This is a genomic window from Paralcaligenes ginsengisoli, from assembly GCF_054781135.1.
In genome coordinates this window covers 56,495-114,165 of record NZ_BAAGUZ010000011.1, presented here as the reverse complement: position 1 = coordinate 114,165, position 57,671 = coordinate 56,495, and the positions used below count along the sequence as shown (strand labels likewise).

Here is a 57,671-nt window from a genome sequence, read left to right as displayed (position 1 = left end):
GATGCTGGTCGAGATGGATGGCTTCGAGTCGGGGCAGGGCGTTATCGTGATTGCCGCTACCAACCGTCCCGATGTGCTCGATCCGGCGCTGTTGCGTCCGGGGCGTTTCGATCGTCAGGTGGTGGTGAACCTGCCCGATATCCGTGGGCGCGAGCAAATCCTGAAAGTGCATATGCGCAAGGTGCCTTTGGCGACCAACGTCGATGCGCTGGTTCTGGCACGCGGCACGCCTGGATTTTCGGGCGCCGATCTGGCCAATCTGGTCAATGAAGCGGCGCTGTTTGCCGCACGGCGCAGCGGCCGCACTGTCGACATGAGCGACTTCGAGAAAGCCAAAGACAAAATCATCATGGGCGCCGAACGCCGTTCCATCGTCATGCCCGAGGAAGAGCGTAAAAATACGGCTTATCACGAGTCCGGTCATGCGCTGGTGGCGCGTATGCTGCCCAAGACCGACCCGGTGCACAAGGTTACGATCATTCCGCGCGGCCGCGCCTTGGGCGTCACCATGCAATTGCCTGAAGGCGATCGCTACAGCATGGATAAAGAGCGTCTGCTCAATACCATTGCCGTATTGTTCGGCGGACGTATCGCCGAAGAAATTTTCATGCATCAAATGACTACCGGCGCCTCGAACGATTTCGAGCGGGCCACGGCGATTGCGCGCGACATCGTCACGCGTTACGGCATGACCGACTCTCTGGGGCCGGTCGTATACGCCGAGAACGAAGGCGAAGTATTCCTGGGACGCAGCGTAACCAAAACCACGCATGTCTCCGAGGCCACCATGCAAAAGGTGGATCACGAAATCCGTTCGATCATCGATGAGCAATATGCTGTTGCACGCAAGATCATCGAAGACAATCGCGACAAAATGGAAGCCATGACGGCTGCCTTGCTCGAATGGGAAACCATCGACGCCGATCAGATCAAAGACATCATGGAAGGCCGCCCTCCACGGCCGCCCAAGGTGCCGCAGGTACCCTCGGATACCTCCGACAATACACCGCCCACCGGCTTGTCGTCGGCAGGCGGCAGCAGCAGCGCGGCAGCCACCCCCGTCTAGAAGCGCTTCGCATTCCAATGGGCACAACGACGTGGCTGTGTGGGCGCTTCGAACTGCGGTTCGAGCGCCCATTGGTTATGGGAATCGTCAATGTCACCCGGGATTCCTTTTCCGACGGGGCCTTGTATTTTGAGACCGACGCCGCGATTGCCCATGCCCAGGCCCTGATTGCCGAAGGCGCCGATATCGTGGATATCGGCGCGGAGTCGACCCGCCCAGGCGCTGATGCCATCCCCGCGGACGAAGAGCTAAGACGGCTTTTGCCGGTGATTGAAGCCTTGCGCGACAGCGGTGTGCCTTTGTCTGTCGATACGTTCAAGCCGGAAGTCATGCGGGCCGTGCTGGGAGCCGGGGCCGACATCATCAATGATATCTATGGTTTTCGCCAACCTGGCGCCATCGACGCTGTAGCGCAGTCGCGCTGCGGCTTGTGCGTGATGCATATGCAGGGCGAGCCGCGCACTATGCAGCAGGCCCCTAAATATAATGATGTATTGCAGGACGTCAAACAATTCCTGCAGGAACGTCTGGATGCAATGCTGCGATGCGGAATACAGCCGCGGCGTATAGTCCTGGATCCTGGGTTCGGTTTCGGCAAAACCCACCCGCAAAATTATTTATTGCTGCAGCACCTCGCGCAGGTCCGGATTGCGGGCTACCCTTTGTTGCTGGGTTTGTCGCGCAAATCGATGATAGGCCATATTACCGGCCGCCCGGCCCCCGAGCGGGTGGCAGGCAGCCTCGCGGCCGCCCTGGCTGGCATTGCCCGTGGCGCCGAAATCGTGCGTGTGCACGATGTATCGGCAACGGTCGACGCCATCAAGGTGTGGCAGGCAATAGAACATGGAGTCTCTTTATGAGTCAACGCAAGTATTTTGGTACCGATGGTGTCCGTGGCGAGGTGGGAGGCCCCACCATCAATGCCGAGTTTGCCCTGCGCCTGGGCTACGCGGCCGGGCGTGTGCTGGCGCGGCAAAACCCCGGGCGCGGACGCCCGACCGTGCTTATCGGCAAAGACACGCGGATATCCGGCTACATGCTCGAGTCCGCGCTCGAGGCCGGGCTGTCCGCGGCGGGCATCGATGTGCTGCTGGCGGGCCCGATACCGACGCCTGCCGTGGCTTACCTGACGCGCACCTTGCGTCTGGTGGCGGGCATTGTCATCAGTGCGTCGCACAATCCGTATCAGGACAACGGCATCAAGTTTTTCTCGGCCCAGGGCATGAAGCTGCCCGACGATGTCGAAGAGCAGATCGAGGCCGCTATTGCCGAGCCTTTGGGCTGCGTGAGTTCCGAAGCCTTGGGCCGGGCCCGCCGCATCGATGATGCCGCGGGGCGCTATATCGAATTCTGCAAGAGCACCTTTCCCAACGAGCTTGATTTGTCGGGCTTGAAAATCGTGGTCGACGCCGCGCATGGCGCGGCCTACCATGTCGCCCCTCACGTATTTCGGGAGCTCGGCGCCGATGTTCACGCCATCGGGTGCCAGCCCGACGGCTTCAATATCAACGAAGGTGTGGGGGCTCTGCACCCCGAGCAGCTCATCGCCGAGGTGCAGGCCAAAGGCGCCGATATCGGGATTGCCCTGGATGGCGACGCGGACCGGCTGCAAATGGTCGATGGCTCCGGGCGGCTCTTCAATGGCGACGAGCTGCTGTACGCCATTGTCCGGGGCCGTATGGCCGCAGGCAAGGTCGATGGTGTCGTGGGTACACTGATGACCAACTTTGGCTTTGAAAAGCAGATGCAGGCCCTGGGAGTCGGTTTTGACCGAGCCAAGGTGGGCGATCGCTATGTGCTTGAAAGCATGCTCAATCGCGGCTGGCTATACGGCGGCGAGAGCTCCGGGCATCTTTTGTGTCTCGATTGCCACACAACGGGCGACGGCATTATTGCCGCGCTGCAGGTCCTGACCGGCATGCGGCGCAGTGGCGAAACCTTGGCCAGCCAGGTGGCTGAATTGAAAATGTATCCGCAAAAAATGGTCAATGTACCTTTGGCGCCCGGTATCAAATGGGAGTCTCATGCCGGACTCATGCGGGCCAAGTCGCAGGTTGAACAGCAATTGGGTGGGCGGGGCCGTGTGCTGATTCGCGCTTCGGGAACAGAGCCCAAGCTGCGTCTGATGGTTGAGGCCGAAGATGCCGCGCTGGCCGAGCAGGGCGTGCGGCAACTTGTTGCGGTAAATTTAACAAAGGGGTAACGTGGCTATCAAAAACCTGTAACATTTAACGTGCACAATCGTGAAATGTTGGCGGAGTGATCCCTATGTTAGAACTTGCACGAATACAATCCAACGCGATTCCTGGCGGGGCCTGGCCCAGTCTGCCGACCAGCGGCCTGGTCATGGGCCTGGCCCGTACCAACGAAGAGCTGGAGGCGATCCAGCGCTTGCGGTACAACGTATTCACCGAGGAAATGAATGCGGTTTTTCCCGATGCTGTCGATGGTCTCGATTGTGATCGCTTCGATCCCTGGTGCGAGCACCTTATGGTGAAGGAAATCGATTCGGGTCGAGTCGTGGGCACCTATCGCTTAATGACGGCGGCCAACGCCAGAAAAGCCGGAGGCTATTATTCCGAGTCGGAGTTCGATCTGAGCGGCCTGGGAACAATACGCGAGGACCTGGTCGAGGTAGGGCGTTCATGTACGCATGCCGATTATCGCAGTGGTTCGGTCATCATGCTGTTATGGTCGGGAGTCGCCAGGCTGGTCGACAGCATAGGCGCACGCTATGTGCTGGGGTGCGCCAGTGTGAGCCTGCGTGACGACGGCATCACGGCCGCCGAAGTATGGCGCGCCGCCCGCAAGGCCTTGCAAAGCAAGCCCGATTTGCCGATTGTGAAGCCGCGTTATCGTTATCCGACCGAACGGCTCGACAGCACATTGCCGGCTCGCGTGCCGCCTCTCATCAAGGGGTATCTGAAGCTGGGGGCAACCATTTGCGGTGAGCCGGCCTGGGACCCCGATTTCAACACGGCCGATTTCCCGGTGTTGCTCGACATGACATGCATGGACAGCCGGTACCGCCGCCATTTTGGCCTCGACGAAATAGTCGCTGTTGCGGCCTGAACGGCGTGGCCCTGGATTCAGGTTTCGTCCAGTTCGAACTTGAAGTCGCCCTTGTTCCATTCTGCCATTTCACCACGCAAGGTATAGGCGGACAACGCGTGGTCGGCGAGCCATGATTTTTGCACGCGGACGCGTATTGTATTGGCGCTGGCGTTGATGGCAAGAGGCAGGGTATTTGTGTCTTCACGCCGCCGCGACAACAGTACGGCCAGGCGCAAACACAGTAGCGTAAGCCATTGCGCCCGGCTAGACTCGTGTACACGCAGTTTGTTTATTTTTCCCTGATGGCCAAGCGCAAACCAGGCCAGCAATGCCTGCGCATCATTGGAAAATCCCGGCATGTCGGCATGCTCGAGTATGTAGGCGCTGTGCTTGTGGTAATCGGCGTGCGCAATCGATATGCCGATTTCGTGCAGGTCGGCGGCCCAGGACAAAGTACGTGCCAGGTCTTGTTTTTCGTCGTCGCCGAAGCCGATTTGCTCGAAAAAACTCAGGGCCAGTTTTTTTACGCGCGCCGCCTGGCTGGTGTCGACGTGATAGCGTTTGATGAACTGGAGTACGGTTTCATAGCGCTTGTCGTGCGGCGAATCGCGTCCGAGCAGGTCGTACAGAACGCCCATACGCAAAGCCCCGTCGCCGGGCATCATCAGCTTGATTTTCAGTTCATGGAAGGCAGCCAGCATGATGGCCAGTCCACTGGCCAGCACCGGTGCCCGGTCGGTCTTGAGCCCGGGTAGTGTGCCGACCACGACCCGGCCGTCGTGTATCAGCTTGGCCTTGAGCTTTTCCAGGCCGCCCAGCGTAATGCCTTTTTTCGACATGCCGCCTTCAGTCAGCACGGCGTAAAGGCCTTTGGCCGTTCCGGATGATCCGTACGCTTCCTGCCAGCCGGTTTTTCGGTAGAGCCTTGAAATAGCTTCGAGTTCGCGACGGGCAGCCAGCTGGGCCTGTTCCATTCTAGCCTCGGTAATGCGCCCATCGGGAAAAAAGTGTTGCCCGAAGCTCACACAGCCCATATATAGCGATGCCATGTGCAGCGGATCGTAGCCCCGGCCAATGATGACTTCGGTCGAGCCGCCGCCTATGTCGATAACCAGCCGCTTGTTGGTGGATGGCGGAAGTTCATTGGCCACGCCGGAAAAAATCAGGCGTGCTTCTTCCTGGCCCGCAATGACTTCAATGGGAAAGCCCAGAGCCGCTTCAGCGCGAGGCAGAATATCGCCCACGTTGCGCGCCACCCGGAATGTATTGGTGGCTACGGCCCGCACGCGGTTGGGGTGGAATCCCGAAATACGCTCGCCGAATCGCTTCAGCACCGTAATGGCGCGTTCTATGGCTTCCTGATCGAGTTTTTTGTCGGGGCCCAGGCCGGCAGCCAGGCGTACGGACTCTTTAAGCCGGTCGATGGCATAGATTTGTGCAATGCCGTCGTGCTGTACGACGCGGCCGATAGACAGTCGGAAGCTGTTTGAGCCGAGATCGACTGCAGCAAGTAATTGGTCCATTCTGGGGAATTTATAATGAATACTTCCAGATTATAAGGACCGAAACCACCAGTGTTGGGTCCGGGCCGCGATTATGAGTGAAAAGCACGGTTTTGCGTGGAGTTGGGCCGACGCTGTTGCATAATCTCTTAGAGTGTCACATAACTGTCAAAAAAATACTGTAAAAGATTCTGCCCCCCGTCTTATGGATACTGTATGTCTCTTTCTTTTCCCGAGTCGACGCTGCTGAATCGCGAACTGTCTTTGCTGAAGTTCAACGAGCGTGTATTGGCTATGGCTGAAAGCCGCGCTACTCCGCTGCTGGAACGGCTACGCTATCTATGCATAGTCAGTTCAAATCTGGACGAATTTTTTGAAATCCGCATTTCCAGCCTGAAAGAGCAGCAGTTGCAGAACTCGGGCCTGATCGGAGGAGATGGGCTAACCCCGAACGAGGCCTTCGAGCGCGTCCAGGTGGCGGCGCACAGTGTGATAGAACGGCAGAATGCGCTATTGATGACGCAGATCCTGCCCAAGCTTATGGCCGAAGGCATCGGATTGCTCGATCCTTCCTCCTGGACCGACGCTTTGCGCGAGTGGGCTCATGCCACTTTCAATCGGGATGTCATGCCGATGCTGACGCCCATAGGGCTCGATCCGGCCCATCCCTTTCCACGGGTTTATAACAAAAGCCTGAATTTCATCATTTCGCTGTCGGGACAGGATGCATTCGGCCGCCGCGCCTCGATCGCAATTGTCCAGGCGCCCCGCGCCTTGCCGCGATTGATCAAAGTACCCTCCGAGATTGCCGGCATCCCCAACGGATTCATGTTCCTCACCGCCCTGATCAGCGCCTTTGTGGGCGAGTTGTTTCCAGGGCTCGAGGTCAAGGGCTGCCACCAGTGGCGTGTGACACGCAACAGTGATTTGTTTGTCGACGAGGAAGAAATCACGAATTTGCGGCAAGCTCTGCAGGGCGAGCTATCGCAGCGTAATTTTGGCGCCGCGGTCAGGCTTGAAATCGATCATCTCATGCCGCCCGAACTGGCTTCTTTTCTTCAGCGCGAGTTTTCTCTGGAACCCCGGGACACGTATCGGGTCAGCGGCCCGGTCAATCTGTCGCGTTTGATGCATCTGTGCAACACGGTTGAACGCCCCGATCTGCTGTTTCCCGATTATCGGCCCAAAGTGCCCGCGCCGTTCGACGAAGTCCTGGACAAGCCCGACGAGCTGTTCGCGGCGATTGCCGAGCGTGACCGCCTGCTGCACCATCCCTATCAGTCTTTCCAGCCTGTGATCAGTTTTTTGACGGCCGCCGCGTTCGATCCGAACGTAGTCGCCATCAAGCAGACCATCTATCGTACCGGCGAAGATTCCGAGCTGATGCGCCTGCTGCTGACCGCGGCCAAGGCGGGCAAGGAAGTGACCGTGGTGGTCGAACTGATGGCGCGCTTCGACGAACAAACCAATATCAATTGGGCGGCAAAGCTCGAGGCGGTAGGGGCGCATGTCAGTTACGGGGTTGTAGCGCACAAGACTCACGCCAAAATGGTGCTTGTATTGAGGCGTGAAAAAGGCCTGATCAGGCGCTATGGCCATTTGGGCACAGGCAATTATCATCCGCGTACCAGCAAGCTTTACACTGATTTCGGCCTGCTGACGGCAAATCCCAAGATGTGCGAAGACATGGACAAGATTTTTTCGCTGCTGACGGGCTTGGGTGCGCGCCGTCCCCTGAAAATGCTGCTGCAGTCGCCCTTTACCCTGCATGAAACCATGGTGGCCATGATACGGGCCGAGGCCATTCAAGCCAAGGCGGGCCAAAAGGCGCGTGTCATGGCCAAAATGAATTCGCTGCTGGAACCCATCGTAATCGACGAGCTCTACAAGGCGAGCCAGGCAGGCGTCAAGATCGATCTGATCGTCCGCGGGGCGTGCGCCCTGCGCGCGGGTGTTCCCGGCCTGTCTGAAAATATTCAGGTAAGGTCCGTGATCGGGCGTTTTCTGGAGCATTCCAGAGTGTTTTATTTCTATAACCAGGGCGAAGAAAATGTGTATCTGGCTTCGGCCGACTGGATGGACCGGAATTTCTTCCGCCGCGTTGAAGTGGGTTTTCCCATTTTGGACAAAGCCCTCAAGAAACGTGTCATCAGCGAAGCGTTTACCTGCGCGCTACGGGACAACCAGCTGTCGTGGCGCGAGCAGCCGGATGGCAGTTATGTCAAGGTTAAAAGCCGTGGCGCGGCTTTTAATTTGCATAACCACCTGATGCAGACGCTTGGAACATGACGGTCATTTGAATTGTCACGAACGTGTCATATTTGAGGTTTAGCATTGCGTTTGTTCAGGTTATGCCTGTACTTATTGTTCATCAGTCCTAAAGGATCTCTTGATGTTTAAACGCGTTATATTGCAAATCTCGACCGGCATGGCTATTGGTGCAGCGGCACTGTCAGCTCATGCTGCGGACATTACCGGCGCAGGCGCGTCGTTCCCCTATCCCGTTTATGCCAAATGGGCGGCCGAATACAAAGAACAAACAGGTAACCGTGTCAATTACCAGTCCATCGGTTCCGGCGGCGGCCAGCAGCAGATCATTGCGAAAACAGTCGATTTCGGTGCGTCCGATGACCCGATGAAGGGCGATGCCCTGGACAAGAACGGCCTGTTTCAGTTCCCGGCCGTAATCGGCGGCACCGTGCCCGTTGTCAATGTCGATGGCATCAAGGCCGGCCAGCTCAAGCTGTCTGGCGCGGTTCTTGCCGACATCTTCCTGGGTAAAGTCGCCAAATGGGACGATGCCGCCATCAAGGCGCTGAACCCCGGCTTGGCGCTGCCAAGCAAGTCGATTATCGTGGTCCATCGTTCGGACGGTTCGGGCACGACTTTCGGCTGGACCAACTACCTGTCCAAGGTTTCACCTGCCTGGAAATCGCAGGTTGGCGAAGGCAAGGCCGTCAAGTGGCCTGTCGGTCAAGGCGGCAAGGGTAACGAAGGCGTTGCCGCGTATGTGCGTCAGTTGAAAGACTCGATCGGCTATGTCGAATATGCCTATGCCAAGCAAAACAATCTTGCCTGGACCCAGTTGCAAAACAAGGATGGCAAATTCGTGCAGCCTACTCAGCCTGCCTTTGCCGCAGCGGCCGCCAATGCCGACTGGAAGAGCGCGCCTGGAATGGGCGTGGTGCTGACCGACGAGCCCGGTGCGCAGTCCTGGCCTGTGACATCCGCCACGTTCATTCTGGTGCACAAGAAGCAGGACAAGCCGGAAGCAGCCAAACAAGTACTGGCCTTTTTCGACTGGGCCTTCAAAAAAGGCGGCAAATCGGCTGAAGCGCTCGACTATGTTCCTTTGCCTGACGCGGTAACCAGCCAGATTACCGCACTCTGGAAATCCGAGATCAAAGGCCCCGACGGCGCCCCGATCTGGAAATAAGCGTTAAATCAAGGGCTTGTGCGTTTTTGCAAGCCCTGGAGACGGTGCCGTCTGCATGGCACCGTCTTTGTTGTGTAAAAATGGCAGTGAATTTCTTTGTGATCCCCTCTAAAAACAGGAACCTCGCGTGCTTGCATTACTGAGTGTAATAAAGAACCGGCTGTCATGAAAAACCCCCAGAACGTTTTCATGGACACGCTGTTCAGAAACCTGACGCGCACTTTTGCTTTCCTGGTGTTTGCGCTGCTGGCGGCCATCATGGTGTCGCTGATCTATGGCAGCCGCGAATCCATCCTCGCCTACGGAATATCGTTCCTGTGGACCAACGATTGGGATCCCGTCCGCAATATCTATGGCGCCATGGTGCCGGTCGTGGGCACTTTGCTGACCTCGCTGATCGCCCTGGCCATAGCCGTTCCCATATCCTTCGGCATTGCCATGTTTCTGACCGAGTTGTCGCCTACCTGGCTGCGCAGGCCGTTGGGCACCGCAATTGAAATGCTTGCGGCGATACCTTCGATTATCTATGGCATGTGGGGGCTATTTGTTTTTGTGCCGGTTTTTCAGGAATACATACAGCCGCCCTTGATTGCGTTTTTTGAACCCATACCTGTATTGAACGAGCTGTTTGCCGGTCCTCCGTTCGGGATTGGGATTTTTACGGCGGGGCTTATCCTGTCGATCATGGTGATCCCGTTCATTACGGCGGTGATGCGCGATGTATTCGAAGTGGTTCCGCCCATGTTCAAGGAATCGGCATACGGCCTGGGCAGCACGACCTGGGAAGTCGTCTGGAAGGTGGTGCTGCCTTTCACTAAAAACGGCGTTATCGGCGGCATTATGCTGGGCTTGGGGCGTGCCCTGGGCGAAACCATGGCGGTGACCTTCGTGATCGGCAATGCATTCAACTTGCCAAGCTCTGTTTTCTCGCCGTCCAACTCGATCGCATCGGCTCTGGCCAATGAGTTTAACGAAGCGGGGGGTATGCAAAAATCCGCCTTGCTCGAACTGGGGCTTATTCTGTTCCTGATTACCACGGTGGTCCTGGCGTTGTCTAAAATGCTTTTGCTTCGTTTGTCCAAAAACGAAGGCACTTCGCATTAACCGGATACATTCATGTTCAATCCCGACTCGACCGTCAGCGTTTCCAATAAAGTATATAAGCGCCGTCACCGCTTCAATCGCCTTATGCTGACTTTGTCGCTGGCGACTCTGTTGTTTGGCCTGTTCTGGTTGTGCTGGATCATTCTTACCCTGATCTACAAGGGCGGCCCGGCTCTTTCCTATACTTTGTTCACGCAAAATACTCCACCGCCCGGTGCGAACGGAGGGCTGCTCAACGCCATTTTCGGCAGTGTGATGATGTCGGCGGTAGGTACCCTGATTGGTACGCCTATCGGGGTGCTGGCTGGCACTTACCTTGCCGAATACGGAAAACGCGGCTGGCTGGCGCCGGCTACGCGATTCCTGAACGATGTGTTGTTGTCGGCTCCGTCGATTATTATCGGCTTGTTCATTTATGCGATTTATGTGGCCCAGGTAGGCCATTATTCCGGCTGGGCAGGCGCATTCGCCTTGGCGATTCTGGTCATACCCGTGGTAGTGCGCTCTACCGACAATATGCTGATGCTGGTTCCCAATAGCTTGCGGGAAGCCGCTGCCGCGCTGGGGTGCCCGCAATGGCGCATTATTACCCTGATCTGCTACCGGGCAGCCCGTTCGGGCATCATGACGGGGGTGCTTCTGGCGATTGCCCGCATTTCGGGCGAAACCGCCCCCTTGCTGTTTACCGCCTTGAATAATCAATTCATGTCCGTGGACATGAATACCCCCATGGCCAACTTGCCGGTCGTGATTTTCCAGTATGCGGCGAGTCCGTTCGCCGACTGGAACAGATTGGCATGGGCCGGTGCTACGCTGATCACTTTGCTGGTGCTGGGCATCAATATCGCCGCGCGCTCTTTTTTCCGTAAATAAAATAGAACGAGGGCCAATGCCTTCGTGGCTGGACTGACTATGCAAACTTCCATACCCGCAGGACAAGTAAAAATCGATGTCAAGAACCTCAATTTTTATTATGGCAAGTTTCACGCCATACGCGACGTTAACCTGTCGATTCAGGAAAACAAGGTAACGGCTTTTATCGGGCCGTCGGGCTGTGGGAAATCGACGCTGCTGCGAACCTTCAACCGTATGTTCGAGCTGTATCCGGGGCAACGCGCCGAAGGCGAGATCAATCTTGATGGCGAGAATCTGCTGACGTCGAAAATGGACATCTCGCTGATACGGGCAAAAGTCGGTATGGTGTTTCAGAAGCCGACTCCATTCCCCATGAGCATCTACGACAACATTGCGTTTGGCGTGCGTTTATTCGAAAAACTCAGCAAAGGCGAAATGGACGAGCGTGTGGAATGGGCGCTTTCCAAGGCGGCTTTGTGGAATGAGGTCAAAGACAAGCTGAACCAAAGCGGCAACGGCCTGTCGGGCGGCCAGCAGCAGCGCCTGTGCATTGCCCGCGGAGTCGCCATCAAACCCGAAGTCCTGCTGCTTGATGAGCCGTGTTCGGCCCTCGACCCCATTTCCACCGCCAAGATCGAAGAGCTGATCGCCGAATTGAAATCGGACTACACGGTGGTCATTGTGACCCACAATATGCAGCAGGCCGCGCGCTGCTCCGACTACACCGCGTACATGTACCTGGGCGAACTCATGGAGTACGGCGAAACCGATCAAATCTTCGTCAAGCCTGCACGCAAAGAAACCGAAGATTACATTACCGGCCGATTTGGCTGAGGCCTGTATCGGCCTGGGTGGAAGCTGCTGCCGGCAAGAACCGGCAGCTTGCCCGGCCTGCGGGCGATTGCGTGGACCGTTTCAGTTCCAGGAGCCGCCTTTGCCGCCGACGCTGTAGCGGCCGGCGCCAAGCAGCAGGATAGCCACGCTGCCGAACAAATAGAAATACTGCAATTCGACTTGCGCGCCGCCGTTGTTGCTCAGGTGGAATAACTGTGCGCTGTGAACCAGGGCCAGCGCCACCACCATGTTGATCGCGGCGAGCAGGCCGCCCAGGCGAGTATATAGGCCCAGGATAATGAGGACGGGTGCAAGCACTTCACCCAGGTAGACCGCCCAGGCGAAGAATGCGGGCAGGCCGTGCGCCGTCGCCATGTTTGCGATGAAGCCAGTCCCGTGAAGTATTTTGGAAATGCCGTGCAGCAGCAACAGAATGCCCAGGGTCAGGCGCAGAACCAGCTTGCCAAGATCGTCGTGTGAGTTTGCGGACATAGAAGTAATACCCCGTGATAAAAATAAAATGCCGGTTTTTGGCAACTGGCCGACATTATAGGGGGAGTATGGCTGGTTTTTATAAACCGGTACCGACAAACGCCTGCAATTCCTTGGTCCCGGGCCGATCGAGAATCTCGGGGCCGCCTGTTTCCCAGACGAGCCCGTCCTTCATGTATATCACCCGGTCGGCCAGTTTGCGGGCAAAGCCCATTTCGTGGGTGACCAGGATCATGGTCATGCCGCCGGCGGCCAAGTCTTCTATGACCTTCAGGACTTCTCCTGTAAGCTGCGGGTCGAGCGCCGATGTGACTTCGTCGAACAGCATGACCTTCGGGGCCATCGCCAGCGAGCGGGCGATGGCCACCCGCTGTTGCTGCCCCCCCGATAGCTGCTCGGGGTAGCTATCCGCCTTTTCCACCAGGCCTACTTTATTCAGGACATTCAGTGCAATTTCCCTGGCTTCGTGCTTGGGCAATTTCTTGATGTGCCGCAAGGAAAGAACAATGTTTTTCTCGACGGTCAGGTGGGGAAACAGGTTGTAGCTTTGGAACACAATGCCCACGTCTCGCCGCAACTGCTTCAAATCGACGCCGTGCGCGCCGACATTGTGGCCGCAAACCTGGATATGCCCTCCATCGATTTTTTCCAGGTAGTCGATACACCGCAAAGCCGTACTCTTGCCCGAGCCGCTTTGACCGATGATGGCCACAACCTCGCCTTTCTGCACTTCAAAACTGATGCCTTTGAGCACGGCATTCGAGCCGAACTTCTTGTGGACATTGTCGAATTTAACTATAGCTGTCATGCCGGTTCTCTAGAGGGATTTCACGAGGCGCTTGTGATTTTTTCCGGCAGATCGACTCCGTTGTATTTTTTGTAGAACTGATTCAGCTTTCCATTTTTCAGATTTGTCTTGATCCAGCCGTTGATCCAGTTTTTAAGATCTGTGTCGCCTTTGCGCACTCCCACCCCAAAAGAGATTTCCTTCAAGGTGAATTTGCTTTCCAGATGCAGCGCCGGATTTTTTTCATTCATCAGCTTGACCATTGCCGGGTTTTGCGCAACCAATTTGACCTGCCCGCTGGTGACCGAAGTCAGGGTAGTGGCTTCGTCGTCGAACCTGACGATTTGCGCCGAAGGCGGTGCCACTTTGGTAACGGCAACGTCATTGGTAGTGCCACGGGTCGCGGCAATGCGTTTGCCGGCCAAGTCGGCGGGAGTATGAATGTTCATCGATACCGGGGCGGCAAGCACGTTCAGAACGGCTGCGTACGGCATCGAGAAATCAATGACCTGCTGACGTTCCGGCGTCACGGCCAGCGTTGAAATAACGATGTCGGCGCGCTTGCTGATCAGAAAGGGAATCCGGTTCGGCCCCGTGGTGGGTACGATTTCCAGTTTGACACCCAGATCCTGGGCCAGCAGTTGTGCCGTATTGACGTCATATCCTTCGGCTTCCAGGTTTGGCCCTTTGAAGCCGAATGGAGGATTGCCCAAGTCGATGGCTACTTTGATGACCTTATGGGCCTTGATATCCGACAAGGTATCCGCCTGGACGGCGCCGTGCGCCATAATGAATGCGGACAGCATGCCGATCATGAAGAGTTGCTTTTTCATTCCTGCTCCTGTGATGTTTAGCTATTTCTTTAGCTTGTCTTCCATTTTTTTGCTTAAAACGGAAAGGGGGAAACAAATGACAAAATACAGACAAGCAGCCAAGCCGAAATACAGGAATGGCTGAAAAGTGGAGTTGTTCAATATTTTCGAGTTGTAGGCCAATTCGGCGTAACCCACTACCAGCGACGCTATCGATGTATTCTTGACGAGCTGAACCATGAAGCCCACGGTAGGGGGTAAGGCAAGCTTGAATGCTTGTGGCAGCACGATCAGGAACAACCTCTGGGTTTTGTTGAAACCCAGGCATTCCGAGGCTTCCCATTGCTGCCTGGGCACCGCCTTGGTGCAGCCTTGCCATATTTCTCCAAAATATGAAGACGCATAAAACGTAAGCGCCACGGTGGCGGCAAGCAAGGGGCTTAGTGTGAGCCCGAACAGACTGGGCCCGTAAAAACTGATGCCCATCAGGACAAGCAATGGAATGCCTTGCAATACGGCAACATATATAGAGCCGGAAAAATGCACATATCTGTTTTTTGATATTTTCAGCAGACTGACGATAAAACCCAGCAGGCCGCCAAATAGGAAAGCCAACAGACTAAGGATGATGGTGCCTTTGAAGCCATCCAGCAAAAAGAGAAGTTGATGCGTATTCATGTCGGTTGGCGTGATGATCAGCTACAGCGGCGTGCCTAGTTTGCGTTGTCGTGGAAATATGAATTTGCCGAACAATACAAACAGGTAACGCACCAGGAAGGACAGGAGCAAATAGATCACGCCCAGTACCAGGAAAGCCTCGAAGTTTCGGAAGGTAAGGCTTTGAATCCTGGCGACCGCGCCAAACAGTTCATCCACGCCGACAGCCGACAATATGCTGGAGGCCAGCATCAATAATACATATTGGCTGATCAGAGACGGATAGACTCGTTCCATGGACGGAGCCAGTACAACGTAAAAAAATGTTTGGACTCTGTTGTGCCCTAGGCATTCCGCAGCTTCTATTTGGCCTTTGTGTATGGATTCGATACCGGCGCGCATGATTTCCGCCGTGTATGCACTGACGTTGATAACCAGGGCTATGGTGGCGCCTGCAAGTATGGGCAAATCGATATTGATGCTGGCCAGCCCGAAAATCAGAAAATAGGCCTGGATCAGTAATGGAGTATTGCGGATGATTTCTATATAGGCTATGGCTAGAAGGCGCCCGGGCCTGAACGTGCTGATCCGCATATAGGCCAATGCGGTGCCAACAATAAACCCCAGGACCGTTGCCAATGCCGTCAGCTTGACTGTGGTCCACAGTCCCTGCGCTATCAAGGGCCAGTATTGGAGAATAATTTCAAAATTGAACGTGTAATTCACGGTTCGGGCCGCTCCCGCAGAGTGCCAGCGGCCTTGGAAATTTCATTTAAAAGAAAAGGCATAAACTGCCGATAGAGGATTTCCGGCCTGATGATTGGTTCAAAATTGTGGGTACTCATGCGTACAACGCTGATCATGTGTTGGGTAAGTTATCGGACATGGTAGGTTGCGTGGCCGAGCAGGGTCAACTTAGCAATTACCCTGATATACTAATATATAAGTATTGGTTCAGCATTGATTTATTGGCGATTTTTCAGGCTGACCGTGATAGGATTCTTCAAGAACTCCAGTTAATATTTTTCATGCAAGGTGAAGAGCGATGTGGGAAGTAAGCCAGCGGTATCCCGATCCCAGGATTGAAATCTTCCACAGGAATTTCGAAAAATACCGCTTGTTCAGCGCCGCCGTTGAACAGCTGGCTACAGGAACGCGCTGGGGGGAAGGCCCTGTCTGGTTCGGTGACGGACGATACTTGCTGTGGAGCGACGTGCCCAATAGCAGAATCATGAAATGGGAAGAAAGCAGCGGCAGCGTGTCGGTGTATCGCGGGCCCAGCAATCATGCCAACGGCAATACACGTGATCGACAGGGAAGGCTGGTCACATGCGAACATGGCTCGCGTCGGGTCACCCGAACGGAATACGACGGGTCCATTACGGTTCTGGCCGATTCGTTTGACGGCAAGCCCCTTAATTCACCCAACGATATTGTCGTGAGTTCCGACGGAGCGGTCTGGTTTACCGATCCGCCGTTCGGTCTGCATAATTTTTACGAAGGCACTGTGGCAAAGCAGGAGCTTCCCGCCAATGTCTACCGCATCGACGGCGGCACAGGAAAGCTTTCTGTCGTGGCGTCCGATATCGAAGGCCCCAACGGCTTGTGTTTTTCGCCCGACGAAAAATTGCTATACATCGTGGCTTCGCGCGCGCGCCCCAATCGCCTGATCTACGCCTTCGATGTCACCGCCGATCTCCAGGGCATAACGAACAAGCGGACCCTGATCGATTGCGGGGCAGGTACTTCCGACGGCATCCGATGCGACGAAGACGGTAACTTGTGGTGCGGGTGGGGCATGGGGACCGAAGAGCTGGACGGTGTGCGGGTATTTGACAATACCGGCGCGCCGCTTGGGCATATACATCTTCCCGAGCGATGCGCCAACATCTGTTTTGGCGGGCAGCATAATAATCAGTTGTTCATGGCGGCCGGGAAAGCCTTGTACCGGCTGTTTGTCAATACTCGCGGGGCTATTCGATAGCGGGTGGCCAAAGTATCAACAGCCTACCGAAGTTGCGCCCGCAAGCTTTTGCAGTGCCTGCATATCAAGAAGCTGGACTTCGCGCTGATGGATGCGAATCAGGCCGTCGCGTCCAAAACGGGACAGCAGGCGGCTGACTGTTTCCAGTGTCAATCCCAGGTAGTTGCCCAGGTTTTCCCGGCTCATGCGCAAGAGAAATTCAGTCGACGAGTAGCCCAGGGCCGACAGGCGCTGGGACATGTTCAATAGAAATAAAGCTATGCGTTGCTCTGAACGCAAACCTCCCATGGACATGGCCATCTGCTGGGAGCGCTGGATTTCCTTGCTCATCAAACGCCTGAATTGTTGTTGCAAAACAGGCAGATGCTGAGCAAGCAGATCCATTTCGTCGAGGCGAATGACGCATACCTCGGTGTTTTCCATGGCGATGGCGTTTGACGGCTGCCGCATGTCGGCCAGGCCGTCCAGGCCAGTGATTTCCCCGGGCAATAGAAAACCGGTGATTTGAACCTGGCCGGATGCATCTTCAAGCTGGGTTTTGATTGATCCGGAACGTATGGCATAGACGGCTTCGACCTTATCGCCAAGGCGAAACAACGCAGTGGCTTTTTGCAGCTGGATCCGTTCCTTGATGAGTTGGTCGAGCGTGGTGCGCTGCTCATGCGACATGCCCAAGGGCAAGCACAGATCGCTCAGCATGCAAGTCGAGCAATGGGTCGCATCGGCCGTGACGGAAAAGGTCTTTCGCATACGTTTCTTACATTATCAGAAAATTTGTCTACCGCTTACCAGCGGTCGAATCGAAAGAATCGGCAACTTTTGATGGCATGACAGCATGCCCTGTCTCATCCACTACCTGGATGCAAGTGTAGCATTGACATCTTCCCTGTGCCTTTGTCGTTGTAATTCGTGGCATTCAAGGAGGGTCAGGGCACCTGTGCGAGGCGCCCGTTACCTGCGGGGAGCTATCGGCGGCCTATTCAGCTTGGGCCAAATAGCAGGGCTTGTCCGTGCGCATCAAATGGAATAAAGGCATCGGCGGCACCGGCCTTGATTGCTTCCACCATGCTGTTCAAAGCGGCTTCGACCTGCTCCGGGGTAGGCGGGACCCCGTTTTTGCCCGAAAGCGCCGCGGTGAAAACAATGGCCCACTCCGGCAGGAACTGGTGGGATTCCTCAAGCAGTCCGTTGAACTCGCCCAGTTCTTCCGGCGCCTTGTCGAGGCATATCAGGGGTATCAGCGCGCCCCCCGTTCCAGCTTCGAAGGCGGAACGTTGCTCCGGCGTACAGTCATCGGGCAGCTCCGTTTTAGTAAATACGAAAAGAAGCTTTTGCGGCTCTTTTTGCAACCGTGCCGCCTGCACCAGATCGTCGAAACTTGAAATTTCCATTAGGTATGTTCCTCCAACCTGGTGGCGATAAGGGCAGCGCGAGGCGGACGGCTTGGTTGAGCGTCACCGCTTCGCCCATCTAGCTGAGTATGCCTTACATTGGATTGATACAGCAGTATCAGCGATACCCAGACAATCCCATAAAGCAGCATGAAGCAACTGGAACGCACAGCGAACCAGTCGAGAATAATACCGAACAAAATGGGCAGCAAGAATCCACCTAGACCTCCCGCCAGGCCGACAATGCCTGTCACCACACCCATTTGTTCCGGGAAATCGTCGGCGACATACTTAAACGTGGACGCCATGCCGAACGCAAACACCACGCCTAGAATGAATAGCAGTGCGATGAACACCGGGACCCCAAGATGGATATGGAAGCTGCGCGGGCCGTTGATCGTGTTCACGATGAAAGAGGTGTCCGGATACGACAGCAGGAACAGGCATATCCATGCGACCCAAAGCCCCCACCAGGTGACTTTATGTGCGCCGAATCGATCGGCAAGGCTGCCTCCGACGGCTCGCAGTATCGAGCCTGGCAGTGAGAAGCCGGCAGCCAGGGCTGCCGCGGCCACGACCGAAATCCCGAATTCCCCCTTCAGATACTGCGGAATCCAAAGCGACAAGGCGGTGAAGCCGCCGAAGCAGATTGAATAATATTGACAGTACTTCCAGACTTTGGGATCTTTCAGAACCAAAAACTGTTTGGTCCATGGTCCGGTTGTGTTTTTCCGGACGCCGGGGTCGGCCATGGAGCCGAGCCAAAAAACGATGGCTGTCACGAGTAACGCGACCGCGTAGATCTTCGGCACTGTCCTCCAGCCGTAGGTGGCCTGCAGCGAGGGCGTGATGAAAAGATTCACGGCGGCGCCTACCGTTCCCGCGCCGAAAAAACCCATGGCGAAGCCTCGCCTTTCGGGTGGGAAGAAGCGGGCCACGTAGGGAGTTCCCACCGCGAACGATGCCCCCACGGCCCCCAGGCACAGTCCGATCGCAAGAAACTCCCACAACACCGTGGCATACGAGACCAGGTAAACCGGAACAGCGCAAAGAACCAGTAATAGCGTCATGACCAGGCGGCCGCCGAAACGATCCGTCCAGATGCCCAGCGGCAAACGCAAAAGGGCGCCGGTCAGAACCGGCATTGCGGTCAGTAGCCCGAATTCGGTGCTGTTCAACCCAAGCTCGGTTCGCAGTTCGATACCGATCACGCCGAACATCATCCACACCACGAAGCAAACCATAAATGCCAGCGTAGTGACGCATAAAACCAGCATCGGACTTTTTTGCGAGGCCATAAGCGCTCCAATGATTGTTACTGCAGCAGAGGCCCTGGCCGTACATCCAGCGTAATGCCGGTCACGTCGGCGCCGGACACCAGAAGCGTCAGGTATTGCTGAATCGATTTATGCCGCACGTGCTCTGAGAGATAGAGCCCGATTGACTCCCGCACACTTTCGTACGGAAGTGGGGTGCCTGGAATCCGGCGCTCCACCAGCACAATATGAAAACCGTAGCGTGAGTTGACCAGTCCGGGCAGCAAGCCGGTGCGTGTGGTGCCGAAAATCGCCGCCTCAAATTCGGGTACGCTTTCTCCTTGAGTCAACTGCCCCAGGTTTCCTCCTACCTGGCCCGAGGGGCAGTTCGATAAAGCCGCGGCGAGCGCTTCGAAGCGCTCGGGATATTGCATGAGTTCACGGTGTGCTTGCTCCGCGCGGGCACGAATTTTCGTCATTGTCGATTTCTTCGTCAAGGCGAAGAGAATGTGGCGGGCAAAGACCAGTTCAGGGCTGCTGAATTTCTGTGCGTTTGCGGTGTAGTAACGTCGGCATTCCTCGTCCGATGGGGTCGGAGTCGTGCAATCCATTTCCAGCAGATGGTCAATGGTGCGGTCGTCAAGTTCAGCGCCTTTTTGCAATATGCCGTTCTCGACGGCCTTTTGTGTCAATAGTTCGCGCACCACCAGCGCCAGGCGCGCCGCGTGGCTGGCGTCGGCCTTGTCCGCATGGCAAGCCAATTCGGTCACGATCGCGCCGGCATCGATCGTGACGCCATTGACGCTTAGTTCTATATTGTCAGCTGTTGATGTATCCATTGTGGTTGAGTGCATGGTCATGTTCTCGATTCAGCGCTTGCGCACGATTTGTTGGGGGCGAAACAGATAGCCAACAGTCGCCACGCCGCTCCATATGTGAACCAGGCGTGTAAATGGAGAGATCAGAAAGATCGTGAATCCGAGCGCGATGTGGGCTTTATAGACCAGCGGCACATGGGCGATAAGGCCGGCGACTCCGGGCTGGAACGTGACGATTCCCTTTACGTAGTCGCTAAGGATTTCGAACATGACGCCGTCCATATGGGCCAGCGATATTGGAACCGTAGCCAACCCCAGGGCGAGTTGCAGCCATAATATCGCGGCGACCAGAATATCCATGCGCGTGCTGTTGGTGCGGATTCGCGGATCCGATAGCCGGCGATAGAGCAAGACCGACAAGCCGATGATCGCCACGATTCCGGCGCTACCCCCCGCAGCCATCGCCACGAACTGATGTTGCGAAGCGTTCAGAAAGGGAGCAACCATCCAGTGCGGCGCGAGAAATCCAACGAAATGGCCGCCAATCACGATCAATACACCGACATGGAACAGCGTGCTGCCCAGGCGCAGCTGCCGGCGTCTTAGCAGTTGAGATGAATCACTTTTCCAGGTGTACTGTTCGCGGTCAAATCTGATCAGGCTGCTGGCCAGCCATATCGCAAGACAGATGTAAGGATACACACCGAACAAGAATGAATTAGTAAAAGCTTGATTCATGAGGCATTTCCAACAAGACTTTTGTTTTCGGAGGCCTGCGGCATGTACCAATGCCGTTGCTTTTCACTAGCGTGAAGGCCGTTTTTCATAAAACCGGATGGGCTGGGGCTGCGCTGAACCGGGGGCTTGCGCACCAAGAAAACTCACAGGCTCGTCTTCCCATTCGCGGTCCAGCGCAGGGCCATCGACCTCGCGGTTTGCATAGGCGTCGGCGACGGAGATGGCCGCGGCCAACGGCTTTTCACCGGCAAGTGGCAACAATGCGGCGACCGCGGCGAAATAAGGCGTATTGCGTTCGGCAAGCCGGGTCGCAATGGCCCGCACGATATCGGCGATTTCGCCCAGTAAGGCAGTGGCTTGTTCGAGTGTTTCTTGCGCCAGAAATTCCAGGAATACGGGTAAATAGTCCGGCAGTTCGGACTGGCCCAGGAATAGGCCTTTTGCTTCGTACATGGCGATCAAGTCGACCATGGCCTGCCCGCGATCGCGCGACTCGCCATGGACGTGTTCAAACAGATAGAGGGACGTAGCCTGGCCGCGGTCGAAGGTTTCCACATAATCTTCCTGCAGATCCATGAGTGGGCGTGTCGACAGCAGGTCGAGCAGATCGCTCAGGCTTGAGCGTGTGGCCGGCGTAAACGCTGGATGCTGGATCAGCACGGCGCGAATCTCGGCCAATTGGCCGACCAGCGACTGATCGGGATAATCCAGCAGCGCGCTCAACATGCTGAAAATGGCTTGATTGTCTTTCATCTTATTTGTCCGCCGCATGTATTGGAATCGTCTTTCGTTCCTTGCTGATGCCTTTGCGGCCGCCAAACAGACTGGTTTCAGAGGTGCCGTCTGAACAACCGTTGCCGAATGAGAAACCGCAGGAGGCGCGCAGGTCGAAGGCATCTTCCGCGTATTCGCGGTGCGTGCTTGGAATGACGAATCGATCTTCGTAGTTGGCGATGGCCAGATAGCGGTACATTTCATCGACTTGTGCGATGCTCAGATCGACTTCGTAGAGCAATTCCGGGTTTTCTCTACGATCGACATGGCGCCCGCGCATGAAGGCGCGCATCGCCAGCATGCGCTTGAGTGCCAGGCGCACGGGCGGTTCGTGGCCGGCTGTGAGCAGGTTGGCCAAGTAGCGCAGCGGGATGCGTAGCGAATCGACATCGGGCAGCAGCCCATTCATGCCGAGCCGGCCGTCATTGGCGGCCGAGTTGATGGGTGAAAGAGGGGGCACATACCACACCATGGGCAGTGTCCGGTATTCGGGGTGCAGCGGAAAGGCGACTTTCCACTCAACCGCCATCTTGTATACGGGCGAGCGGCGAGCGGCCTCAAGCCAATTGTCCGGCACGCCGTCGCGAGCGGCTTGCTCGCGCACGGCCGGATCGTCCGGATCGAGAAAGATCGAGAGCTGGGCTTCATACAGATCTTTGGGATCGGTAACCGATGCGGCGGCCTGGATCTGGTCTGCGTCGTAAAGCAGGACGCCCAGATAGCGAATCCGCCCCACGCAAGTTTCCGAACAGACGGTGGGTTGGCCCGCTTCGATACGCGGATAGCAGAAAATGCATTTTTCCGATTTTCCGCTTTTCCAGTTGTAGTAAATCTTCTTGTAGGGGCATCCCGAGACGCACATGCGCCAGCCGCGGCACTTGTCCTGATCAATCAGAACGATTCCGTCTTCTTCACGCTTGTATATCGCTCCGGAAGGACAGGAGGCCACACAGGCCGGGTTAAGGCAGTGCTCGCATAGCCGCGGCAAATACATCATGAAGGTATTTTCAAACTCGCCGTGGATATCCGTCTGTACCTGGTCGAAATTGTAGTCTTGCTTGCGTTTTTCGAACTCGCCGCCAAGGATTTCCTCCCAGTTCGGGCCCCACTCGATTTTTTCCAGCCGATCGCCGGTGATGAGCGAACGCGGCCGTGCAACCGGTCCGGCCTTGACGTCGCCGGCCTCTTGCAAATGCGCATAGTCGAACGTGAACGGCTCGTAGTAATCGTCGATCTCGGGCAAGTTCGGATTGCCAAAAATGTTGGCAAGCACGCGCCACTTGCTGCCGGCGCGAAGCTCAATCTTGCCGTTGGCCTTGCGCTTCCATCCGCCATTCCAGCGATCCTGGTTTTCCCAGTCCTTGGGGTAACCAATGCCTGGCTTGGTTTCGACATTATTGAACCATGCGTACTCCATCCCTTCGCGCGAGGTCCAGACGTTCTTGCATGTGACGGAGCACGTATGACAGCCTATGCACTTGTCCAGATTCATCACCATGCCGATTTGGGCGCGGATTTTCATCGTTTTCCTCCCATTTCATCGCCGATCGCCGAAAGCGCCTGGTCGCTTTCTTCATCCGTCCAGTCGACCGCCTTCATCTTGCGTATGATGACGAATTCGTCGCGGTTCGAGCCGACCGTGCCGTAATAATTGAAGCCGTAGGAAAGCTGCGCATAACCGCCGATCATGTGAGTAGGCTTGATCATGATGCGCGTGACTGAATTATGGATGCCGCGTACACCGGTGGTTTCGGTTCTGGGTGTGTTGATGATCTTTTCCTGCGCGTGGTACATCATGACCGCACCCTCGGGAATGCGCTGGCTGACGACCGCCCTGGCGCTCAATGCGCCGTTCAGGTTAAAGGCTTCGATCCAGTCGTTGTCGACCACGCCGATTTTCCTGGCGTCGACCTCGGACATCCAGACGATCGGGCCACCACGCGAAAGCGTGAGCATCAACAGATTGTCGGAGTAGGTGCTGTGTATGCCCCATTTCTGATGAGGCGTCAGAAAATTCAACGCGATCTCGGGATTGCCATTGGAGCGGCTGCCTTCCATGCCCGTCGTGCTCCGTGTGTCGATAGGTGCCTTGTAGACACATAGCGACTCGCCGAAATCCCGCATCCAGGCGTGATCCTGATAGAGCTGCTGGCGCCCGGAGAGGGTACGCCATGGGATCAGTTCATGCACATTTGAGTAGCCTGCGTTATAGGACACATGCTCGGATTCGATTCCGCTCCAGGTGGGCGATGAGATGATCTTGCGCGGCTGCGCCTGGATATCGCGAAAACGGATTTTTTCGTCTTCGCGTGCGCGCGCCAGATGCGTGTGATCGATCCCGGTGAGCGTCGACAACGCTTGCCATGCCTTGACGGCCACTGCGCCGTTGGTTTCCGGCGCGAGCGAAAGAACCACTTCGGCCGCGTCGATTCCCGAAAGAATTTGTGGCCGCCCGTGCGATACGCCTTCGTCGACGACGGTATGGTTCAATGCTCGAAGCTGTTCGATTTCTTCGCCGGTTTTCCAGGTGATGCCTTTACCGCCGTTGCCCAATGAGTCGAGGAGCGGCCCGAGCGAGGTGAATTTACGATAAGTGTTCGGATAGTCCCGTTCAACGGCGACAATACTTCCCATGGTTTTCCCTGGAACCGGTTCGCATTCGTTCTTACTCCAGTTGGCTATTGCCCCGGTCTGGGCTATCTCCCCCGGGCTGTCATGCTGGAGCGGCGACAGCACGATGTCATGCTCGACACCCAAATGCCCTTCGGTCAGCTCAGAGAATTTTTTGGCTATGCCTTTGTAAATCTCCCAATCGCTTTTGGACTGCCATGCGGGATCGACCGCCGCCGATAGCGGATGAATGAACGGATGCATATCGGACGTATTCATATCGTCCTTTTCATACCAGGTCGCCGTGGGCAGAACGATGTCTGAATACAGGCAGGTGGTTGACATCCTGAAGTCGAGCGTCACAACCAGGTCGAGCTTGCCCTCCGGCGCTTTTTCATGCCACTTCACTTCCTTTGGCAAAATACCAGCGCTCGAACCCAGGTCCTTTCCTTGCACGCCATGCTTGGCGCCCAGCAGGTGTTTGAGAAAATACTCATGCCCTTTCCCCGATGATCCAAGCAGGTTCGAGCGCCAGATGAAAAGATTTCTGGGGAAATTTTCTTCAGCATCGGGATCGATGCAAGACATTTCTAGAGTACCGTTCCTGAGTTCTTTCGCGACATAGGCAGCGGCGTCCGAGCCGGCAGCTGCTTTGCCGATCTCAAGTGGATTGGTCTTGAACTGCGGCGCGGAGGGCAACCATCCCATCCGCTCGGCGCTGACGTTGTAGTCGATCGGACTTTGAGCAAACTGTTTGCGATCGGCCAGCGGCGACAGCAATTCGGTGACATTCATCGTTTCATAGCGCCACTGATCGCTGTGCGCGTAGAAGAACGAGGTTCCATTCATGAAGCGCGGCGGACGATGCCAGTCGGTTGCGAAGGCGAGCGGCAGCCAACCCGTTTGCGGCCGAAGCTTTTCCTGACCCACATAATGCGACCAGCCTCCGCCTGACTTGCCTATGCATCCGCACATGACGAGAAGATTGATGATGGATCGATAGCTCATGTCCATGTTGAACCAGTGGTTCAAGCCGGCGCCGAGGATCACCATCGATTTGCCTTCGGTCTTGTGGGCATTGTCGGCGAATTCGCGTGCAACATTGATGACATCGTTGCGGCTGACGCCCGTGATTTTTTCCTGCCAGGCAGGCGTATAAGGCACATCGTCGTCGAAACTGGCGGCGACATTGGGGCCGCCCAGCCCTTGATCCACTCCATAGTTGGCAATGAACAGGTCGTACACGGTTGCTACCAGCACTTCGCCATGGCGGGTCGCAACCTTACGCACCCCGATGCGGCGCTGCAGCACGCCGGCGTGGCCCGTATGCGTGAAATGGGTGTGTTCAACGTTGCCGAAATAGGGGAAGGCAACGTCGATTACCTCATCGTGGTTCGCGGCGAACGACATGGCTGGCCGAATCGGATTGCCACGGCTGTCTTCTTCGCGCAGATTCCATTTTCCGGCGTCGCCACCTTCTTTTTGGCCCCAGCGAAAGCCTACCGAACCCACCGGCGCCACAAGCTTTCCGCTCAATTCATCGAATGCGACCGTTTTCGAGGCGGCATTGTTTTCCTGCCCAAGAGCATCGTCGAATTCCTCGGATCTCAGCAAGCGCTCCGGTACGTAATGATCTCCTTGCTTGACCACTCGCACCAGCAGCGGCATGTCGGTAAAGCGCCTGCAGTAGTCCGCGAAGTAATCGCTTTTGCCTGAAACGTGAAATTCCTTGAGCACGACATGCCCCATGGCCAGGCCGAGTGCAGCATCGGTGCCTTGCTTGGGGTGCAGCCAGATATCGCCGAACTTGGCGCCTTCGGCATAGTCGGGAAAAACCGATACGACCTTGGTGCCGCGATACCGGACCTCGGTCATGAAATGGGCGTCGGGGGTACGCGTTTGCGGTACGTTCGAGCCCCACATCATGATAAAAGTCGAGTTATACCAGTCGGCCGATTCCGGAACGTCGGTTTGTTCTCCCCAGGTTTGCGGCGAGGCGGGCGGCAGATCGCAATACCAGTCGTAAAAGCTTAAGTTGACGCCACCGATCAGCGACAGATAGCGGCTGCCTGCCGCGTAGGAAATCATCGACATCGCGGGTATGGGTGAAAAGCCGACCACCCGGTCCGGGCCATGCCGCTTGATGGTGTGAATGTTCGCCGCGGCGATCATTTCGTTGACTTCATCCCAGCTTGACCGGATGAAACCGCCAAGGCCGCGGCGGCGCGTATACGAGGCGCGAGCCTCCGGGTCGTCGACAATGGCGCTCCAGGCTTCCACCGGCGCGAGCGTCAAGCGTTTTTCACGCCACCGTTTGAGCAAGGCGCCGCGAACCAGCGGGTATTTAAGACGGTTTGCGCTGTAGAGATACCATGAATACGATGCGCCGCGCGCACAACCACGCGGTTCGTGATTCGGCATGTCGGGGCGGGTGCGCGGATAATCGGTTTGCTGGGTTTCCCACGTGACTATCCCGCTTTTGACATATATTTTCCACGAGCACGAACCGGTACAGTTGACGCCGTGAGTGGAGCGGACGATCTTGTCATGCTGCCATCGTTTTCGATAGGCATCTTCCCACCCTCGATCTTCATTGGTGGTCATGCCGTGGCCATCCGAGAAAGTGGGTCTTGACGTGGAAAAATATTTCAGGCGATCAACAAAATGGCTCAACTGAACTGCTCCAAGTCATGCAAAGCATGAAATTTAAATGCCGGGATTGCATTGTCGACGTGACTTGAAGCAGCTTAATGGAGTACTCGTGAACGACATTTGCGCTAGCGCAAACTTTCTGCAATTTTTTTTAGTTATTGTGTAACCGCAGCAAATCGCAGTCTTGATTTAAGTAGACGGCACAGCTTCGTCTCCGGCATGAAACCACACTCAAATCAATTTTAATGTTAGGATTGCGTGGATTGCGGTTCAGGTGCGTCATCGGGTTCAGTAAGCCGGCTTAGATAAACTGGCAGGAGATACGTGTGGAGCATGAGCAGCGTACGCAACAAGAATCTCTCGAAGTCAAGACTACAACCTGCTATATGTGCGCCTGTCGGTGCGGCATACGGGTGCATCTGCGCGACGGCGAAGTCCGCTACATAGACGGCAATCCCAACCATCCTCTCAATCAGGGGGTGATCTGCGCCAAAGGTTCGTCGGGCATCATGAAGCAGTATTCGCCGGCGCGCCTGACCCAGCCGCTGATGCGCAAGCCCGGTACCGAACGTGGCGCCGCGCAGTTCGAGCCGGTGTCCTGGGATCAGGTCTTTTCGTTGCTGGAAAAGCGCCTTGCCCATTTGCGCGCCACCGACCCCAAGCAGTTTGCGCTTTTCACCGGCCGCGACCAGATGCAGGCGCTGACCGGCTTGTTCGCCAAGCAGTTTGGCACGCCGAACTACGCGGCGCATGGCGGCTTCTGTTCGGCCAACATGGCGGCGGGCATGATCTACACGATAGGCGGATCGTTCTGGGAGTTCGGAGGGCCCGATCTGGATCAGGCCAAGCTATTCCTGATGATAGGCACCGCCGAAGACCATCATTCGAATCCCCTGAAAATCGCCATTTCCAAGTTCAAGCGCGCGGGCGGGCGTTTTATCGCGATCAACCCGGTGCGTACCGGTTACGCGGCGATCGCCGACGAGTGGGTGCCGATCCGGCCCGGGACCGATGGGGCGCTGTTTATGGCGTTGATTCACGAACTGATTGAACAGGATGCCTATGACCATGAATTCGTCGCGCGTTATACGAATGCGGGCGAACTGGTCGACATGGCGGTTGGCAGCGACACATTCGGCCTGTTCGTCCAGGATAGCGGCAGCCCCGAATTAAATTCCATGTATGCGCAGAATCGCATGTGGTGGGACGCGAAAACCGGCAAGGCGGTGTTGCAGCACACGCCCGGCGCAGAGCCGGCGCTGGACGGCCGCTACACGCTTGAGGATGGCACGCCGGTCGCGCCGTCATTCGCCTTGCTGCGCGAGCGCGCCGCCGCCTGTACCCCCGAGTGGGCCGCGTCGATCACCGGCATTGCGGCCGACACCATACGGCGCATCGCGGGCGAAATGATCCAGACTTCGCGCCAGCACAAGATCGAACTGCCGATCCGCTGGACCGATTCATGGGGCGTTATGCACGAAACGGTGCGCGGCAATCCTGTTGCGTTCCATGCCATGCGCGGGCTGGCCGCACACTCCAACGGCTTCCAGACCATACGCGCGCTATCGGTGCTGATGTCGATGCTTGGCACGATCGATACCCCGGGGGGGTTCCGGCACAAATCGCCGTATCCGCGCGCGGTGCCGCCATCGGCCAAGCCTCCGAAGAGCCCGGACGAAGTCAAACCGGATACGCCGCTGCCCAGCGGCCCGCTGGGTTGGCCGGCGGCGCCCGAAGACCTTTTCATCGACGAGCAGGGCATTCCGGTACGGATCGACAAGGCGTTCTCGTGGGAATTTCCGCTGGCCGTGCACGGCTTGATGCACAGCCTCATCACCAACGCATGGCGCGGCGATCCTTACCCCATCGATACCTTGATGATCTTCATGGCCAACATGGCGTGGAACTCGTCGATGAACACCGTCGAAGTCCGGAAGATGCTGGCAGACAAGCGTGAAGACGGCGAATACAAGATCCCGTTCCTGGTGGTGTGCGATGCGTTCCAATCGGAGATGACGGCCTTTGCTGACCTGATCCTGCCCGATACCACGTACCTTGAACGGCACGACGTGATGTCCATGCTGGACCGTCCCATTTCCGAATTCGATGGCCCGGCCGATTCCGTGCGCGTGCCGGTCGTGCCGCCCACGGGCCAGTGCAAACCCTTCCAGGAGGTGCTGGTCGAGCTGGCCGGCCGGCTCAAATTGCCGGCGTTCACGACTTCTGAAGGCAAGCCCAAATACCGAGACTACCCGGATTTCATCGTCAATTACGAGACGGCACCCAATTCGGGCATAGGCTTCCTGATTGGCTGGCGTGGCAAGAACGGCGACAAGTCGCTGGTCGGCGAACCCAATCCGAACCAATGGGAGCAGTACGCGAAGAACGATTGCTTCCACCACTACGTTCTGCCCGAAACATTCCAGTACATGCGTAATTGCAACGGCCCCTACCTGAAATGGGCGGTCGAAAACGGGTTGCGCAAGTTCGATCAGCCCATCGTAATCCAGCTGTATTCGGATGTCATGCAGAAGTTCCGGCTCGCGGCTCAGGGCAAGACCCGCGGGCGGCAGCCCCCGGACCATCTGCGCGCCCGGATCGACCGCTATTTCGATCCGCTGCCCTTCTGGTACGAGCCCCTGGAAAGCGGTGTGACCGATTTACAGGAGTTCCCACTGACGGCGATCACACAGCGGCCGATGGCGATGTACCATTCCTGGGATTCGCAAAATGCGTGGCTGCGGCAGATCCACAGCGAGAACTATCTGTTCGTCAATCCGAAGGTGGCCGCGCAGAGCGGCATTGCCGATGGCGGCTGGATATACGTGGAATCGCCCTGGGGCAAAGTGCGCTGCATGGCGCGCTACAGCGAGGCGGTAGAGCCCGGCACGGTCTGGACATGGAATGCGATCGGCAAAGCGGCGGGCGCCTGGAACCTGGGGCCGGATGCCAACGAATCGCAGCGCGGCTTTTTGCTCAATCACTTGATCACCGATGAATTGCCGGCGGAAAATGGACAGGCGCGCCTGTCGAACTCCGACCCCATCACTGGGCAAGCCGGCTGGTTCGACGTCAGGGTGCGCATCTATCCCGCGCAGGCCGACGAGGCCGGCACAAGCTTGCCGCAATTTGCGCCGATGGTGCCGATGCCCGGCTCCATCAACGTCGTCACGCGGATGGTTCAAACCTACTTCGCGGGGCGCGGCGAATTTGCCGCAAGGCTGCGCCGCGCCGTAAAAAACAAATAAGGAAGGCGATATGACCCAGATGGCGCTGGTAATCGACTTGAATGTATGTGTGGGTTGCCATGCGTGCGTGACGAGCTGCAAGGAATGGAACACATCGGGCGAGGCCGGTAGCCTGGCCGACTTGCAACCGTACGATGCCGATCCCGAAGGCACGTTCTTCAACCGGGTGCAGACCTACGAGGCTGGCGAGTTCCCGGCAACGGATACGATCCATTTTCCCAAATCCTGCCTGCACTGCGAAGATCCCCCGTGCGTGCCGGTTTGCCCCACCGGCGCCAGTTACAAACGCGAGGGAGACGGTTTGGTCCTGGTCGATTACGACAAATGCATAGGCTGTAATTATTGTGCCTGGGCCTGTCCTTATGGGGCGCGCGAACTGGATCCGAAGCGCAAGGAAATGACCAAATGCACGCTGTGTGCGGATCGTATCGGCAACGAAGCGCTGCCCGAGCCTGACCGCAAGCCCGCGTGCGTGCTCGCCTGTCCGACTTCGGCGCGGCTGTTCGGCGATATCCACGATCCGGATTCAGAGGTTTCGCAGGCCATCCGCGAGCGCGGCGGCTATCAGCTAATGCCCGAATGGGGCACGCACCCGGCCAATCATTACCTGCCGCGGCGCAAGACTGAAGCGCATGGATGCTCGACGCACACATGTTCCTGCGGCTCAGCGTCGCAGCCGCAAGCCGAGAGCCTGGAAGGGCAGCTCGAAAGTGGCCATCTGCATCTTGCGTCTGTGGCGGCGCATGCCTGATGTTCGATTAATCGCCTACACAACGTGGTGAGGTCGCGCAGCCCGCACCGGGCCTGCGCAGACCTATCAGCAAGGAGAGTGCAATGCGGCCCGCCTTTTCGGTCGTGTTCTTGACAACATTATGCGGCGCTGCGCAAGGGCTGATCCTGGCGCTGGTCGCGATGGAGCTTGCGGCTGGCGCGGGCGTGCTGGCGCCACCTGCGCCGGCATTCTATGTTGCCGGGGTGGCCACGGCCGTCGTGCTTGGCGGTCTGGGCCTGTTGGCGTCATTTTTCCATCTGGGGCACCCGGAGCGCGCCTGGCGTGCGATTGCCATGTGGCGTACATCATGGCTGTCGCGCGAATGTCTTGCCTTGCCGGTGTTTCTTGCGCTTGCATTCATGTATGGCGGCGCCCATGCGCTGAGCCTGCCGCAAGGCTATACGCTGGCCCTGGGAATCGTCACTGTGCTTGCCGCAGCAGTGCTGTTCGTGTGCACGGCCATGATCTATTCGTGCCTGCGTTTTCTGCAGGAATGGGCAAGCCCCTGGACGATGGTGAATTTCGTGTTGCTGGGCTGCGCTTCGGGCTTCACCCTGGCAGCGCTGTGCGCCGCGTGTTTCGCTCCATGGCTCGCAGGGAACCTGGCGCTTTGCGCGTGTGTGTTGACGGTGGCCGGATGCCTGTCGCGGCTGGCCTCGCTGGCTCGCAATGCCCGGCTGCGGCCCAAGTCGACGGTGCAAAGCGCCACAGGTATTGTGGCGCAGAAAGTGGTTCAGAAGTCCCGCGGCTTTACCGGAAGCACGTTCAATATGCGGGAGTTCTTTCACGGCAAATCCCCGCGCACGCTGCAGACGGTCAAATACGGTTTTTTGCTTGGCGCGTTCCTCGTTCCTTTCATCTTGCTGGTGCTGTCGCTGTTCTTGCCAACGCCCGTCGCCTTGCTGCTTGTCGCTTTCGTGGTTCAGTATGCCGGCTTGGTCGCCGAACGGTGGTTCTTCTTTGCCGAGGCGCAACATCCGCAGAATATCTATTACCAGCAGGTGTCTTGACCGACCCGCGGCGGCGGTGAAACGCCAGGCTCTACAGGGCCTTTATGGTCTTTGCGCGTGATTGGGCTGGCGTGTCAGGTGAAGCCATTCATTAGGGTGGGTACAGACTGAACTCTGAGCCGTGCTTATTTGCATGCTCAAGGCCATTTCTTTCACGGGGCTGATTGTGCAAGCTACCAAGACGGCGCCCCGGCAATCTGGTATGATCATGGACTTTTCGGGGCGTAGCGCAGTCTGGTAGCGCATCTGGTTTGGGACCAGAGGGTCGAAGGTTCGAATCCTTTCGCCCCGACCAATAAAATCAAGGGGTTAGCTACTTTCAGGAGCTAACCCCTTTCCCATTCTGACCGAGCCTTCAATTTTGCGCTATGTCAGGCGGCCTGGCCTTGTCCCGCCTCGGGTTCGTCGCGCCGCCGTTCGATCCGCACCCGGGCGATCCGGTGCCCGTCGATGTGCAGGATTTCAAAGCGGATGTGGCCGTGGGCCTGCATAAGCGTGTATTCGTCGCCTGGCTCGGGCAGGCGCCCGAACTGGTTCAGCAGGTAGCCGGCCAGGGTGGTGTAGTCGTCGGATTCGTTGACCAGGCCGTCGATCTCCAGTTCTTGTTCAAGCTGGTGCAGATCGGTGGAGCCGTCGACTTTCCAGCGGTTTTCCCCGTCGGCGAGTATGTCTGGGGCTTCGTCTTCGTCGGGGAAGTCGCCGGCTATGGCCTCGAAAACGTCGATGGGAGTCACCAGCCCTTCGATGGTGCCGAATTCATCTGTGACGATCACCAGTTGCCCTCGGGCGCGCTTGAGCGTATGGATCAGATCCAGGATGGGGATGGATTCGTGCACGATGATGGGCGGACGCAAGCCCTGCACTTTTATTTTTCCGAGCAGGATGAGGTCGCTCATCATGTCTTTGGCGCGGCCGATGCCGATGATCTCGTCCAGCGAGCCCCGGCAAACCGGGAAGAAGCCGTGCGGGGTATTTTTAATGTTCTTTTCGATGTCCCGTGCGTCGTCGTCCAGGTTGATCCAGCTGATATCGGTGCGCGGCGTCATGATGGAGTGGATGCTGCGGTCCGCCAGCTTGAGTACTCCGCTGACCATATTGCGTTCTTCGACGCCGAACGGAACCTGGCCCTGGGCGGCGGCGAGATCGGTTTCCGGGGATTCGTCCTGGACGACAGGGCGCTTGCCCAGCATGCGCATAATGCCTTCGGCTGTACGCTCCCGCATGGGGCGGCGGGAATTCGCCGTCATGAGGTTGCGGCGGGCGATTTGATTCAGCGCTTCGATCAAGACGGCAAAACCGATGGCGGCATATAGGTAGCCTTTGGGCACATTGAAGCCGAACCCTTCGGCCACCAGCGCAAAGCCGATCATGAGCAAAAAACCCAGGCACAGGACAATGACGGTGGGGTGGGCATTGACCAGCCGGGTGAGCGGCTTGGAGGCAACCGCCATGGCGGCGACGGCAATGATTACGGCAGCCATCATGATTTCAATCTGGTTGACCATGCCTACGGCTGTTATGACCGCATCGAGGGAAAATACCGCGTCCAGGACCACTATCTGGGTCACGATGACCCAGAAGCCCGCATGAAGGCGCGCCCCGCTGGCCTGGGGGGCTTTGCCTTCGATGCGCTCGTGCATTTCCGTGGTGCCTTTGAACACCAGGAAAAATCCGCCCAGAATCAATATCAGGTCGCGCCCCGAAAAATCGAACGGGCCAATGGAGACCAGTGGCGTGGTCAGGGCGAATGCCCACGACACGACAGAAAGCAGGGCCAGTCGCATGAGCAACGCCAGCGACAAGCCTATGATGCGCGCTTTGTCGCGTTGTGCCGCGGGTAGTTTATCGGCCAGAATGGCAATGAAAATCAAATTGTCGATGCCCAGGACAATTTCCAGCACGACCAGCGTCAGCAAGCCGACCCACATGGTGGGGTCCAGCAGCAACTCCATCCGGAACTCCATATACCAAAACGAAAAGTATAATGAAAAACCGGCGGATTTTTAGCGGATTTGGCCAATAATCGGAAATACTGAAAAATCGGCCCGATCTTCGGCATCCTGTCACAAAGTTGTTGAACAAATGGCGCTACAGTGGGTGTTGATGTTGAAATGCATCTCCTATAAGTACACATTGCGTGAGGATATTGAACATGAGCAAGAAATTATTGATGCTGGTGGGCGATTACGCCGAAGACTACGAAACCATGGTCCCGTTCCAGACTTTGCTGACGGTGGGGCATGTTGTGCATGCCGTGTGTCCGGATAAAAAGGCTGGGGATTCGGTTGCCACGGCAATCCACGATTTTGAAGGTGCGCAAACCTATAGTGAAAAGCCCGGCCATCGCTTTGCGCTCAATTACGATTTCGACAAAGTGGATCCTGCGCAATACGATGGGCTGGTGATACCCGGCGGACGGGCGCCGGAGTATCTGCGCATGAACGCCAGGGTGCTCGATATTGTGCGTCATTTCGACTCGGCTAAAAAGCCGATAGCGGCGGTGTGCCACGGCGCGCAAATCCTGGCTGCCGCAGGAATTTTAAAAGGGCGCACCTGCTCGGCCTACCCGGCTTGCGCCGCCGAAGTCAGGCTGGCTGGCGGCACGTATGCCGAGATAGCCATTGATCAGGCGCATACCGACGGCAATCTGGTTACCGCGCCGGCGTGGCCGGCCCATCCTGCCTGGATGGCGCAGTTCCTGGCGGTGCTGGGCACCAGGATCCAGCTTTAAAGGCCCGTTGGGATGCCGGCCTTCCGGGCCGGCATCACTTGCCCAGGCGGGTGCGTAATTCCGTGGCGGCCTGCCGCATGGAGATTTTCGTAGCGGGAACGTCGGCCAGGGCATTGAGCAGGCCCCAGTCGTGGATCAGGCCGTTATAGCGCGTGACGGTAACATCCACGCCGGCGGCGTCAAGCTTGCGCCCATAGGCTTCTCCTTCGTCGCGCAACACATCGAATTCGGCCGTTTGAATCAGGGCGGGGGGTAGGCCTTTCAATTGATCGAGACTGGCCTGCAAGGGCGACGCGTGAATTTCCTGGCGTTGGCTCGCATCGGGCGCGTAGTTGTCCCAGAACCATTGCATCATGCTTCTTGTCAGAAAATAGCCGTCGGGTATTTGCCTGTACGACGCCGATTCGAAGTCGGCATTGGTCACCGGCCAGAGCAGGACCTGGGCTTTAAGCTCGGGCGTGCCTTTTTCCCTGGCCATGATGCTGACAACTGCGGCCATGTTGCCGCCCACACTGTTGCCGGCAACGGCCAGTCGCGTGCCGTCGACATCGATTTCGTGCCCATGCTCGGCCACCCATTTTGTGGCGGCATAAGCCTGGCTGGTCGGTACGGGGTAATGAGCATCGGGTGAGGGCGTGTAGTTTACAAAAACCGCTACCGCGCCCGACCCGGCCACCAGGTCCCGCACCAGGCGTTCGTGCGTCGGGTAGTCGCCCAGTACCCAGCCGCCGCCGTGAAAGAACATGAATGCCGGCAAGACTCCCTTGGCTCCGAAGGGGCGCACGATGGTCAGCCGGAGAGTGTGGCCGTCGGCTGTAATGGTTTTTTCGGAAACATCGGCCCTGGGAAGCTGCAGCGGCACACTGGCCTGCGCGCCGGCCAGGACGGCACGCGCTTCAAGGGGCGACAATTGCTCCAGCGGCTTTCCTCCACCCGAATTGAGTATGTTCAGAAACGCCCTGATGCGGCGATCGACGGGAAATTCATCTGCGCAGGCGGATGGGGTATTCGAATGTGTATTCATGGATAGAATCCTTTTCTGGTTGAGGCTCCTTCGTGGGAAACAGAATAGCGGCCTGGATGGCCCGGAACTCCGAGGCTTTTCAGTGCATGTGATAGCCTGGCCTGGATGCACGGATCTTGGTCCGTTTGCCCAGTAGCCTGTGATAAACGCCGTACCAGCGCAGGCGACCCAATCCGAAGCCGACGATGAGGAAAAAAATCGCATTGGAAAGGTATGACCACATGGCAATCTCCTTTTAATCCCGCATCATGGTTCGCGGTGCCGGATGACTTGAGGTTTAAGTTTCAGCAGATCGCCTATTTTCTGCGCGGCGGCGTCGGCCTCCTGTCTGGTCTTGTAGCCACGGACCACGACGTTGGTATATTCCTTGCCGTTCAAACGTATGGGAGCTTCCATGGTTTTGTAGTGGTTCGCATCCAGGGCCTTGAGCACGTCTTCGGCATGCTCGAACACGCCAACCTGCACAGAATAGGATTCCGGGCCGGAAGGCTGCAAGGCGGCCCGAACGGGTTTGCCTGGGAGCGGCGGTTTTGGTTTTTGCGGCGGCTTGATCTGCTCGACTGGCGCCGCGGGCGCGGGAACAGGCGCCACGGCATTGACCGGGCCCATGCAGACCGAGACGATGCGTTCGGGCAGGAGGAGGCTGGCCTGAGGCGGAGCCGTGGCGCCGGCCGGTGGATCGAGCGCGGCGATCTGATCTTTGTTCTGTGCAAGCTGTGCGCTCAGGCGGTCTGCTTCCTGGAAGGCGGCAAGTAGCGGGGCTTGTCCCTGCTGGCTATATGTCAGCAGAATGAATTTGATGTTGGCCGCATTCAGCGATTTTGCATTGGCGGGAAAATCTCCAGGAGTATAGCGATGCTGGCCGCTGGAAAATTCACGCAGGAAATCGATGAATCCGCGAGCGCCTCCCCAGCGCTTGACCAGGCTGAGGTCCCCGATCTGTATTGTCAGCACGGTATCGCCGCACGTTGCCAGCGACCACGGAAAGATCGCACTGTTTGGAAAATTCAGGTTTTCCAGCGTCAGGGTCTTGGAGGCGCATTGCACACTAAGTGTGACACTCTGCGGCAAAACGCGGGCACCCGGATTGACCAACGCGGGTACCGTGCTCAGCGCCACGCTGGCAACGGTGGCTTCCTGCTTGGCGATTTGCTGCTCGAGCGCGGCATTCTGCTGCGTCAGGGCGGCAACCTTGGCCTGTGAGCTTTCGTTCTTGCGCTGATCGACCAGCAGTGTTACCTGGCTCAATTGCGAGTGATTGGCAAATGCATAGAATTGGCCGTTCAACGCGATTTCCCGGCCCATGGCCAGGCGCGGAGTATACCGAATGGTGCCGCGATCGACGAAATTCTTGATTGGCCCGTCGAGGAATGCTTTTACCTGGCCGCGATCTCCATAAAGCAGCTTATTGATCAGTCCGACATCGGTAACGCCTTGAACGGCGCTGACTACCGAGCTTTCCCACTCGCTCTGCAAGCCGCAGGCGGCCGACCGGCCGGCATAGTCCAGCGTAAAGTCGAGCGGGCCCTGCATCAGTTTCCAGATCGGGTCGGTGCTCGAATCGGGGACGCCGCCTATTTGTTTGCGCAGTGCGTCGAAGGATTGTTTGGCATCGATCAAAGGCACCGCCTTGACGTTCGGATCGTGGCCGAAAGACCAGATCTGCACGGCAGCCTGCATTGCGGTGCCCTGGCCTTGAAGCAGAGGTGTAATGCTTGCCTGGACCCCTTTATGGTAGGCATTCAGCGTGTCGAGGGACTGTTGGTCGTTGCGCAGGTAATCCAGGCTCTTCAGTGACCCGCCTTTGGGCAGGTGTTGCAGCACGTCCGCACCCAGGCCATTGACTATGCTGGCCTTTTGCAAGGCGCCCGACAACCCGGTTTTTGGGGATTCCTCTGCCAGTTTGACCAGATTTTCAAGGTGGATAACCTGCCTGACCCATTCCGGCCGTTTCTCCTGCGGCACTCGGCTTCCGACCGTGGCAAGATCGCTTACCAGCCGGCTGTAGGGGCCGTTGCGGCCCATCAGGGCGGACAGGACCGCACGTCGTGAGTTTTCGTCGGGTAGCCGATCTGCCGCATAGGGGAAATTCACGACAAATTCGTGCCAGTATTTCAGGCCAGCCTGAAGATAATGTTGTTCAAAGGTTGCATGGCGTTCCTCCCAGACGGCTGTGTTGCCGCTGGCGGAGCCAATCTGGGCAAGGAATGCCGAGACGGCGCGTTCGCCGTCGGAGGTGAGCGCCGCGGGGATCTCGACCTGGTCGCTGGTTTGCGGAATGTTCCAGTAGTCGGTAATGCGTATCGGCGACAGATACCCCTGGAGTTGCACCCACGAATAGATCCATTGTATGGGCCGGTCCGGTAGCTCCAGGCCATTCAGGGTATGGCGCAATGCATCGCGATTCTCGGCGAGCAGATCGGGGTTGATTTGCCATGCAAGGAAATGCCGATACAGATCGCCCAGCATCTGGATATCGACCCCGCTGGGTGCCGATGCTCCGGTGCTTTTGTATATTTCGGACAATTCGGGGCCCGGCGCGGGCAACTGCGAGATGTCTTGCTTCTGTAAAGCGCCGTTGATCAGGTTGATGCGGCGCACCAGGGTTTGCGCCCAGGCAGCGAGAAGCAGATCGTTTTTTTCGTGTGGAATTAAAGGCAGGCTGGTGCTCAGCAGGGGGTCGAGCTGCGCGTTGATAATATGCTTCTGGAAGTTATCGATATAGTGTGCGCGCAAGGTGTTTTCCACCGTATCCACATTCCGCTGGAAGGGTAGCCACCGGGTTTTCCAGTCGCGCCGCTCCTGCAAGGTAAGGATGGTGTCGCGAGTGCGTTGCAGTACCGCGAGATCGGGGCCGAGCTTGCCGGAAAATTGGCTTTGGGCCATATCGTTGATGCCGGCCAACTGATGTCTGGCGACCCGGGCGCCCTGTATCAGCACAAGAGCCACTCCAACGCACACGACTAGCCAGGCGATTACGGCAGCATGCCGCAGCAGGCGGCGCCAGTGGCGCCAGCGTTCGATGGGTTTCCAGGCATGGCGCTGCATGGGCAGCAGCCGGTCGAAAAGCTCGGGCATGAACCAGCCCGTCTCGCTGGCCTCGCCCGGCTTGGCGGTTAGAAACAAACCCTGCAGCAAAGGTGTTTCCGCATAAGGCGTTGCCTGAAATGCGGAGTGCATGACCTTGTCCAGGCGCGATGCCAACAGATTCAATCGTTCCGGCAATCCGAAGGCGGTGTTGTCGGGGAGCTTGCGCATGCCTTGCAGAATGCGCAGGTCGAGCATCCGCTGCACCAGGCTTGCGAATGCCTTGGCAATGAATTGCGCCGCGCTGACTTGCGAGTCGGCGCTCAAATAGCCCATAGGCTGATTGCGTAGTTCGGGATCGAGCGATTCTCCCCAGGCGCGAAAGCCTGGAAATGTTTCGCAGCCGGTCAGTACAAGGTAGACCGGCATGCGTACATCGTAGATTCGGGTGAGTTCGTCCAGCCTTTTACGCAGCCTGCGGCCGGTCTCGGCCAGTTCGGTATCGTCGCTGAGCATGAGCCATTCGACGCCCAGGGTCGCGATTACACCATTGAGCGGTTCGCGGCGGCGGGTGTGCATCATCCAGTGCAGCAGGCGGCGCCAGTACTGGGAGCCGGGTATGGCGTTATCGTCGCTCAGGTCGTCGGCCGGGTCCAGTACGACGCCGTTGCGCAATAGCCACCAACGCAATGCGGGCGGTTCGTCGCTTTCGGCATGGACGGGAGCGGCTCCCGAGATGCGTTGCAGTAAATCGGATTTGCCGCTGGCTTCATTGCCCAATGAAAGGAACCATGGCAGCACGTAGAGAGGCGATCCAAAGCGCGACAGACGGGATTGTTTGAGTGTGTGTATTCCCGCCTTCCAGTCTTTGTCGACATGCTTCAGGTCGACAGCGCCGCTGTTGCCGACGGGGCGCGCCAGCCTGCGGCGCAGGCGCCAGGCCAGCCAGCGCCGCCGCAGCCAGGCCAGAACCCACCCTCCTGCCAGCAGGGCGATGAACACCAGGACCCATCGCCACTCGGGCCAGCCCAAATACAATCCCAGTATCCAGCAGGCCAATGCGAGGACAACGAAGCCGATCAAGCAGGCGAGTAGGACGAATAGTTTTTTTATCATTGCAGCAGTAAAAAGAAAGTCGGTTTCATGGCTTGAGAGTGGATGTAAGCGGGCCCAGCAGTTGTGCCGCCTGTTGATCGACGCCGTGATTCAGGAAAAAATAAAGAATGAGCAGGCAGAACAGAGGCAGAGCGACCAGCAAAAAGGCAGGGTAGGACGGGCCGCTGTTGCGTGCCGGCTGCGCAGGTGCCTTGGCCTCCAGGCCCGCCATGGGAAACAGCAGCTGGTTTGTCTCCAGAGGAGCCATTGCGCGTTCCTGTGCCACGCGCGCCAGGACTTTCTGGCGGTATCCGGCGAGTTCGCCCGCCGGGCGATGGGAATAGCGGCCGTTGAATCCGGCCAGCAACATCAGTGCGTAAATTTCACGTACCTCTATGTTCTCGTCGGGCAAGGCTTCGAGCCGTTCGAAGAATTCTGTGCCGGCCCGTGTGGTCGAGAAATAATGCCGCTGCAGAGGTGCGATGCGCCAGGCGGAGGCTCCTGCCCAGGTATGCGTCATGGCCAGTTCGTCGATCCACGCAACGACTGCAAAAAGCGCGGACTGGATATCGGGCAACTGGAAGCCTTGGTTCAGTGCTTGCGCGCTGGCGTCATCCAGCATGGTTTTCATTTTTTCAGCGAGTGTCGTGGTGGTTTGCGCCGGATCGTCCGCAGCAGCGCCAGCCGCTTCCATCGCAGGTATCCAGAATTGAGCTAGACGCACGGTTTCATCCTTTTATGACAATCAGTTCCAGGCGCAGATCGGCCGGTGCGCCAGGCAGGAACAGCGCCAGGCTTCCCGCACGTGTAACGGCATCCCATTCTTCCGATAAGCTTTCCAGGCGAAAGTACGTTGCACCGGCGCGTCGAGGCATTCCCAGCGGCAGCGTTTTCAGGGGAAGCATTTCGATGCCGGGCAAAGAGCGCGTGATCAGTGTTTCTATTTGATCGGGCACACCGAGTTTGGCTTCCAGCGCCATTTTTTGACCAAGATCCAAGGGGTCCAGCGTGCTGCGGGCCATTAAATAATAACGATGGCGGGCGCCGAAAAACTCCGGCCGCATTTCAGCGCGGAACAGGTCCGACGAGGCGCCATCCTGTTCAAAGTGGACCAGCATTTCCGGCCCTACCGTGATTTCATTGAGCAGGCGGCGCGTGACATCGATAATGCCCTTCAGGGATGGGCCGATTTCCATATGGCGATAGGTGTCGATCAACCGTTGGCCGTCGCGAGTCTCGCCCAGCAAATCGCAGTATTCCGAAAAGGTGCTGAGTTCGCCCACCAATTGGCGCAGCAGGCTGTAGACGAGCCAGGGATGTGTCTGCGGCGTTTCCAGCATGCCGTTCAACTGAGGTCCGTAGCGGTTCAGAACCGACAAGGCCAATACCGGCCCGAACTGGCTATCATTGCCAGCGCGGCTGTTCATGGGTTGCTTGAAAATTTCCAGTTGACGTGCGCGGCCGATGACATCGTCGCGCAGTTCGCGCACTAGTTGCTGCAAGGCCGGCGATGCGGCCAGATTCAGGCAGGGAGGCACAAAATTCGGGCTTATGCGAATGACATCGCCATCCTGCTCCAGGCGAACCAGCGGCAGCAATTCGTATTGGCCCAGGTTTTCCAGTTCGTCGTCCCAGAACAGGCGCAGCACATAATTCATGAAGGCAACGCGTCCCGCCGGCCCGGCTGTGTAGCGATCGGGCACGGTGGGCGGATCCGCCGCGACAACCAGGCGGGCATCGGCCTGGCTGGCATCGTCGAGCTTTTCATATGTCTGGACATTGACCTGTTCGTCTTCAAGACGCCGCAAGCCGATATATACGGTGCGCGGGCCGCTGGAAAAATCGGACAGCTCGAAGCTCAGGGCGCCTATCAGCGCATTGCCCGGACTTTCTGTAAGAGCGCCGTCGCGCCATCGCACGGCAACTTGTTCGACCACCAGTTGGCGCGCGGCGAGAGCCGTCTCGCTGATCTTCAAGGCACCCAGGCCCCACATCCAGGGGGCCGTCAATTCCAGCATGCGGGCCTGGGTTTGCTCGATCCAGGCGTCGTGATACTGGAAATGGTGAGGCTGCAGGAACAGGCCCTGATGCCAGAATAGCGGTTGATTGCGATTGATGCTCATGCGTTGCTTGCCTGGGTCATTTTTTAGAAGGGGTTGTCTTGGAATCGGTCGCTGCCTTGTTGGGTACCAGACCGGCTTCGGGCTGCGTCGGAGTGATCGAAGGTATGCGGCTGTCGGGCGCGTCCAGAATGCTGTTCGGGCCCAGAAGCAGGTCGATTTTCAGTGGTGTGGGCGTTGCATTGTGATTCTTGATGAGAAACCCGCTGGATTCGATATCGACGCCGATACGGTAAAGGCGCGTGCTGCGCGGCGCGTCCAGGTGGTAGTAGCCTGCGGCCAGGCCCACGTACTTGGCGTTTTCAGCGCGAGGCACCGAAATGCTGCGCTGTTCGCCCGGAGCAATGAACAGCCGTTGCAGGGAAAGCATGCCCACCGGCGCGCTGTTGGCCAGCAGAAGCTGCGTCAGCTTGGCCGGGTCGCTGGAGTAGGGGGTAAATACCGTGGGATCGGCAAATTGAACTACGGTCAGGGCAAGTGTATGTGCCTGTCCCTCGGACAGGTTCAGCTGCGGATTGGCTCGAACATCGATCTGTATGCCGTCGGCGCCGTAGGTCCACTTCAATGCTTTCAGGGCGTCTGCCTTGGACGAGCCGCCCAGCATGCTGGACGAACAGGCCGACAGGGCCACCACGCAACATAATACGGCTGCGGTACGCAGCAATGAGAAAGGCAATGAATAGTGCCGTGCGGACATATCGGTTCCTTAGCTCATGGCCATGACGACGACCTGCTCGCCGGGGGAGACGGCCAGGCCGATTGTATTTTCGGAATTCTGGGTCGTCATGTCGGTTAGCCGGACGGCGGGCATGCCTCCGACCATGACGGACACGCTGGAAGTGGTGAACATGACTTCTCCCATGATTTCGCTGCTGACAACCCCGCCCTCGATTCCGGCCTGATCGCCGTTGCTCATCAGAATCGAGGAACCGACGTTAAGCGCGGGCATGGCCACGACAAGCACATTTTCCACTATGGCTCCCGGGTTGGCCTCCAGCGTCGTGGCCAGATTCGGGTAAGGTATGGGTACGACGGCGGGTCCGACCTGCGTCTTGCAAATGTCGGGGACCGTGGCGCTGGTCATTGCCCCTCCGGTGGTCAGCATAAACATGATGTCATCTCCTGATTCATCCTATCTGAATCGAATCGGCATTCAGCGCCACTCGATCCTGGGCGTTCATATCGGCCGTTCCGGCCTGCAGTGTCCAGTCGCGATCAACCAGTTGGCGCAACGATTGCGCGGAAGACTCTTCGTGGCCTGTCACTTTGCGCACACTGCAGCCGAAATGAGTTTCGCTGCGAGCGGCAATATTCAATCGAGTCCCGCCGCAGACATCGGTACGTGCCTGCCAGGTACTCTGGATGGCGTCGCCCGATATGTGCAGAGTCTGGCACGATACATTCGCCTGTTCGAAGGCGGCGCTCCACTGCTGCGCGCTGAATTCCATTCCTGCGCCGGAGTCTAGCGCTATTCCGTGGCGTGCGGTAATTTCAAGCTTCCCCTGCGGCAGGTTCAGACGCAGCGTGCCTGGAACTGAAATTTCCGCCGGCTCGTCGGGTTTGGCCCGTTCCAGCACGGTCAGGATATAGCCTTGATTGCCGACGACCGATGCCAGCACCAGATCGCCCACCTCGGGCTGCAGCAGGCAACCGGCCGCGGCCGTGAGCCATAGTCGTCCAGTATCCAGCACAGCCCCGAAGCGCTGTCCGTCGCGCATCGCCAATCGCATGTGGTGCAGCGAGGCGTTGGCGGGCGTTGCGGTGGCAGCGCGGCCGGCGAGCTTGTCGGGAATTCGAATTGGGCTGCTTGATATCGACATGGCAGGACTCATTGCAAACGGTTAAAAAGGCGGGCGCCATAATTCGGCGGCTCGAAGTTCAGGGTCGTCGCGACGCACATTGAGCAGAATCGCGTCGCGCCATGCGGCGTCAGGCAATTCTGCGGCATGCAGGCGTGCTCCGGTCAGATCGGCATGGGAAAAATCGGCATGCGCGGCTTGCAGGTATCCGAGATTCGCATCCGCCAGTTGGGCGTGGCTGAATGTCAAGGCAATGGATTTGGCTTCGGAGAAACGCGCTCCGGATAGCTTTGCCCGAGAAAAATCGGCATGATCCAATCTTGCCAGATCAAAAATTGCTCCTTCGATATTGGCATCGCAGAAGCGGGCCTTTTCGAGTTCGGCGCAATAGAATGAGGTATTCGGCGCGATCATGCCGCTGAAGTCCGCATCGCGGGCCTGCACTCTATTAAATGAGCATAGCCGCAGCGTTGCTCCTGCCAGCGTTGTGCCATTCAGCTGGCTGTCGGGCAGGTGGGTTTTCTCCCATACCGCGTCGCGCAGATCCAGCCCGCTGATGTCGCACATCGAAAGCCGTGCTTCTTTCAGGCGTGCCGTGGCCATCCGGCAGCCGGGAAAAGCGCTGGCGGCGACCGATAGGCGGGTCAGGTCGGCCAGGCTGAAATCACAATCCTGCCAGCGGCAATCTTTCATTTTTGTAAAGCGCAACGACGCGGACTTGAACGACGCTGACGTGCCGTGGCACGCATGAAAGCCGGATTTTTCCAGCCTGCATTGATCGAACCGCGCATTATCCAGCTGGCAATCGTGCCAGGTGGTTTGCGACAGGTTGGCGCCATCGAAACGGGCGCCACGGGCATCGGTTTTGTCAAAGCGCACGCCGGATAGATCCGCATTGCGGTAATCGCCGTTTGCCAAAGTTCCCTTTGGCAAAGGCTTATTTTGTGCCTTGGCGGCCAGCAAGGTATCCAGAGTGAGCACTGCGTCGGTCATGCGTGCTCCTGTATCAAACGGCAACGTGTCAGCAAGGCCTGATCCAGCAGTATGCCTTGAGCGCTTGCGGTACGTGTCGAAGCCGCATGCAGATTGGCGCCGCTCCAGTCGATATTTTCCAGTATTGCGCGGGCAAAGCGTGATTTCATCAGATTCGCTCCGCGCCAACTGGCGCCGGCAATACGGCTGCCGGTGAAGTCCGCATGGCGCGCCACCAGGTGCCAGCCGTCGCTTGCGCTCAGATCGCATTCTTTTATAAAGGCCTGGTCCAGGCAGGCTTCCCGCAAGGACGCCTGGACCAGCAGGGTATTTTGCAGGCTGGCGCGCGTCAGGTTGGCGCCGTCGAATCGGGCCTGCTGCAGATTGGTGCCAGCCATGCTGCGCAGCCCTTGCATGCGAGCCTGCCTGAAGCTGGCCGCGATCGCCTGGCAGCCAAGCAAGGTAGTGCCGGCCAGAGAGGCGTGGTCGAAGCAGGCCGCATCCATGACGCATTTGCTGAATCGTGCACGGTCCAGCACGCCTTCGGCCGCGTTGGCCGCGTTCAGGCGGCATTCGCTGAAAGAGGCCTTCGCTGCCTGGATACTCGTGAGATCGGCATGCTCGAAGCCGCATTTATCCGCGTTGGCGTCGCGCCACTGTGTGGCGGCCAATTTGGCATTGGTAAATTGACAGTTTTTCAGCCTGGCCTGCGTCAGGTCGGCAGCGTTCAGCGACGCTTGGTTCAGGTGGCAATCGGCAAGTTGCGCCCGCTGCAATTGCGCCTGGTCCAGATGGGCACCATCGAGATCGCAGCCGTCCAGTTGTGCTTCGGTCAGGCGCGCCTTGTGCAGCGTAGTACCGCGCAGAATGCAGGCATGCAGGCGCGCGCGGGACAAATCGATACCGCTCAGGTCCAGCCCCGAAAGGTCTTCTCCATCCAGCTCGGTCCATGCCGCTGATAAGCCGGCGCGGTGGCGCGCCATCAGTTCGTCCCGGCCGAGCTTGCGGCGCGGACCGTCGGGCAGGGTATCGTCGATGGGTGGCGCGTTGGCACTGGCCTTGGTTTTACCATCGGCTGGTTTGAGTGATGCTGCTTTGGCTTTGATTTCCGCCGCTTTCTTTTCCACGGCATCGATCTTACCCAGAGCGGTTTTCATTTCCGCAGTCAGGGCAGCCTTCTTTATGTCGGAAACGGGCAGGACGGCGATCAGCGCGAGCGGATCGGGTTTTGGCTGGGCCTGGGCATGTGCCGCTGCCTGATCCAAATCGATGCCGTATTGCGCCAAATGGGCGCGCGCTTCAGCCTGAGCTTGATTCAATGCCGCCTTGACTTGCGACCGAATCGCATCGGCCGTCATGGGTGTTGTGGATTTCGAGGCCAATGTGCTGACTGTGGAAGGGGGCGGGATATTTTCCAGTGGCGTTTTAATGCCGTATGCTTGAAAGTGGGCCTGGGCCTCGGCCCTGGTTTCTTTTTGGGCCGTGGCAATTGCCTGGGCAATACCGGCGCGGTGTGCCTCGGCCTTCTTGGCAAGGGCGGCGCTTTGCTCAGCCAATGCGGCTGCGGATAATCCCGTTTTTCCGGCGGGAGCCGACAGAGCTACGCCTTCCGCGGGTCCCTTGATTTTGGTCTTGACCGCAGTACGCCACAGCTGCGCATAATGTTCGCTGGACAGTGCTGTGTCCGATAACTTCTCGGTAAATACGGCCAGGCCGGCAAGGTCGCTTGCGTCTTCGTAACGCACCGCAAGCTCCGCTCTATACAGCACAATGACACGCGAGTCGTTCGGAAACAGCCAGACGGTATCCAGGTCGAGCGGCAGCTCGCGGCTTTGTTCGGGGCTGGCCTTGGCGCTGGCAAGCAGGCGCGGCCGCAATCCAGGCAGTTGCCCGCTTTGTTCCGGCAGCGTGGCATGCATGTGGGTGGCCGACCAGCCCTCGTTGCCCTGCCAGTACGTTGTGGTGCATTGATCCTGCGGCACGCCGTCGAACCAGCGCGGGTCCGTGTCGTCGGGCAGCCAGGGCATGCGTTCGCGCTCCCAGCTTTGATCGAGCTTGCCAAGCCAGCGCGTGATATCGGGGCTGCCTTGGGGCAAGGGGCCGAATGTGGCGACGGGCGCTACATCGGATGGCGACAGCACGGGCGCATTGGGAAGTTCCACATTGGGCAGCATTTGCCCCTCGGCGGCCCCGGGCTCGATAAAATGGCCGCGCCCGTATGGATTGGCAGGCCAGTCGCGCGCGCCATAGGCATAGGCCAAGCCCATGTCCTGGGTCAGGAAAGCTTGGGGTTCGCTGGCGCGCCAGCCGGTTGCCGCACGCACCCAGCTGCGATTTCCCTGCACCAGCAGGCGCTTGCCGAGCGTTCCAACCGTGGCGGCAACAGTGAGCCCGGTAACAGGAACACCGCCCGGCGCATATGCGTGACCAGCCACGGCAAAGACCCCACGCTTGCGTTTTACGCCTATGTCGAAAGGCTCGTTCGGAAACTTTGGCACCAGCCAGGTCCAGGCCGCCTGTTCGCTCAGCCGGGAGCCGTCGCGTTCGCAGACATAACCCACCGTCACGGTAAGCAAAGGCTGTCCTCCGCGGGACTGACGTCCCAGGATGATTAGCGTGTCGGAGGGCTTGGTAACTTTCATGTTTATGGCCTAGGCCAACTCAACCAGAGTGCCGTTGATCATGACACTCTCACCATTAATCCCTACCGAGGCTTCCGAAACGATAGTCACACGCAGGGGAGCGATCAGGGATGCTTCTCCCATTCCGGCCGCGAAAAACGTTGTTCCATCGACTGTGCCGGCCTTGAACGCTTCACCCAGCACGGTTGTCGAGACGGCGCCTGTAATGCTGACGTCACCCGTACTGTCCAGGGTTGCGGTTGCCGGTGTGAGGCTGAAGTCTGTGGTGCCGGCCGAAAGCGTTATATCAGGCGAAGCAACCAGATAAGTCCCCGTTGCCTTGGTATTGGAGGTGTCTACATTTTCCTGTTTGTCGGCGATGGTCGCTATCCAGTTACCTCCGGTCCATGTGGCGGTTCCAAAGTTGAATGTGTGCTCGCCATAGGTGGTTATTTCGTCGTTTGAAAAGTCTTTATGGGGTCCTATTTTGTATTCGCCGCTAGCCGCAACCTTGGTTTCAAACGAGATGCCTTCCATAAATTCCGCCTTGGCGCCCAAGAAGTGCCCAACTTTAATGCCTTCGACACTTTCAAATTTTGCGCCAAGAAAATTCTCAAAAGCCAGCCCCCCTTTTGCACCCATGGATATGCCTGGCGGCAAACCCTTGGCAATAGTGTCGAGGTACCCTTCAAGTGCATTGCTGCCCGCCTTAATGCTGAGATGGCCGGGGACGTTGATCCATATACTGTCACCTGCAAGGACTTGGCCATGCCCGGCAGTTCTTAAATTGAAGCCGTCTTCGACACTGCTTTGATCGGATTTGCCTAAATTAAGCGCCGATTCTTCGGTTGGCGAGGAAAGCAGGATCGCCGGATCGGAGCCGGTTGCGGTGTTGCCCGCATCGGCGGCGGAGTCGCGCAATGCAAGCATATTGCCTGCCGGTGTGACCACCAGATGTTCGGCCGTATTTTTCGAATTCACGACGCTGGGCGCTTCGGAGTTGGGAAGCGCCGACATGATCACCGGGCGGTTCGGATCGCCGTTGATGAAAGAGATCAGCACTTCCGTTCCTTCGCGTAGAGGAAAATGCATGCCTGCGGGAGTCAGGTCCTTGCTGGAAGCGCCACCTGCATAAGGGGTCGCCATGCGCACCCACGCCGAGTTGCGTGTACCTTTGTACTGTTGTCGGATGAAGCAGAACCGCACCTTGTAGCGGCCCAGGTCGTCTGTTTGCGCGTAGCGTTTTGCTTTTACGACAGTGTCTGTATCGGCCGTTCCTGTGTCTATAAAGCCGTTGACCACGCGCGTGATCTCAGGCACGGGTGTAGTGCGTGGGGGCCGGAATTGCAGGGGAGTCTTGTTCGCGACAGGGTTCTGCCAGCGGGGCAGGGCGACAAAATGGCCGCGATACGGCGGTTCGTCGTCGTCCTCGGAGGTTTCCAGCGCCTGATGGCCCCGATGCGAAATCTCCACGATGTAATAATCCTTGGCCGAACTTTGACGATGATATTCGTATACGGTCAATGCGCGTCCCGCACCCAGGCCGGGGGTGCGTGATTCGCCGTTGACATGCAGGCTCTGGCAAAGCGCTTCCTCTGCCCGCCACTTGGCCAGTGCGGCGCCGGAGGTATCGTTATTGCCGTCCAGGTGCTCGAATTGATCATCGTACCGATGGCGTTCGCCCTGGCTGTTGATCGGCTCGGATACGCTGGCCGTACTGGTCAGATTGATTGTGGTGTTGTCATACACGGGTGAAGTGTGCAGGGTGACCGTCTTGGGGTGCAGCCCGATTTGGCGGTTCAGGCGCTTGATGGCGATTTCTTTTGCCTCGGTGTTGAGTTCGCCCTTTGGATAGAATACGGCCGTGATCGCTTCTTGCGGCTGCTGGCTTGCATCGTTGGCAAAGACCACCGATTCCTGGCCGCCTGCCTGTTCAAACCAGAAATAGACTCCGTAGAATTCGAGTTGCCGCATCAGGAAGTCCAGGCAGTTTTCTTCGAACTGACAGACGAATTCCTGCTTGGTTGCCGCCAGGTTGCTTGCCAGGATGCGATAATCGTATGCGGCTCCCGCTGTGTACGGCTGTATCAGGCCTATCTGTTTGAGCAACTGGACAATGATATCGTCAAGCTGCTTGTCCAGGTAGATATCCGACCATTGCCACGAACGCAGGCGGACCAGGCGCGGCTCCAGAACTACCTTGTAGAAATCGTAGACATCGTCGCAGCCGTCCTGGCTCACCTGTGTGATAATGCCGCTCCAGCTGGAGCGCGACCCGTCGGGCTTCCTGGCGGTGAGGGTGGCGGCCTGGTCCAGGAGCTTTTCCAGCTCCAGTTCGGGCTTGCGCTCTTTGAGCGCCAGCGTTACCTCAAACCGGTATGGCCTGGATACCGCTTCCGTGCCGGTCCAGTGCGTGACCACGCCGTGATGACCGGACAGCTGGCTTTCCAGTGCCTCGCATTGAAATTTGAAGTTATGTTCTTCTGCCATCGCTCCTAGTCCTCCGTCATGGCTATCTGCCAATCATCGGATTGCCCGGGGGACACGTGCAGGCCGGTAAGCTTGCGGCCTTCCGCCAGAGCCCCGAGTACAGCGTTGGATAGCTGTGGCGTCAAGCTTTTGCGCAAGATGAAATCGATGTTGCGCGCGCCGCTGTCCACCTCGGTGCACCGTGCCGCAATAGTCTCGGCCACGGTGGGGTCGAAATCCAGCCGGATGCGATTGGCTGCCGCCAGCCGTTGCGTCAGCCGCGACAGCTTCAGGCTCACAATGCCGGCCAGTTCGGAAGGTGGAAGAGTGTAGTACGGCACGACATTCATGCGTGCGAGGAGAGCCGGTTTGAAATGACGCGCCAGCACCGGGTGAATGGCATTGATCAGGGTATCGGGATCGGGCCTGCCGTCACGCGACAGGGTGGTAATTTCATCGGTCGCCAGATTACTGGTTAAAAACACGACCGTATTGCTGAAATCGATGATCCTGCCTTCGCCGTCGGCCAAGGTGCCTTTGTCGAACACCTGATAAAAGATATTGACCACGTCCAGGTGCGCTTTTTCGACTTCGTCCAGCAGTACGACGCTGTAGGGGCGTTTGCGTACCGCCTCGGTCAGGACACCGCCCTCGCCGTAGCCTACATAACCCGGAGGCGACCCCACCAGGCGGCTGACAGTATGTTTTTCCTGAAATTCGCTCATGTTGATGGCCACCAGCGCCTGGTCGCCGCCAAACAATTGATCCGCGATAGCCAATGCTGTTTCGGTTTTCCCCACGCCCGACGGGCCCACCAGCAGAAACACCCCCATCGGCTGTTGCGGGTCGCGCAAGCCCGATTGTGCCGCCTTCAAGGTGGCTGTGATCTGATCGACGGCGTGATCCTGGCCTCTGATGCGCTCCTTGACATGGCCCGCCAATGCCAGAATGCCGTCCACGGCATCGCGCTGCATTTTTCCCAGCGGCACGCCAGTCCAGTCGGAGACGACTTTGGCTACAGCATCGGGATCGGTTTCTATGAATACGCGTGGCGTATTGCCTTGAAGTGCGGCCAGGGCCTGCCGAGCCGCTTCAAGTTCGGCCTTGACGGAGGCTATGTCTGCGGCCGGCGCAGAGGGTTCTGTCTGGGGGGCGTCGGCTTGGACGCCATCGGCCTCGGCAACTTCGGGCGCAGGCATGGCGACGGATTCGGCTGCCTGGCCGGCTTGCGCTGCCTCGACTTCACCCAGCTTGCGGCGCAATTCCAGCACGCGTTCCGCGGCTTCCTTTTCCGCCTGCCAGCTTGCTTCGAGCGTTTGCCGTTGTTCATCCACGGCGGCGTGCTCCGCTTCAAGCGCAGCGATCCGTTCGTCGTTATCGTTGCGGCCGAACCGTGCGTCGCGAACCAGCGCGACGCGTTCGCGCTCCAGCCCGGCGAGCTTGCGTTCCAGCTTTTCCAACTCGGCCGGCTTCATGCCCAGCCCGATACGCACACGGGCAGTGGCGGTATCGAGCAGGTCGACCGCCTTGTCCGGCAGCAGGCGGCCGGTAATGTAGCGGCTGGACAACTCAGCGGCGGCCACGATGGCGTCATCGCGGACGGTCACGCCGTGCGCCGTTTCATACTGGTCTTTCAGGCCCCGCAGAATCTGCACGGTAGTGGCCACGTCCGGCTCGTCCAGTTTTACGACCTGGAAGCGGCGGGCCAATGCCGGGTCTTTCTCGAAATATTTTTTGTATTCGGACCATGTCGTGGCCGCGATGGTGCGCAGTTCGCCGCGGGCCAGCGCGGGCTTGAGCAGATTCGCCGCATCCGAGCCACCGGCCTGGCCGCCGGCACCGATCAGCATATGCGCTTCGTCGATAAACAGAATGATGGGGTGAGCCGAGCCCTTGATTTCATCGATGACGCCGCGCAGGCGGTTTTCGAACTCGCCCTTGACGCTGGCGCCCGCTTCCAGCAAACCCAGGTCCAGCCCGAGCAGGCGTGTGTTGCGCAGGAATTCGGGTACTTCATTGTTGACGATGGCCAGGGCCAGCCCTTCCACCACGGCGGTTTTTCCCACGCCCGGTTCGCCGACGCAAATCGGATTGTTCTTGCGGCGTCGAGCCAGAATGTCGATCATCTGGCGGATTTCGTCATCGCGCCCGAATACCGGATCGATTTTTCCGGAACGCGCCTTGGCTGTGAAATCTTCGCAGAAGCGGTTGATGGCGGCTTCACCCGGACTTGCGCCGGCGGCGGGTCCGCCTGCCGCGCCAGGCTGCGCGTCGCTATGCGCGGAGACTTCGGACGAGCCGTCGACGATCTGGTCGAATTCCGCGGTCAATGTTTCGCGCGATATATTGCGCAAGGTGTCCGCGTAGCGTGTGCCCGCTCCGTAATAGCTCAGCCGTGCCAGCAGAGCCAGCAGCATGGCGCCGCTGCGCACCCGGGTTTCGCCCAGGGTAACGGAGGCAATCAGCCACGATTCCTGCACCCATTCGGTCAGCAGGCCGGAAAATGTGGGGCGCCCCGGATTGCCGTTCTTGAGGCCGGCCAGGGTGTCGTCGATTTGCGCGGTCAGGCGCAATGGGTCGATCTCGAAGCGGGCCAGAATTTTATATACATCGCACGAGGGATCGTCCAGCAGGCGGCGCAACATATGCTCGATGCTGATTTCGTAATGGTTGCGAGCCAGGGTCAGTCCCGCAGCACCTTCCAGAGCCGCCGTGCAAGCCGGGTTGAGGCGTCCGAATAGCGGTTTCAGTTCTACCAGCATCATTGCAAGGTCCTTTCGTGAAAGCGGGATGAATCAGTGTCTATGGGTAGATAGATTTCGTCATAGTGCGGCCCGGGGTGCCGCGTATCCGGTTCGGGCAGCCATGTATCCCAGCCCAGCTGGTGCCATCCTCCCCCAAGACTGACACCTTCGCGTTGCGAAGGCGGAACTTTGAGGCCAAGCACGCAGCGCAGCGGTGTTCGGAGATAAAGCGCGATGCTGCGCGCCAGGCGCTCGTGCAATGGCGCGCCAGGCAGCAAGGCATGAAACTGCGCGCGCGGAATGGGTCCCACATGCACGATCAAGCTGCTCGATCGTTGGGTAATCTGTTTGCCCAGCAGAATGTCTTCGCCCAGTTGGGTGGCTTGTTCGCCCAGCAGGCAGCGGGACGGCAGGGGGATGGCGACGGTTTCGGTTACGCATGGCTCCACGTCCACAGGCAAGCCATCCAGCAAGCCCGAAACCAGGGCCTGCAAACCCAGGGCCGAGCGCGGAAACTGGTTGAAATTGCCGGCATGAGGCAATAAGGAACGCGCATCTGCCAGGTGCTGAGGGCCACAACTGGATAGCCCTACAAGGGCAAACAGCTGGTCGAGCCGGTTTGTGTCGTGACGTTCGCCTATCGTCAGCCACAGGCGGTTCTTTTCCCAGGCGCGGAACAGCAAGGGATACAGTTCGGCATGCAGAATGTCGAGAAAATCGCGCATCGAGGAATTGCCCTGCAGCTTTTCCTCGATCAGGTCTTCGGTATAGAACGTCGGTAGGGGCGATGTAACCCCGTACAAGCCGAAGAAATTTGCAGTGATGCTGTATTTGCCCGAGTCGTCGAGCCTGATGGCTTCGATGTCGCTTTCAGGAAATGACAAGGTCACGGCAGGCCGCACCCGGACGTTATCGGTCAAGGCCTCGTCGTGCGGCGTGCGCAGGCGGATCAGCCGCAAGGCCTGGAAAAAGGCGTAGCGGTGTCCTTCCGTCAGCAGTGTATCGGGCGTTGGCCCGGCTACAGCAGGCGCGCGCGGCCGATCTTCGCTGGCCATGTCAGAGTTTCTCCGTTAACAGTGTCCACCAGCGTCAATGCGCTGAAGGTATTGAGTGCAGTGGTGCCCGCCAGGAATTCGTCGAGCACGGTGCCGAACAGGAACAGGTTGCCGGGGCCCGGAAAATGGTCGCCGCGGCATTCGATGCGCACCTCGCTGCCTTCGACGGGCATGCCGCGCACAATTCGGCGGCGCGTGTCGACCTGAACATTTTCAATTGATTCAAGGCTGCGCTGGGCGGCTGCGTGGCGATGCGCGTCGAACTGGCGGGGAGGCACATAAAGCGCCAGCAGATCGCGTAGCCGCCCTTCCTTGGCCAGCGCCAGATGATTGGCATTCAGATGCGACAGCACATGCCACAGCAGCGCGTTGTCGACGACGGGCGGGGAGTGTGCCGTGACCCCGAGAATATTGCGAAAGCCGATGCGGGCGGGCGAGTTGTCGGTAGGTTCGCAGATATCGCCCAGGCGCAGGCTTTCGGGCAGATTGCCGTGGGTGCAGGTCACGCGTATGGACAGTGTCTGGGTTTCGGGCGTAGTGCCCTTGGCATACGGCAGGCTTAAGTAATGGTCGTAATCCTGTGTCAGCGCCGAGGGGTGAATGCGCAGATTGTAGGAGGCCTCGTCGCCTTCGGCGAAGGCAGAAAATGGGTGGCATTCGTATTCGGTGCCGTCAGCCATTCGTGCACGTACCTGATCCACGGAAAATATGCCTTCGGTGCTGCCGTTTCGATCGGTGGGGTGAATGCGGTACTCGGGTTGGCGGTGGTCCACCCGGATGGGATGCGCGTCTTGGGTAAACAGATTGACGGCGGGAGTGGCGTTCAGTATGAAGCTCGATTCGCCGATGTTGGGCGCCCAGTCGGGTATTTGATTGAACACGAATTGCACCGAGAACCGGGTGCCTGGGCCGCGCGACTGCCATCGGGGGAAGCCGGTAAGATCCAGAAACAGCAGTTTTTCAGGCAGCGCAAAGTATTCGTACAGTACCCGCCACGCAGGATGTGCGCCGGCGGGCCAGGGCAGAAGCTCAAGATCCGGACGCAAGCCGGCGGCTTCTATAGATGAAGCCGGCAGTATCGTGAGCGGGCCGCCTTCCGTGCCGACGCGCACTTCGCGCACATATCTTTGCAACAGCAGAAAGAGGCGTGCCGCGTCGGCCTGGCTATCGCCCAGGAACAGGCGCAGCCTCTCGCCCTTCCAGTCCTTGGGCGCAACGCCTGTGAAGTTGAATTCCAGCCGCAGCGAACGGGCCTGGGTGCCTCCGCCTTCCCAGCGGGCCGCAAGCAGTTCCAGCGGCTCCACGGTAACCGGGAACGACGCACGGAACAGAGTGCGTAAACCATCTACCGGCACCGAGGCGAATTCCGTGCCGGCAGGTATGAGCACAGGGCCTTCGAGCGCCGCACGAGGCTCATATTGCATGATGGTCATGCACGGCAAGGGGCGCAGGGTGTGCGGAAAAAGCAGCTGCGCCAAGGTCTGGATGAATTCGGGGAAATCGTCGTCCAGCCGCCGCCGCATCAGGCTGGTCAGGAATGCAACCCCTTCGAGCAGGCGTTCGACATCGGGGTCGCCGGCGCTGTTGGCTCCCAGCATGGGGGCCAACGCCGGATTGCGCGCCGCAAATTCTGTGGCGAGTCCGCGTAGATGTCCGAGTTCCTGTTCGTAATACCGGTTGAGCATGCCTCAGGATTTCCTTAGTGATACTTTGCCGTTGGGCAATACCTGGGTAGACAGCCGGATGGGAATATCCAGATTGTCGACCTCGATCAGCCCTGTTATGGAAAAAGCCAGGGTAAGCACGCTATCCTGGATTTCAATGAATTCGATCAGGGGCTTTTTCAGCCTGGGTTCGTACCGCTCGATCATGCGTGTCATGTCGTCGCTGATCTGGCTTGTGGTACCGACGCTGAACGAACCTGCCAGATTGGTGAAGTCGGGTACGCCGAATTCGGGATCGATGGGAACGCTGCCCTGGCGGGTGTTCAGAATGCGCCTCAGGTGGCTCAAAATGGAATCCACCAGGATTTCGGCGCGCGTCATGTGCGACCTGCCCCCCCCAGCGTTGAAACTGGCGATGCGTTCGAGGAGGCGCTGCTCTTGCATAAGAAACCGCTAAAAATCGGCGAGTGGGTGGCTCGCCGGTCTTTGAGGTATTACTTGGGCGCCAGCCATGAATCTTCGGCCTCGATGCCGTCGGGAACCCATGTCCAGACGATTTTTTCGTAGGTCAGGCTGATGTCTTCCATGTGCCCGAGCTGACTGTTATCGGGTAACAGGCAGTTCGACACCCACAGCCGGGTCGATACGAAAACGGCATTCGTCAGCTCGATGGTGTAATACTTTTCTTCGGTGCCTTTAGGGCTGATGCGGAAGAATTCGAGCTGGGCGGTTTTCATTTGCTCGCCCGAGCACAAGGCCTGATAAATTTTCGGCGAAGATTTATCGATCTCTTTGGTCAGGGTAATACCCAAATGCTGGCGTTTCCCGGTCGGGAGGCCGGTTTGCGGGCTTTTGGGCAGTTCGATCTTGTGCTCGATCGCTTGTATCAGGATTTTTCCCTGATGGCCGCTTACTTCACACGAACCTTCGATCTTTCCTTGATTGTTGCCTTGCAGGCTAAGGTAGCACGGCATTGCCATAGTAAATACTCCTTGTTGTCAGTTGTGGAACAGCCAGGTGTTCTGCGTGTTTGTCGGAAATAGCGGGCTAGCTCTTGTCGAGTTTGCCTACCAGGGACAAAGTGAACGATGCGCCCATGTACTTGAAATGAGGGCGCACTTTCATGCTGACCCGGTACCAGCCTGGGTCTCCTTCGACGTCCGACACGGTAATTTCCGCTTGCCGCAGGGGGCGCCGGCTACGTACGCCTGGCGATGGATTGTCCATGTCTGCGACATACTGGCGTATCCAGTTGTTCAGCTCTGTTTCCAGGTCGGTGCGTTCTTTCCATGTGCCGATGTTCTCGCGCTGGATTACCTTGATGTAATGCGCCAGGCGGCTCACGATGAAAATATAGGGAAGCTGCGAGCCCAGCTTGTAATTCAGTTCGGCTTCCTTGCCTTCCTTGCTGTTGCCGAAGAACTTGGGCTTCTGGCAGGAGTTGGCGGAGAAGAAAGCGGCGTTGTCGGTGTTCTTGCGCATGGTCAGCGCTATGAAACCCTGCTCGGCCAGTTCGTACTCGCGCCGCTCGGAGATCAGTACTTCGGTGGGAATCTTGACCTGGGTTTCGCCCATTGCCTCGTAGTTGTAGACAGGCAGGTCGCCTACCGTGCCGCCGCCCTGTGGGCCGATGATGTTGGCGCACCAGCGAAACTGCGCGAAACTTTCCGACAGGCGGCTGGCAAATGCCAACGATGCGTTGCCCCAGAGAAAATTCTTATTGCCGTTGGAAACGTCCTCGTTGTAGCGGAATTTCTTTGTCGGCACGGTTTCGTCGCCATAGGGCACGCGCAGCAGGAAGTGCGGCAGGGTCAGGCCGACAAAACGTGAATCTTCCGATTGCCGGAAGGCGTTCCATTTGATGAACTGCGGGCCTTCGAACACGGCCGCCAGGTCTTTCAGGTTGGGCAGCCCCGAATAGGAATCCAGGCCGAAGAACTGCGGGCCCGCCGACGCGATGAATGGCGTGTGCGCCATGGCGGCGACGCTGGCCACCGATTGCAGCAACTTGATGTCCTGGCCGCCGGGGCCGAAATCGTAATTGCCTATGATGGTGCCAAATGGCTGGCCGCCGAATTGGCCGTATTCCGCCGTATAGACCGCTTTGTACAGGCCCGAGCGAGTGATGTCGGGCGCATCTTCGAAGTCGGCCAGCAGATCCTCTTTTGATACGTTCAGGATTTCAATTTTGTTGTTCTCGCGAAAATCTGTGCGGTCGACCAGAAATTTCAGCGAACGCCACGACGATTCCAGTTTCTGGAAATCGGCCTGATGCATGATTTCGTCGACCTGGCGGCACAGCTTCCGGTCCAGTGCCGAAATCATGTCGTCGATAAGGCCCTGGCTTACTTTTTCCTGCGAGCGGCTGGGCTCCAGCAGTTCCGCGACAAAGGCTTCAAGGCCCTGGCGGGTAATCGAGTACGCTTCATCACCGGGCTTGACGCGGGTCGTCTCGATGAGTTGGTCGATCAGGGAGCCGCCGGCCTGGGCAGCCGCGC

46 protein-coding genes and 1 tRNA gene (2 of these 47 running past the window's edge) are annotated in these 57,671 nt (G+C 57.9%); 15 read left to right on the top strand and 32 right to left on the bottom strand.

Annotated elements, in window-relative coordinates; all coding sequences use genetic code 11:
• From ftsH to ACYVIS_RS07855, 4 genes are all read left to right on the top strand, one after another.
• On the top strand, nt 1-1,066 hold the 3' portion of the coding sequence (gene ftsH / locus ACYVIS_RS07870) for an ATP-dependent zinc metalloprotease FtsH (protein WP_232744060.1). Its footprint begins 836 nt before the window's first position; only the last 1,066 of its 1,902 coding nucleotides appear in the window; the start codon falls outside the window, past its left edge; it ends in the stop codon at nt 1,064-1,066.
• Nucleotides 1,067-1,083: 17 nt separating this feature from the next.
• Nucleotides 1,084-1,926: a dihydropteroate synthase gene (gene folP / locus ACYVIS_RS07865; protein WP_232744059.1), complete on the top strand. Its 843-nt coding sequence runs from the start codon at nt 1,084-1,086 to the stop codon at nt 1,924-1,926.
• Complete coding sequence (gene glmM / locus ACYVIS_RS07860) at nt 1,923-3,269, top strand: phosphoglucosamine mutase (RefSeq protein ID WP_460873694.1); 1,347 nt, start codon at nt 1,923-1,925, stop codon at nt 3,267-3,269. Before folP ends, glmM begins: the two co-directional genes overlap by 4 nt.
• Nucleotides 3,270-3,334: 65 nt before the next feature.
• On the top strand, nt 3,335-4,138 hold the full coding sequence (locus ACYVIS_RS07855) for a GNAT family N-acetyltransferase (RefSeq protein WP_232744057.1): 804 nt from the start codon (nt 3,335-3,337) through the stop codon (nt 4,136-4,138).
• Between the two features lie 17 nt (nt 4,139-4,155).
• Here the strand turns inward: ACYVIS_RS07855 and ACYVIS_RS07850 are convergent, their stop codons facing one another.
• Entirely contained in the window at nt 4,156-5,643 is a 1,488-nt protein-coding gene (locus tag ACYVIS_RS07850) for a Ppx/GppA phosphatase family protein (protein ID WP_232744056.1), read from the bottom strand.
• 195 nt (nt 5,644-5,838) lie between these two features.
• Between ACYVIS_RS07850 and ppk1 the strand changes: the two genes are divergently transcribed.
• The 5 genes from ppk1 (at nt 5,839) to pstB (ending at nt 11,851) form a co-directional block, all read left to right on the top strand.
• Nucleotides 5,839-7,911, top strand: coding sequence for a polyphosphate kinase 1 (gene ppk1, locus ACYVIS_RS07845; RefSeq protein WP_460873693.1), 2,073 nt, complete (start codon nt 5,839-5,841; stop codon nt 7,909-7,911).
• A gap of 103 nt (nt 7,912-8,014) precedes the next feature.
• Nucleotides 8,015-9,058, top strand: coding sequence for a phosphate ABC transporter substrate-binding protein PstS (gene pstS / locus ACYVIS_RS07840; RefSeq protein ID WP_460873692.1), 1,044 nt, complete (start codon nt 8,015-8,017; stop codon nt 9,056-9,058).
• Between the two features lie 165 nt (nt 9,059-9,223).
• Nucleotides 9,224-10,162 carry a phosphate ABC transporter permease subunit PstC gene (pstC, locus tag ACYVIS_RS07835; protein ID WP_232744053.1) on the top strand — a complete coding sequence of 313 codons (939 nt, stop codon included), beginning with the start codon at nt 9,224-9,226 and terminating at the stop codon, nt 10,160-10,162.
• Nucleotides 10,163-10,174: 12 nt separating this feature from the next.
• Nucleotides 10,175-11,035 carry a phosphate ABC transporter permease PstA gene (pstA, locus tag ACYVIS_RS07830; RefSeq protein ID WP_232744052.1) on the top strand — a complete coding sequence of 287 codons (861 nt, stop codon included), beginning with the start codon at nt 10,175-10,177 and terminating at the stop codon, nt 11,033-11,035.
• 39 nt (nt 11,036-11,074) lie between these two features.
• Complete coding sequence (gene pstB, locus ACYVIS_RS07825) at nt 11,075-11,851, top strand: phosphate ABC transporter ATP-binding protein PstB (RefSeq protein ID WP_232744051.1); 777 nt, start codon at nt 11,075-11,077, stop codon at nt 11,849-11,851.
• Nucleotides 11,852-11,932: 81 nt separating this feature from the next.
• Here pstB and ACYVIS_RS07820 read toward each other — a convergent pair whose 3' ends face one another.
• The 5 genes from ACYVIS_RS07820 to ACYVIS_RS07800 form a co-directional block, all read right to left on the bottom strand.
• On the bottom strand, nt 11,933-12,343 hold the full coding sequence (locus tag ACYVIS_RS07820; protein ID WP_460873691.1) for a DoxX family protein: 411 nt from the start codon (nt 12,341-12,343) through the stop codon (nt 11,933-11,935).
• Between the two features lie 79 nt (nt 12,344-12,422).
• A complete protein-coding gene (locus ACYVIS_RS07815; protein ID WP_460873690.1) occupies nt 12,423-13,151 on the bottom strand; it encodes an amino acid ABC transporter ATP-binding protein in 729 nt (242 codons plus the stop codon).
• 20 nt (nt 13,152-13,171) lie between these two features.
• The gene (locus ACYVIS_RS07810) at nt 13,172-13,963 is read right to left on the bottom strand and encodes a transporter substrate-binding domain-containing protein (RefSeq protein WP_460873689.1); all 792 of its coding nucleotides are present in this window, start codon (nt 13,961-13,963) and stop codon (nt 13,172-13,174) included.
• A 21-nt stretch (nt 13,964-13,984) separates the two neighbouring features.
• Nucleotides 13,985-14,620 (bottom strand): amino acid ABC transporter permease, encoded by a 636-nt coding sequence (locus ACYVIS_RS07805; RefSeq protein ID WP_460873688.1) that lies wholly within the window; start codon nt 14,618-14,620, stop codon nt 13,985-13,987.
• Nucleotides 14,621-14,641: 21 nt separating this feature from the next.
• On the bottom strand, nt 14,642-15,325 hold the full coding sequence (locus ACYVIS_RS07800) for an amino acid ABC transporter permease (protein WP_232744046.1): 684 nt from the start codon (nt 15,323-15,325) through the stop codon (nt 14,642-14,644).
• Nucleotides 15,326-15,644: 319 nt separating this feature from the next.
• Here ACYVIS_RS07800 and ACYVIS_RS07795 point away from each other — a divergent pair, with 319 nt between their 5' ends.
• Nucleotides 15,645-16,583 (top strand): SMP-30/gluconolactonase/LRE family protein, encoded by a 939-nt coding sequence (locus tag ACYVIS_RS07795; RefSeq protein WP_232744045.1) that lies wholly within the window; start codon nt 15,645-15,647, stop codon nt 16,581-16,583.
• 15 nt (nt 16,584-16,598) lie between these two features.
• On the opposite strand, the gene ACYVIS_RS07790 is transcribed toward ACYVIS_RS07795, so the two are convergent.
• From ACYVIS_RS07790 to ACYVIS_RS07755, 8 genes are all read right to left on the bottom strand, one after another.
• Nucleotides 16,599-17,333 (bottom strand): helix-turn-helix domain-containing protein, encoded by a 735-nt coding sequence (locus ACYVIS_RS07790; RefSeq protein ID WP_232744044.1) that lies wholly within the window; start codon nt 17,331-17,333, stop codon nt 16,599-16,601.
• Nucleotides 17,334-17,563: 230 nt separating this feature from the next.
• The gene (locus ACYVIS_RS07785; RefSeq protein WP_232744043.1) at nt 17,564-17,974 is read right to left on the bottom strand and encodes a ribonucleotide reductase subunit alpha; all 411 of its coding nucleotides are present in this window, start codon (nt 17,972-17,974) and stop codon (nt 17,564-17,566) included.
• The gene (locus ACYVIS_RS07780; protein WP_460873687.1) at nt 17,974-19,272 is read right to left on the bottom strand and encodes an MFS transporter; all 1,299 of its coding nucleotides are present in this window, start codon (nt 19,270-19,272) and stop codon (nt 17,974-17,976) included. The genes ACYVIS_RS07785 and ACYVIS_RS07780 overlap by 1 nt, the downstream gene beginning before the upstream one ends.
• A gap of 17 nt (nt 19,273-19,289) precedes the next feature.
• Nucleotides 19,290-20,084 (bottom strand): peptidylprolyl isomerase, encoded by a 795-nt coding sequence (locus ACYVIS_RS07775; RefSeq protein WP_460873686.1) that lies wholly within the window; start codon nt 20,082-20,084, stop codon nt 19,290-19,292.
• Nucleotides 20,085-20,099: 15 nt separating this feature from the next.
• Nucleotides 20,100-20,786 (bottom strand): respiratory nitrate reductase subunit gamma, encoded by a 687-nt coding sequence (narI, locus tag ACYVIS_RS07770; RefSeq protein WP_232744040.1) that lies wholly within the window; start codon nt 20,784-20,786, stop codon nt 20,100-20,102.
• A 66-nt stretch (nt 20,787-20,852) separates the two neighbouring features.
• The gene (gene narJ / locus ACYVIS_RS07765) at nt 20,853-21,539 is read right to left on the bottom strand and encodes a nitrate reductase molybdenum cofactor assembly chaperone (protein WP_232744039.1); all 687 of its coding nucleotides are present in this window, start codon (nt 21,537-21,539) and stop codon (nt 20,853-20,855) included.
• Nucleotide 21,540: 1 nt separating this feature from the next.
• Entirely contained in the window at nt 21,541-23,082 is a 1,542-nt protein-coding gene (narH, locus tag ACYVIS_RS07760; protein ID WP_460873685.1) for a nitrate reductase subunit beta, read from the bottom strand.
• Nucleotides 23,079-26,843 carry a nitrate reductase subunit alpha gene (locus ACYVIS_RS07755; RefSeq protein WP_460873684.1) on the bottom strand — a complete coding sequence of 1,255 codons (3,765 nt, stop codon included), beginning with the start codon at nt 26,841-26,843 and terminating at the stop codon, nt 23,079-23,081. The genes narH and ACYVIS_RS07755 overlap by 4 nt, the downstream gene beginning before the upstream one ends.
• Nucleotides 26,844-27,148: 305 nt before the next feature.
• On the opposite strand from ACYVIS_RS07755, the gene ACYVIS_RS07750 reads away from it, so the two are divergent.
• The 4 genes from ACYVIS_RS07750 to ACYVIS_RS07735 all read left to right on the top strand — a co-directional run bounded on the left by ACYVIS_RS07750 (nt 27,149) and on the right by ACYVIS_RS07735 (nt 32,147).
• Nucleotides 27,149-30,070 (top strand): molybdopterin oxidoreductase family protein, encoded by a 2,922-nt coding sequence (locus ACYVIS_RS07750; protein WP_460873683.1) that lies wholly within the window; start codon nt 27,149-27,151, stop codon nt 30,068-30,070.
• A gap of 10 nt (nt 30,071-30,080) precedes the next feature.
• Nucleotides 30,081-30,821, top strand: coding sequence for a 4Fe-4S dicluster domain-containing protein (locus tag ACYVIS_RS07745; RefSeq protein WP_460873682.1), 741 nt, complete (start codon nt 30,081-30,083; stop codon nt 30,819-30,821).
• 83 nt (nt 30,822-30,904) lie between these two features.
• The gene (locus ACYVIS_RS07740) at nt 30,905-31,852 is read left to right on the top strand and encodes a dimethyl sulfoxide reductase anchor subunit family protein (RefSeq protein WP_460873681.1); all 948 of its coding nucleotides are present in this window, start codon (nt 30,905-30,907) and stop codon (nt 31,850-31,852) included.
• Nucleotides 31,853-32,070: 218 nt separating this feature from the next.
• Nucleotides 32,071-32,147, top strand: a tRNA-Pro gene (locus tag ACYVIS_RS07735).
• A 76-nt stretch (nt 32,148-32,223) separates the two neighbouring features.
• On the opposite strand, the gene ACYVIS_RS07730 is transcribed toward ACYVIS_RS07735, so the two are convergent.
• Nucleotides 32,224-33,804: a TerC family protein gene (locus tag ACYVIS_RS07730; RefSeq protein ID WP_460873680.1), complete on the bottom strand. Its 1,581-nt coding sequence runs from the start codon at nt 33,802-33,804 to the stop codon at nt 32,224-32,226.
• Nucleotides 33,805-34,004: 200 nt separating this feature from the next.
• Here ACYVIS_RS07730 and ACYVIS_RS07725 point away from each other — a divergent pair, with 200 nt between their 5' ends.
• Complete coding sequence (locus tag ACYVIS_RS07725; protein ID WP_232744033.1) at nt 34,005-34,583, top strand: DJ-1/PfpI family protein; 579 nt, start codon at nt 34,005-34,007, stop codon at nt 34,581-34,583.
• Nucleotides 34,584-34,617: 34 nt separating this feature from the next.
• Here the strand turns inward: ACYVIS_RS07725 and ACYVIS_RS07720 are convergent, their stop codons facing one another.
• From ACYVIS_RS07720 to tssC, 17 genes are all read right to left on the bottom strand, one after another.
• Nucleotides 34,618-35,607, bottom strand: a complete 990-nt coding sequence (locus ACYVIS_RS07720; protein WP_232744032.1) for an alpha/beta hydrolase — start codon at nt 35,605-35,607, stop codon at nt 34,618-34,620.
• A 79-nt stretch (nt 35,608-35,686) separates the two neighbouring features.
• A complete protein-coding gene (locus ACYVIS_RS07715) occupies nt 35,687-35,830 on the bottom strand; it encodes a hypothetical protein (protein ID WP_232744031.1) in 144 nt (47 codons plus the stop codon).
• 23 nt (nt 35,831-35,853) lie between these two features.
• The gene (locus ACYVIS_RS07710) at nt 35,854-39,672 is read right to left on the bottom strand and encodes an SPOR domain-containing protein (protein ID WP_460873679.1); all 3,819 of its coding nucleotides are present in this window, start codon (nt 39,670-39,672) and stop codon (nt 35,854-35,856) included.
• A gap of 103 nt (nt 39,673-39,775) precedes the next feature.
• A complete protein-coding gene (locus ACYVIS_RS07705) occupies nt 39,776-40,453 on the bottom strand; it encodes a DotU family type IV/VI secretion system protein (protein ID WP_232744029.1) in 678 nt (225 codons plus the stop codon).
• Nucleotides 40,454-40,457: 4 nt separating this feature from the next.
• Nucleotides 40,458-41,852 carry a type VI secretion system baseplate subunit TssK gene (gene tssK / locus ACYVIS_RS07700; RefSeq protein WP_460873678.1) on the bottom strand — a complete coding sequence of 465 codons (1,395 nt, stop codon included), beginning with the start codon at nt 41,850-41,852 and terminating at the stop codon, nt 40,458-40,460.
• Between the two features lie 16 nt (nt 41,853-41,868).
• The gene (gene tssJ, locus ACYVIS_RS07695; protein WP_232744027.1) at nt 41,869-42,546 is read right to left on the bottom strand and encodes a type VI secretion system lipoprotein TssJ; all 678 of its coding nucleotides are present in this window, start codon (nt 42,544-42,546) and stop codon (nt 41,869-41,871) included.
• 9 nt (nt 42,547-42,555) lie between these two features.
• On the bottom strand, nt 42,556-42,960 hold the full coding sequence (locus tag ACYVIS_RS07690; RefSeq protein WP_232744026.1) for a DUF4150 domain-containing protein: 405 nt from the start codon (nt 42,958-42,960) through the stop codon (nt 42,556-42,558).
• Between the two features lie 16 nt (nt 42,961-42,976).
• Entirely contained in the window at nt 42,977-43,669 is a 693-nt protein-coding gene (locus ACYVIS_RS07685) for a DUF3540 domain-containing protein (protein ID WP_232744025.1), read from the bottom strand.
• A gap of 21 nt (nt 43,670-43,690) precedes the next feature.
• Nucleotides 43,691-44,641, bottom strand: coding sequence for a pentapeptide repeat-containing protein (locus tag ACYVIS_RS07680; RefSeq protein ID WP_460873676.1), 951 nt, complete (start codon nt 44,639-44,641; stop codon nt 43,691-43,693).
• On the bottom strand, nt 44,638-47,262 hold the full coding sequence (locus tag ACYVIS_RS07675; protein ID WP_460873675.1) for a DUF2169 family type VI secretion system accessory protein: 2,625 nt from the start codon (nt 47,260-47,262) through the stop codon (nt 44,638-44,640). Before ACYVIS_RS07675 ends, ACYVIS_RS07680 begins: the two co-directional genes overlap by 4 nt.
• Nucleotides 47,263-47,271: 9 nt before the next feature.
• A complete protein-coding gene (locus ACYVIS_RS07670; RefSeq protein WP_460873674.1) occupies nt 47,272-49,731 on the bottom strand; it encodes a type VI secretion system Vgr family protein in 2,460 nt (819 codons plus the stop codon).
• A gap of 5 nt (nt 49,732-49,736) precedes the next feature.
• A complete protein-coding gene (gene tssH, locus ACYVIS_RS07665; protein ID WP_460873673.1) occupies nt 49,737-52,475 on the bottom strand; it encodes a type VI secretion system ATPase TssH in 2,739 nt (912 codons plus the stop codon).
• On the bottom strand, nt 52,472-53,509 hold the full coding sequence (gene tssG / locus ACYVIS_RS07660) for a type VI secretion system baseplate subunit TssG (protein ID WP_232744020.1): 1,038 nt from the start codon (nt 53,507-53,509) through the stop codon (nt 52,472-52,474). Before tssG ends, tssH begins: the two co-directional genes overlap by 4 nt.
• Nucleotides 53,473-55,194 carry a type VI secretion system baseplate subunit TssF gene (gene tssF, locus ACYVIS_RS07655; protein ID WP_460873671.1) on the bottom strand — a complete coding sequence of 574 codons (1,722 nt, stop codon included), beginning with the start codon at nt 55,192-55,194 and terminating at the stop codon, nt 53,473-53,475. Before tssF ends, tssG begins: the two co-directional genes overlap by 37 nt.
• Nucleotides 55,195-55,197: 3 nt before the next feature.
• Nucleotides 55,198-55,617 carry a type VI secretion system baseplate subunit TssE gene (gene tssE / locus ACYVIS_RS07650; RefSeq protein ID WP_232744018.1) on the bottom strand — a complete coding sequence of 140 codons (420 nt, stop codon included), beginning with the start codon at nt 55,615-55,617 and terminating at the stop codon, nt 55,198-55,200.
• A gap of 50 nt (nt 55,618-55,667) precedes the next feature.
• Nucleotides 55,668-56,153: an Hcp family type VI secretion system effector gene (locus tag ACYVIS_RS07645; RefSeq protein ID WP_232744017.1), complete on the bottom strand. Its 486-nt coding sequence runs from the start codon at nt 56,151-56,153 to the stop codon at nt 55,668-55,670.
• 67 nt (nt 56,154-56,220) lie between these two features.
• On the bottom strand, nt 56,221-57,671 hold the 3' portion of the coding sequence (gene tssC / locus ACYVIS_RS07640) for a type VI secretion system contractile sheath large subunit (RefSeq protein ID WP_232744016.1). It continues 37 nt past the right edge of the window; 1,451 of the gene's 1,488 nt are visible here — the last part of the coding sequence; its start codon lies beyond the right edge, outside the window; it ends in the stop codon at nt 56,221-56,223.

What these genes read in the sequence shown, in the direction of transcription:
- folP (WP_232744059.1), top strand. Translation starts at nt 1,084, where the DNA reads ATGGGCACAACGACGTGGCTGTGTGGGCGCTTCGAACTGCGGTTCGAG.
- glmM (WP_460873694.1), top strand. Translation starts at nt 1,923, where the DNA reads ATGAGTCAACGCAAGTATTTTGGTACCGATGGTGTCCGTGGCGAGGTG.
- ACYVIS_RS07855 (WP_232744057.1), top strand. Translation starts at nt 3,335, where the DNA reads ATGTTAGAACTTGCACGAATACAATCCAACGCGATTCCTGGCGGGGCC.
- ACYVIS_RS07850 (WP_232744056.1), bottom strand. Translation starts at nt 5,643, where the DNA reads ATGGACCAATTACTTGCTGCAGTCGATCTCGGCTCAAACAGCTTCCGA.
- ppk1 (WP_460873693.1), top strand. Translation starts at nt 5,839, where the DNA reads ATGTCTCTTTCTTTTCCCGAGTCGACGCTGCTGAATCGCGAACTGTCT.
- pstS (WP_460873692.1), top strand. Translation starts at nt 8,015, where the DNA reads ATGTTTAAACGCGTTATATTGCAAATCTCGACCGGCATGGCTATTGGT.
- pstC (WP_232744053.1), top strand. Translation starts at nt 9,224, where the DNA reads ATGAAAAACCCCCAGAACGTTTTCATGGACACGCTGTTCAGAAACCTG.
- pstA (WP_232744052.1), top strand. Translation starts at nt 10,175, where the DNA reads ATGTTCAATCCCGACTCGACCGTCAGCGTTTCCAATAAAGTATATAAG.
- pstB (WP_232744051.1), top strand. Translation starts at nt 11,075, where the DNA reads ATGCAAACTTCCATACCCGCAGGACAAGTAAAAATCGATGTCAAGAAC.
- ACYVIS_RS07820 (WP_460873691.1), bottom strand. Translation starts at nt 12,343, where the DNA reads ATGTCCGCAAACTCACACGACGATCTTGGCAAGCTGGTTCTGCGCCTG.
- ACYVIS_RS07815 (WP_460873690.1), bottom strand. Translation starts at nt 13,151, where the DNA reads ATGACAGCTATAGTTAAATTCGACAATGTCCACAAGAAGTTCGGCTCG.
- ACYVIS_RS07810 (WP_460873689.1), bottom strand. Translation starts at nt 13,963, where the DNA reads ATGAAAAAGCAACTCTTCATGATCGGCATGCTGTCCGCATTCATTATG.
- ACYVIS_RS07805 (WP_460873688.1), bottom strand. Translation starts at nt 14,620, where the DNA reads ATGAATACGCATCAACTTCTCTTTTTGCTGGATGGCTTCAAAGGCACC.
- ACYVIS_RS07795 (WP_232744045.1), top strand. Translation starts at nt 15,645, where the DNA reads ATGTGGGAAGTAAGCCAGCGGTATCCCGATCCCAGGATTGAAATCTTC.
- ACYVIS_RS07790 (WP_232744044.1), bottom strand. Translation starts at nt 17,333, where the DNA reads ATGCGAAAGACCTTTTCCGTCACGGCCGATGCGACCCATTGCTCGACT.
- ACYVIS_RS07785 (WP_232744043.1), bottom strand. Translation starts at nt 17,974, where the DNA reads ATGGAAATTTCAAGTTTCGACGATCTGGTGCAGGCGGCACGGTTGCAA.
- ACYVIS_RS07780 (WP_460873687.1), bottom strand. Translation starts at nt 19,272, where the DNA reads ATGGCCTCGCAAAAAAGTCCGATGCTGGTTTTATGCGTCACTACGCTG.
- ACYVIS_RS07775 (WP_460873686.1), bottom strand. Translation starts at nt 20,084, where the DNA reads ATGCACTCAACCACAATGGATACATCAACAGCTGACAATATAGAACTA.
- narI (WP_232744040.1), bottom strand. Translation starts at nt 20,786, where the DNA reads ATGAATCAAGCTTTTACTAATTCATTCTTGTTCGGTGTGTATCCTTAC.
- narJ (WP_232744039.1), bottom strand. Translation starts at nt 21,539, where the DNA reads ATGAAAGACAATCAAGCCATTTTCAGCATGTTGAGCGCGCTGCTGGAT.
- narH (WP_460873685.1), bottom strand. Translation starts at nt 23,082, where the DNA reads ATGAAAATCCGCGCCCAAATCGGCATGGTGATGAATCTGGACAAGTGC.
- ACYVIS_RS07745 (WP_460873682.1), top strand. Translation starts at nt 30,081, where the DNA reads ATGACCCAGATGGCGCTGGTAATCGACTTGAATGTATGTGTGGGTTGC.
- ACYVIS_RS07740 (WP_460873681.1), top strand. Translation starts at nt 30,905, where the DNA reads ATGCGGCCCGCCTTTTCGGTCGTGTTCTTGACAACATTATGCGGCGCT.
- ACYVIS_RS07730 (WP_460873680.1), bottom strand. Translation starts at nt 33,804, where the DNA reads ATGGAGTTGCTGCTGGACCCCACCATGTGGGTCGGCTTGCTGACGCTG.
- ACYVIS_RS07725 (WP_232744033.1), top strand. Translation starts at nt 34,005, where the DNA reads ATGAGCAAGAAATTATTGATGCTGGTGGGCGATTACGCCGAAGACTAC.
- ACYVIS_RS07720 (WP_232744032.1), bottom strand. Translation starts at nt 35,607, where the DNA reads ATGAATACACATTCGAATACCCCATCCGCCTGCGCAGATGAATTTCCC.
- ACYVIS_RS07715 (WP_232744031.1), bottom strand. Translation starts at nt 35,830, where the DNA reads ATGTGGTCATACCTTTCCAATGCGATTTTTTTCCTCATCGTCGGCTTC.
- tssK (WP_460873678.1), bottom strand. Translation starts at nt 41,852, where the DNA reads ATGAGCATCAATCGCAATCAACCGCTATTCTGGCATCAGGGCCTGTTC.
- tssJ (WP_232744027.1), bottom strand. Translation starts at nt 42,546, where the DNA reads ATGTCCGCACGGCACTATTCATTGCCTTTCTCATTGCTGCGTACCGCA.
- ACYVIS_RS07690 (WP_232744026.1), bottom strand. Translation starts at nt 42,960, where the DNA reads ATGTTTATGCTGACCACCGGAGGGGCAATGACCAGCGCCACGGTCCCC.
- ACYVIS_RS07685 (WP_232744025.1), bottom strand. Translation starts at nt 43,669, where the DNA reads ATGTCGATATCAAGCAGCCCAATTCGAATTCCCGACAAGCTCGCCGGC.
- ACYVIS_RS07680 (WP_460873676.1), bottom strand. Translation starts at nt 44,641, where the DNA reads ATGACCGACGCAGTGCTCACTCTGGATACCTTGCTGGCCGCCAAGGCA.
- ACYVIS_RS07675 (WP_460873675.1), bottom strand. Translation starts at nt 47,262, where the DNA reads ATGAAAGTTACCAAGCCCTCCGACACGCTAATCATCCTGGGACGTCAG.
- ACYVIS_RS07670 (WP_460873674.1), bottom strand. Translation starts at nt 49,731, where the DNA reads ATGGCAGAAGAACATAACTTCAAATTTCAATGCGAGGCACTGGAAAGC.
- tssH (WP_460873673.1), bottom strand. Translation starts at nt 52,475, where the DNA reads ATGATGCTGGTAGAACTGAAACCGCTATTCGGACGCCTCAACCCGGCT.
- tssG (WP_232744020.1), bottom strand. Translation starts at nt 53,509, where the DNA reads ATGGCCAGCGAAGATCGGCCGCGCGCGCCTGCTGTAGCCGGGCCAACG.
- tssF (WP_460873671.1), bottom strand. Translation starts at nt 55,194, where the DNA reads ATGCTCAACCGGTATTACGAACAGGAACTCGGACATCTACGCGGACTC.
- tssE (WP_232744018.1), bottom strand. Translation starts at nt 55,617, where the DNA reads ATGCAAGAGCAGCGCCTCCTCGAACGCATCGCCAGTTTCAACGCTGGG.
- ACYVIS_RS07645 (WP_232744017.1), bottom strand. Translation starts at nt 56,153, where the DNA reads ATGGCAATGCCGTGCTACCTTAGCCTGCAAGGCAACAATCAAGGAAAG.